A 57,671-nucleotide genomic window follows, 5' to 3' on the forward strand; every position below is an offset into this window, starting at 1 on the left:
CCGGCTGACAGGGCACTCAGTGAGGAAGAACGCGTACTGGAAAAAGTGTGGACTCAGCTGCTCGGTACGCCTTCGATTGGCGTACATGATAACTACTTTGAGCTTGGCGGGGATTCGATTATTGTCATACAAATGGTGGCGCGCTTAGCACAGGAAGGCTACGTCATTCAGCCGAGAGATGTATTTGAAAAACAGACGATTTCACAGCTGGCACTCGCTATGAAAAGGTCAGATGCTGCTGCGTCCTATGATCAATCGCCTGTCACAGGAGATGTTCGTCTGCTTCCAATCCAATCATGGTTCTTTGAGCAATCAATGACAAACCAAGATTATTGGAATTTATCAGCGCATATGGAATTCAAGCAATCTATACAGCTAAAGCAGCTGACACAGGTTCTCTCAAAAATTGTCGATCATCACGATATGCTGAGAGCGATGTATACAAAAACAGCAGATGGATCATGGATTCAAACCATTCGTGCGCCTGGCATCACCCCTTGTGTCACCTTCTTTGATTTGACGAGTGTTTCTCATGAGGAAGCGCTGGAACAAATCCGCATGGAGACCGCCGCTTGTCAAGAAACGTTGTCATTAGAGCGGGGAGAAGTAATCAAAGCCATTCTTTTTCACACAAGTGATGGTACGTCTGAACTCTTTATCGCTGCCCATCATCTTGTGATGGATGGAATCTCATGGCGCATCATACAGGAAGACCTATTAAATGGACTGAAGCAGCTTGCGGCAGGGCAGGAAATCGCGCTTGCAAAGAAAACTGCGTCCTATCAGCAGTGGGCAGATGCTCTTTATGAATACGCACAAACCGATCAATTACAAGAGCAGGTTCCTTTTTGGCAAAAGATCACGAGCCAAGAGGAAGAGGGTTCTCCTTTTCAAACCCCTGCACTTTTCAATATAGAAGAACATGCAGAGATCCTGTCTATTCAATTGACGAAGAATCAAACAGATATTTTACTAAGGCAGGCATCACAAGCGTACCGAACAGAGGTAAACGATTTACTCTTATCAGGACTCACGCAAGCCGTTGGAAAGCCGCTGCTCATCACGTTAGAAGGGCACGGACGCGAGGATTTATTTGAACAGATGGATTTGTCACGAACAGTCGGATGGTTTACAAGCTCTTATCCTATTTTTATTCCTTTTATTCAAACCGATATTGAGAGACAAATCAAAGATGTCAAAGAAACCTTAAGAGCTGTGCCGCAAAAGGGAATCGGCTATGGCTTGCTTCAATACATGACAGCATCTCGTTTACTCAAAAAGGCAGCGCCGCAGATGAGCTTTAATTATCTTGGACAGTTAGATCAAATAGACGGTGAAGCACATCTTTATTTAGCAGATGAACGAAATGGACTTGTACATGATCCAAAAGCAGAAAGACAGCATTTGATCGATGTGTACGGATATGTTGTGAACGGTCAGCTTCAGATGAATTTTATGATCCATCGTGAACTGCTTCAGTATGAAGAGGTGCGCCTGTTACCTGAACGGTTCAAAGAAAAAATGGAGGATATTCTGACGCATTGTGTAGAGACAAAAGGCGGCTTTACGCCATCTGATTTTCCAATGGTTCAGCTGACGCAAAAGCAAATCGATGAACTTCCAGATGGTGTAGTGGATGTGTATCCACTATCTCCAATGCAGCAAGGGATGCTGTTTCATGCATTATTAGATCAAGCGTCACAGGCGTATTTTGGTCAAGTGCATATGACACTCGAAGGCTTAACGGACGGCGCAGCCTATGAAAAGGCATGGAATCTGCTAGTAGAGCGTCATTCGATTTTGCGGACAACATTTGCTTGGGAAGGGCTAAAGGAGCCTGTTCAGTTGATTCAATTAGAAGGAAGTATTCAGCTCACTCAGCACGATGTGCGCCATCTGAGTGAAACGGATCAGAAGGAAGCCATTCAGCAATATTTGCAAACAGATCGGTCAAAGGATTTCAAACTAGAAAATACGGATGAACCGCTGATTCGTATTGCTTTATTCCATCGTGATGAAAACACATGCACGTTTGTTTTTAGCTTTCATCATATTTTAATCGATGGCTGGAGCTTGTTCAGCTTTATTGAAGAATCCTTTTCTTTGTACCGCTCTCTTGTGGATGAACGGGAGATGGATCTTCCTGCTGTACGTCCATATAAAGATTTTATCGAGTGGCTGCAAAAGCAGGATCAAGAGAAGGCGCTAGAGTTCTGGAAAGGTTATATGTCAGGAGTAGAGGAGGCTACACCGCTTCCAGGAGAAGACGGGCCAGCTTCGGATCTAGAAGCAGGTGTTGATCAGCTAAGTATCAAACTAACGCCCGAAATGCAGCAGAAACTCGAAGAGATGACAGGCACGCAGAAGGTGACAATGAGCACCCTGATTCAAACAGCGTGGGGGCTGCTTTTGCATCTTCATTCAGGGTCAGAGGATGTCGTGTTCGGAGTGACAGTATCAGGACGGCCGGCGGACTTACCACAGGTTGAAAGCATGACAGGGCTCTTTATTAACACATTGCCGCTCCGTTTGCCGATCACGCCAGAGTGGACCATTTCCAAGCTGCTGGCACATACGCAGGAAACAGTATTTCAGATGCGAGAATTCGAATATACCGTACTGCCAGATATTCAGCAGCTGACTCACATCCCGAATGGAGATTCATTGTTTAACAGTATTGTCGTGTTTGAAAACTATCCGATTGAATCTATCGAGCCTTACGGTATACGCATTTTAGACATTGCGAGTCATGAAGAAACGAACTATGACCTGACCCTTGTGGCAGTTCCGGGAGAGACGCTGGAGCTGCGGGTCACATACCGCTTCAATCAATATACAGAAAAGCAAATACAATCGCTGATGCAGCAGCTGATCCACACACTTGAAGCCATGACAGAACAAATGGAGACACCCCTCTCTTCCTTCACGATCGTCACGAATGAAGAAAAAGAGCGGATGATCACCGATTGGGCGAAAAATGCACAAGTCAGCGTGCTGTACCCAGATCAAGAAGAGGTCTATTCAGGTGTGCATGATCCTTCCTGTGAAACGGAAATATATGTCCTGAGCGAAGCGCATCAGCTCATGCCGGTAGGATTTCCTGGAGATATTTTTATCGGTGCAAAGGACATCAAAGCACTTTGCGGGGAGCTTGCCGATTGGATGGAGACGCATAAAATTCCGCATCCATTCAAACATCAAACTGGTGAATACCTCTATCCGACAGGGGATGTCGGCGTTTGGACTGAAGAAAACAAGATTCAGATTTTGGATTGGATGTAGGAGGAGAAGAAACGATGTTAGTGAGTAGACGAAAAGGACATGCAGCAAATCATATCGTCAGAATCAACGGAAAACGATTGGATCTCAAAGCATTAGAGCAAGTCATGATGCTTCATTTTCCGCTTAAGGAATGTGCAATCATTCCGAAGAAAAATCAAGAAGGCAGTCTATCGCTTGTGCTATTTGCACAGGCGAAGGACCCTTCGCTGACAAGAGAGGATCTGATGAAAGGTCCGCTTCATCCTCATGAAGTGCCAGCCGCTCTCGTCTTATTACCTTCTTTGCCAAAGACAGAAAGTGGAGCAGTCGACAAAGAGGCACTGCTTTCAATTGAAATCATAGATCAAGAGGAATTAAGAAAGATAGAAGAGCGCACCAAAGCTATAGATGGTGTAGAGGAAGCGGCTGCTTTCATTGAAAGTCAGCCAGAAAAACGAACGCCCTATCACTTAGATGATCTGTTTCCTGATCGACAGCGTACCCAAGGGAACGGACCGCTTTCGAAAAGTGAAGCGAGCGAAACAAAACCATCATCTCTACATGAGAAGCCGCCCGCACTTGTGTATGGCGGAGATGTGATCAAAAAACCAGGCACACCTGTCACACTGACAGAGGTGCTGATTCGATCAGCCTTTATGTCACCAGACCGCGGGGTGACCTATATGAAAGAAGACGGGCGTACGTTGACCCAAACCTATCCTGAATTACTAACAAGCGCTGAACGGGTTCTGTGCGGTTTAAGGGCAGCAGGACTGACAAACGGTGATCAAGTGCTACTTCAATTGAAAGATCATCAAGATTTTATCACGGTATTCTGGGGCTGTATTCTCGGAGGAATCATTCCGACCCCGGTCTCTGTGCCTCCTGTTTATGATGAAATGAATCAAGGTGTGAATAAGCTGAAGGGCGTGTTTCAGCTGCAAAATGAACCTTTCATTATTACGAATGAAGCAAGTGCTGAGGACATTGCTGGGCTGCGTGAGACATTTGAAGCAAAGGTCATGCCTATCTTAACAATTGAAGCATTGCTGGCGTATGAACCAGATGAACAGCATTATGAGCCGGAGCCGGATGAGCCTGTGCTGCAGCTCCTGTCTTCAGGAAGTACGGGTGTTCCAAAGTGTATCCGTCATCATCATCAAAGCATTTTATCTAGAATTATTGCTTTTGAGCAGGTTAACGGCTTTACACATGAGGATGTGTCGCTTAACTGGATGCCGCTTGATCATGTTGGTGGAATTGTCATGTTTCATGTACATGACGTCTACCTTGGCTGCCAGCAGATTAGTCCATCTATCGATCAATTTATCGAGCGGCCGATGGTGTGGCTGGATTGGGTAGAAACATACGGTGTCACAAGGACATGGGCACCAAACTTTGCTTTTGCCATGATGAATGAATATGAGGACGACATTCGCAAGGGGAGCTGGGATCTGTCTACTCTGACTTATATTATGAATGCAGCCGAAGCGGTTGTTCCGAAAGTCACGCAGCGCTTCATGCATATCATGGGGCAGCATGGATTAAGCCGTCATGCGATGGTACCTGCTTACGGCATGTCAGAAACATCCTCAGCCATTGTTCAGTCAAAGAAATTTATGCGGAACAGTGAACAGGATGGACAGCTGACGATCGATCAGACCTCGTTAACAAGTGAGATCGAATATGTGACGCACGATCATCCGAACAAGATGACGTTTACAGAAGTCGGCACGCCGATTCCTTCTGTATGGATTCGAATTGTAGATGAGCATCACGAGGTGCTGCCAGAAGATCAGGTTGGGCGCTTGCAAGTGAAGAGTCCAACAATTATGATGGGCTACTATCAAAATGAAGAAGCCAATCAAGAAGTTTTTGCGGAAAACGGCTGGTTTCACACAGGGGATTTAGGTTTTATTCATGAAGGGCGTCTCGTTCTGACAGGTCGAGAAAAAGACATCATTGTTATCAACGGCGCTAACTATTTGAATTACGAAATTGAAGCGGTTGTTGAAGAGGTGGACGGGGTTGAAGTCACCTTTGCCGCTGCGTACGGCATTTATAATCCCGAATCAAGCAATGACACGCTTGCCGTCTTTTTTGTCTCACAAAGGGATTCAATAGAGGAACAAATCACGATAATTCAACAGATGAGAGAGGCCATCATTCGAAAAATCGGAATAGAGCCTGATCACATCATTCCGGTGAAAAAAGACCAATTTCCAAAAACGGAGAGTGGGAAAATCCAGCGTGCCCAGTTAGGCGCAGCACTAAAAGATGGAGCATTCCGTGACATTGAACAGGCACTGGATCTTGCTTCTGAAAATGAACAAACACTCCCAGACTGGTTTTTCAAACGCATTTGGGCTAAGGAGCATATCGGTCCAACTCAGCCTTTTGCTGACCATGTTCTCGTTTTCGAGGATGAAAAAGGACTATATCAATCGCTTTACGCACAATTTGAGCAAAAGAAACAGCCATATATTTCTGTGAGAAAAGGGCATGAATTTTTGCGTCTGTCCAAAGGGATGTACCAGATAAATCCGAGAATCAAGGGGGATTACGTCAGGCTCGTTGCCGCACTTGAAGCAGATGAACTAAAGACCGGGCGCATGCTCCATCTGTGGAATGTGTCAGACAAAGAAGACATCGTGGATCCTGCGCAGTTCAAAGAGCTGCATGCCAGCACGGGTCAATCCATTTTGTACTTGTATCAAGCATTGAGACAAGCAAATAAAGAGCCCATCCGTCTTGTCGTTGTGACAAAAGGCGGTCAATTTGTGAAGCCTGGAGACGATCTTCATGTGGAGAAAACGCCGCTTGTCGGTCTGCTAAAAACCATTCCGCAAGAATGGGAAGGAGCAGAGGTGTCTCATCTTGATATTGAAGCGGAGGATGTAGAACAGGATGCCAAGCATATTGCGGAAGAATTGTCTGCGATTCATATAAAAGCAGAGGTTTCTTACCGAAATGGGGACAGATTCGTACCAAAGCTGGAAAAAGTCAATATGATTGAAGCGCCTCAAACAGGAGGATTTTTAGAATATGAAGGTCTTTATTTATTGACTGGAGGACTTGGCGGAATTGGGTTTGAGCTGTCTAAGCAGATGCTCCAATTTGGCTTAAAGCTCGTATTGATTGGACGGACATCTCTGGAAGACAGCTTGGAAAAGAAAGAAGCCTTCTCACAGCTAAAAGATGTTGGTGACGTCATTTATATCCAAGCAGATGTGACCAACTTACGTGACGTCGAACAGGCGATTTATCAAGCAGAAAAGCATTTTGGACAATCGATCCGGGGTGTGCTGCATTTGGCCGGTGCTGGTAATGTGTCTGAGCATTTTCAGCAGGCGGACAAGTATACACTGGCTCATACGTCAGAAGAGGATTTCACAAAAGAAATGTCAGGGAAAGCAGACGGGGCATGGGTCCTGCAGGAAGCCTTTAAGTATGATCCGACAGTACCGTTTGTCTTTTTTGGATCGGTCAATGGCTTTTTTGGCGGCACAACATTTGGGGCATACTCTGCGGCCAACAGCTTTTTAGATGGACTCGCGCACGCTCTCACCTTTCAAGAAGGAAGACGAGCAATCTCTTTGAACTTCAGTATGTGGGATAATCTCGGTTTGTCTAAGGGGCATACCGGAGCAGCTCTCACCGTTCGCAAGGGATTTCAATTGATTGGAAAGAAACAAGGTCTCCATTCATTATGTTTAGGTGTCCGGCTCAATGAAGCGCATCTATTTATTGGTCTGGACGGAGCAAACCCAGACATCGCCGGGTATCTTCAGCCAGCTCCAATACCGGTCTTTGAGAAAAAGCTTTTTTACACCGTTCAGCCTGGCAAAGAAGTGCATGTTGAAGAGATCACGAGCGCCGCAGCAGGCAAATGGGACATTCAGCAAGTACAGGAAATACCGAAAAAACAAGATGGCTTTATTGATCATGAAGCCCTCAAACTGAATCATCACAAAAATGGACAAAGTCTTGAAAAGCAATTACCAGAAACGAAGACAGAGCAGGTTCTTGCCGCCATATGGCAGGACATTTTAGATGTAGATCGCGTGTACAAAGAGGATCAATTCTTCGACCTTGGCGGACATTCACTAAAAGCGACTCAAACCATTTCCCGGATCAATCATGAATTTTCAATGAAGGCGCCTTTAAAAATATTATTTGAAAGCAAACATCTGGCACATCTGGCGCAAATGGTTGATGACATCAAAGGGGCGCCAGCCGTTCAGGAGGCTGAAATTCCAAAGCTTGAAAAGCAAACAAGCTATGAATTGTCTCATGCCCAGAAGCGTATTTGGTTCTTATCCACATTAGAAAAGAGCCATCATTACAATATATTAGGTGCTTGGAAGCTGACAGGACCATTACACATTCAAGCATTAACAAAAGCGATTGGTCTTTTAACAAAACGGCATGAAGCACTTCGGGCAGTATTTAAATCACTTGGCGGCAAGCCGGTTCAACTCATTCGTGAAGACCTTCCGCCATCTGTGACAGTGGCCAATTTCTCGTTATTTAATGAAAAAACAAGAGCGAGAAGACTCAAGCAGCTCATTCAGCAAGAGGCAGAACGTGTCTATGATTTAGAAAGAGGGCCTCTTGCGCAGTGGACGATAGTAGATATGGGCAAGGAGGAGTATTATCTCCTTTGCGCGCAGCACCACATCATTTCAGATGCATGGTCACTCAGCCTGCTCATTCAGGAATTAGAAGTGGCATATGACGCACTGCTTGCAGATGAAACGCCGCAGCTCCCAGCCTTAGAAATCGAATGGACAGACTATGTACATTGGGAGAATGAACAATTAAAGCATCATCAAAAAGACCAAACCTATTGGCTCAATACGTTACAAGGTGAACTTCCAGTGCTGGAGCTGCCGTTTGACCGTCCTCGTCCGCCGGTTCAAACATTTAACGGTGCTACAGAGCAAATTGTACTGGATGAACCGCTTATCCGCCGCTTGCAGGCTTTGTCCAAAAAGCAGGGCACGACCTTGTTCATGACGATGCTGTCCGCGTACTACGTCCTGCTTCACAAGCTGTCCGGACAGACGGATATCATCATTGGATCGCCTATCGCGGGCCGGGATGCCAAGCAATCAGAGAAGCTTGTTGGGATGTTTGTGAATACACTTGCGCTGAGACAGGACGTCTCAACAGCAGAGACGTTCGCTGATCTCTTGGAAAACGTGAAAGAGATGACGTTAAAAGCCTTTGAGCATCAGCATTATCCATTTGACAAGCTTGTCGATGACCTTTCGTTAGATCGAGATTTAAGCCGGTCACCTATTTTTCAGGCGGCTATGGGGTATGTCACCGATTCGCTCGATGTAAACCTTAAAGGGCTGACAAGTGAACATGTGATGGTCCATCATACAGTATCTAAATTTGATCTCACCCTCCATATATTTGAACAGGAAGAGCAGCTGTCGATTCATGTGGAATACAATACGGATTTATTTGATCAAGAGACCATTCATCGTTATATGAACTATTATCTCCATGTGCTAGATGGCATGACGGCACAGCCTGAGCGTACATTTGCTGATTATTGCTTAATGGACAAAGTAGAACAGGCGGCCATGATTCTAGGAAAAAATCAAACAGATACGCCATATCCAAAGCGGACGCTTCAAGAATTGTTTGAAGAGCAGGTGAAGCGTGATCCGCATCGTATTGCCTTGTCCTATATGGATGAGCATATGACGTATGAAGCTTTGGATAAGAAGGCGACAAAGCTTGCTGCTTACTTGCAGTCAAAAGGAATTGGACCAGGCTCCCTTGTCCCGATGCTATTTGATCGCTCCTTTGACATGATTGTGTCGGTACTAGGAATCATCAAATCTGGTGCTGCATATGTTCCGATGTCACCTGAATATCCTGATGCACGCATCCGTCTCATCGTTCGTGATACGCAAAGCGATGTGATCATCACTCAGTCTCATCTTGCAGATCGTCTAGTAGGCTTTACAGGTACAAGGATTATCATGGACAAGCCAATACGAGAAACAAATGCAGTGTATCAAAGAGAATCATCGATTATAGGTGAAGACCAGATCGCCTATGTCAATTACACATCAGGCTCAACAGGTACACCAAAAGGCGTGATGCTCCCTCATGCAGGAGTTGTCCGCTTGGTTAGAGAAACAAACTATATCAAGCTCGGTCCAGATGACAAAATGCTTCAGCTCTCAAACTATGCTTTTGATGCCTTTACATTTGAATTATGGGGAATGCTGCTGAATGGCGGTCAGCTGATTTTGCTCCCAAAATATGCAGCACTGAATATGGACGAATTAACGCAGTTCATCAAAACGCATCAAGTAACAGCCAACTGTCTGCCAACCGCTTTATTTAATCGACTGGTGGAGCACGATCCAAAAAGTGTGGCAGGCTACCGCACATTACTCGTTGGCGGGGAAGCCATGTCTAGTGAGCATGCACGAAAAGCATTGCCGCATATGGAAGGTGTGCTCGTCAATGCTTACGGTCCAACAGAGAACACGACCTTAGCCACAACACATCAAGTCACACACGTGCCAGCAGGCGCAAAATCGGTTCCAATTGGTGTACCGGTGTCGAACTCAACTGTTGTCATACTGGATGATGCGCTCAATCCAGTACCAGCAGGTGTCAAAGGAGAAATTTATATCGGCGGAACCGGCCTTGCGAAAGGCTACCTTCATGATCCAGAGCAGACAAAGGAGCGGTTTATTGACAATCCTTTTCCTGAACTAAAGGGAGACAAGCTGTATCGTTCAGGCGACCTTGGTACATGGCGGTCAGATGGCACCATTGAATATCTTGGCCGAAAAGATCACCTGGTGAAAATTAGAGGCTACCGAATTGAATGCGGAGAAATTGAGACAGCCCTGCTCAAGCATCCACAAATCAAAGAATGTACAGTCATCACCAAAACGTATGGCAGCTCAAAACGGCTGGCGGCCTACCTTGTGACAGATGGAGAAAACCCTGTTCCGAGCTGGAAAGCCTTTTTGCAGGAAAGCCTGCCAAGCTATATGATTCCAAGTTACTTTGTCGTACTGGATGAAATGCCGGTGACAACGAACGGGAAGGTTGATCAAAAAGCATTGCCAGAGCCAACAGAAACAATGTCCCTTTCCCATGATGACGACAAACCTGTCACCGAAACGGAGGAGCGGATTGTCGCCGCTTTCAAGGAAGTGCTTGGTGTGAAGCAAGTGGGTATGCATGATTCCTTCTTTGATCTGGGCGGCGATTCCATTATGAGTATTCAGGCTGTGGCCAAATTAAAAGAAAAAGGTGTTCGTGTTGATCCAAAATGGATTTTCATGCACCCGGCGCCTGCGCAATTAGCCGCACATTTGGACGCAGTGCCAGAAGCCGCTGAGAACGTCGAAAGGTCTCCGAAGGACTACGTGATCGATCTGAAAAAAGGCGATCCAGCCGAACCGAGAATATTCTTTGCACCGCCTGCTGGTGGAACGGTGATGGGCTATATTGATGTTACTAAGCTCATGACACATCAAGGTGCTGTGTATGCCTTGCAGTCTCCTGGCCTATATGAGGATGAAGAGCCGCAATTCCTCCATTACACGGAGCTTGTAACCCTTTTTATTGAAGCTATTGAGACGTTCTACCGTCCGGGGATTGACTATCTCGCAGGGCATTCAATGGGCGGGCATCTTGCCTACGGAATGAATCAGCGGCTCTGCCATGCAGGGAAAGCACCGAAAGGGCTCATCATTTTAGATACGGTGCCAGTGCTAAGAGATGAGGCAGATCAGGCACTTCATGCCGATATGAACGAAGAAGAAGTGAAAATGCTCGCGCTTGTCCTTGGAATGGGGAATCTGGTCGGCATTCAGCCAGAAGCTTTACAAGGATTGACCTTCCAAGAAGTGAAGCAGAAAATTCTCAAAGAGGCAGAAAAGGATGAAGTTGTTCATCAATTCATGAATGATCAATATTTAGATAAATATTTGCAAATGCAAACGCATAATACGATCATGTCACAAGCCATTGAATTAGAAAAAGAACCATTCCCTGTGCCATTTTATATTGTCCAAAGCAGTGATCACGCAAGCGATTTCCAGAAGAAGTTCGCAGACTGGGAGGCTTATACGAAAGAGTCGTGCTCGTATTACCACATCAAAGGCGACCATGTCACCATGATGAAAAGACCGCAGGCAGATGAACTGGCACGGATTCTTCAAACGATTATAAAGGGGTAAAGACGTATGAATCAGTTATTGAAAACCTTTGAAAAAAAATCAGATCTCATTCAGCTTATTTGTTTTCCTTTTGCCGGCGGATATTCCGCCTCATACCGTCCGCTTTTTGAACAGCTAAAAGACGTGGCCGAAATCACAGCAGCAGAGCCCCCAGGGCACGGCACCAATCTCATGCCGCTTGAATCAAGCATTGACCGGCTGGCAGAGCTGTACAAAGAAGGACTCACGAACAAATTGAACCGCCCATTTATTCTGTTCGGACATTCAATGGGTGGGCTTGTGGTATACAGACTAACCCAGCTGCTAGAAAAGGAAGGAATTTATCCTGCAGCAGTGGTGATCTCAGCCATTCAGCCTCCGCAAACAAAACGGCAGATGCTGACGCATTTATCCAACGAAGCATTTGTACAGCATATTGCCGAAATGGGCGGGATTCCAAAGGAATTACTAGAGAACAAACCAATGATGGATTACTTTACACCGTCCTTACGTGCAGACTACCGGGCACTGGAAACCTTCCAGCACACAGATCAATCGATCATCGACACACCTGTTTATTTATTCAATGGGAAGCAAGATGAGAAATGCATGAAGGATGCCAGCGGCTGGCTAAAATGGGCAAAAACCATCGAGCGCACTAATTTCGATGGAGGCCACATGTATATCAACACACACCTTGAGCAATTTGCAGAAGAGATGAGACATGTCATTGAGCTTACAGCCAAGCAGCAATTGATTAGACATTAAAAAGAAAGCGGCCTCATTAATGAGGCCGCTTTTACTTATGAATGCTGTTTCTTCACCACATTCCCGCCAATCACCCCGCCAATGACCAGCACCCCTCCGATGAGATGATACCAATCAATCGTTTCGTGTAAAATGAGAACCCCGGCGGCGACCGTGATAAACGCGGATAAATTGTTAAAGATGCTGACCTTTGCCGCTTCTAGTTGTGAGAGTGCATAGTTTGATAAATATGCGGTAAGAAGAGATGAAAGAATACCTAAAAAGAGCATCGACCATACAAAGGATGCTTCTGTAAATGGACTGAAAAACTCCGGCAATGACCCATTGATCGAATGCCGGGTAAGCGCGGCGGCATTGAAAAAGACAAAGCCAAAGAAGGTCATCACAAAGGTGAGTTCGATCACATGGAATCGTTTTGTAATCACTCTGGCAAACACACTATATGCACTGGATGACAGGGCTGAAAGTAAAATCAGCACATAGCCGATGAAGTGAGAATGCTTGACATCAATTCCCTTCATGACAAAGAGAAGCATCACCCCGCACACAGAAAGAAAGGTAAACAGCACTTGTATCCATGTCGCACGTTCCTTTAAAAACCAGGCTGCCAGCAGCATCGTCAGAATGGGAATCGTCGCTTGAATGATGCCAGCCTCTGAAGAAGATGTATACATCAATCCCCACACTTGAAAAGCAAAGAACAAAACAGGATAAAGCAAGGAAAACGGTACGATATAAATGAGATCACGCCATTGAATGGATATGCGATACTTTTTCCGTAGAAACGGATACAGCAATAGAGCGGCTGCAAAAGAAACGGTAAAGCGGTGTGCCAATAAATCGATTGGGTTTGCTGATTCTAATGCTATTTTGACAAACAAAAAGGAAAAACCAATGATAGAGGCGTATGCGATCGCAGCAGCATACGCTTTTTGTTTTGACATATTCACAACGTGACTCCTTACATGAGCATGCATGCTTCAAATGAATTGACCGGTTCTGTTCTTCTATCGTAATCGGATCATCTAACGTGTACAATAAGAGAACGTGATATCTGTACCGGTACAAGGAGGAAAAGGTGTGAGGAAATATGATCAGCTTGTCTTGAGCTTAAAAGAAAAAATGGATTCTGGTGAGTACAGTGCTGGGATGAAAATTCCATCCATTCGCCACTTAGCGGCTCAATATGCAGTGAGTAAAAGCACTGTCATCAAGGCGCTGGATACATTGGAGCGTGAACATCTGCTGTATTCTGTAGAAAGAAGCGGTTATTATGTCGTGAAAACGAAGCAGCGAGCAGACAAGCAGGACGGCACGTGGATTGATTTTGCTTCATCTGCACCTGATCCCGTTGTGTTTCCATATGTCGATTTCCAGCACTGCATCAACCAAGCGATCGATTTATATCAAAATGACTTATTTATTTACGGCACAGCCAACGGCTTACCATCGCTGCTGCCAGTCATTTCAAAGCGATTAATGGATTATCAAGTGTTTGCTCATCCAGAACAGATCGTCATGACCTCTGGTATTCAGCTCGCTTTATCCATTTTAAGCACCATTCCTTTTCCGAATGGAAAACAAACCATACTAGTCGAACAGCCGGGTTATCACTTATATCTCCAATATTTAGAGAAAAATCAATTGCCTGTGCGCGGAATTCAGCGGACGGAAAAAGGGATCGATCTTATCGAATTAGAGCATATCTTTCGAGAAGAGGAGATTCGTTTTTTCTATACGATGCCAAGATTTCAAAACCCGCTTGGAACGAGTTTATCAAAACGAGAAAAAAGAGCGATTGCAGCCCTTGCTGAGAAATATGATGTCTACATTGTTGAGGATGATTATATAGCAGATTTAGAATTCGACACAAAAAGAGACCCGATCTACTCGTACGATCAGGCAGGAAAGGTCATTTATTTGAAAAGCTTTTCTAAAATCATTTTTCCGGGGCTGCGAACAGGAGCGGTCGTCTTACCTGAAGAACTGATTCGGCCTTTTAGCGAACACAAACGGCTGATTGATATCGACAGCTCCATGCTGTCCCAGGCAGCCTTAGAAATATATTTAAAAAGCGGGATGTTTGAGCGGCATAGAGACAGGATGCGAGCGACCTATCGAAACCGCTCCAAGCAGCTCGTGGCAAGATTAAAAAATGATCAGAGCGCTTATCAGCTGGGAGAACAGGAGCCGGCTACCCATACACATTTACGTGTCGACCGGTCGATTCCCATGAACCAAATTATTCAGCAGCTGAAAAAGACATCTGTTTCCATTCAGCCAATTGACCGTTATTACCTGTCGGCCTATCAAAAGGACCCCATTCTTCAGCTGAACATTTGGCAGGTGAAAGAAGAGCAGATCACACACGGAGTCGATCTATTAAAGACGGTATTTCAGCAAAGCACGCGTTATTAAAGGCGGGACAGTACATCGCTGCAAGTGAGTCTCTCAACGCTTTCAGCCGCAGCAAGTTTTCGTGTGCATACCGCCATTTGGTAGGCAGGGTCAAGTGAGTATGTTTGAACAAAGCAAGGCGCTTCATGATCAGGTAGTGTCAACGCAGCCTGTCCATCCTCTGACAGACGGGCTGTAAAGGATGAAAGCCCATAGGATAATCCTTTTCCAGTCAGCTTGATAAAGGCTTCCTTCATTGACCATAGATGAAAGAAATAGGCTTCCTGCCGTTCTGCCGGCTGTGAGAGTAAATCCTGATACTCATCCGCTGAAAAAAATCGTTTGGCAATCGCCAGATCAATAGGCTTGATTTCCTCAATATCAATGCCCACAGGTGCATCATCTACTGCGCAAACGACCCAATCGCCAGAGTGAGAAAGATTAAAATGAAAAGAAGGAAGCTGCCGGACGACAGGTTTGCCATTGCCCTCTGTTTCAAAAACGATCTCGTCCATAGGCAGCTCGTACATATCATGGATCGTTTGACGAACCAGCACTTCACCTAACAAGGTCCTTCTTGCGTCGATCAAAAAACGAAAGCGTTCAGCGGCAGCACGCTTTTCAGCTGAAACAAAGGGTTTCAGACGATCTATTTGTTGTCGTTCATTGATTTCATCTAAGTGTTGTAATTGGATAGCAAATATCTTCATAACAAACCTCTAATTTTTTACATTGATTGTACCATTGGAGAGCGGCGTGCAAAAGGGTCCATTAACGATTTACGATGTGAACACCATTCGGATCAGTTGTATCAACTCCATCAACATCCGTCATGATCACGTCAAGCAGGGAAAGCCGTTCTCCTTTTTGCCAGTGAATGGGCTGATGCAAAGGTGCTAGTAGCTGATCGACTTTAGGTGTCTGTGACAAATCAGGAACAGCAATTGTCATAGCATGCAGCGCATCGGTTCCAGTTTCAATGACATCTGTACGGCGCTGTAATTCAAGCCTTAAACGAAGAGGTGTCGAAAGAAACGTTCTCCGTTCCCCAGCTTGGATTGGCCAGTTTAGTTCTTTAGCTTGTGCAAGCAGTTGATCATATTTTTCGTCTGAGACAAGAAAGCCGATGTGATCAAAAAGGACTTTTTTGCTATAGCCAAATGTGATATTGATCTGTCCTTTTCTCATTTCGATGATTCGAAAAGTCGGCTGCTCTTCTCTAAAATCATCCCATGTCAGCGGGGGATGATAGGAGCCATCCTTTGTGAAACGGCCTTTAACCTCAAAGACTAGCGAACGATATGTTTGTTCTGTCTCTTCAACAAATGGTGTCCAGTAATGATAGTGGAAAAGCTGCATAGGTCTCATCTCCAGTATGTGAATATTCTGTTTATTTATTTTAGCACAAGAAAAGCCATTCTAATTATAGAATGGCTTGCTTTCATCTTGTAAGGGTTTGAACAGGTTTTTCTGCTGTTTTTGTAATGAGCAGCTGCAGGAGCCGTGTTGATTGCGGCAAGGAGAAACGAAGGACAAGACCTGTGAAGATCGCAGTCAAAATCGTTCCAATGCCAATCGGTCCACCGAGCATCCATGCAAATAAAAGCACTGTTAACTCAATGCCATTTCGCACCCACTGCACGTTCAATCCTGTTTTCGCTGAGATGAGCAGCATTAATGAATCCCTTGGCCCGGCGCCAAGATTCGCTGAGACATAAATGCCAACACCATACCCTGAAACCACAACGCCCGTAATAAACACATATAAAGCGGATAAATACCCGTGTGGTGCAGGCAATACCGCATTAAAGAAATCTATAAACATACCAATCAGCACCATGTTCAGTAATGCGCCGACCTTTGGAAATGATTTCGTAAAAACAGAAGTCAGTGTCACAATGAGTGCACCAATAATGATGGACCACTGTCCAATCGTGAGTCCAAAATGCTGAAACAGTCCGTAGTGGAAAGCGTCCCAAGGACCAATCCCAAGGATCTTCCCTTTCACTGTCAGCGATAGTCCAAAAGCTAATACGATCAATCCAACAAAATAAAAAAACCAACGTAAAAGATGTTCCCGCTTCAAAAGCATTCCCTTCTTTCTTAAACACTCGATTTCCATCGTAACATACTCTCACTCCCCTTTAAATGGCTTTGCTCAATTGTAATCGCTTACTTCAAAAAAAGAATTTTGTCGAATTGTAAGGGTCAAAACATCAAAACAGGCAGCAAGACTTTCGGATTGTTTTTTTTAGCAAAAGAAGCCATTAATTTCCGCATTTTAAGAGAAAAAGAAAATAATTCAATATATTTTCCCAAAAAAATAATCTGCACCAATTAAAGAATAATTATCTTTAAATAGAAGAGATTGTATATAAATCATGTCATTAGACCTGTTTGGAGGAAAAGGAAAATGCGAAGGTATACGATAAAAAAGGTCATTTTATTGGAAAAAACATAGGTGAATCAAACATCGAGAAGTGTATGTTACTAAATGACTATTTTTGTCGAAAATAGTCATTTAGTCATGTTGAGGCTTTTGAAATGTTACTGATATTCTTTACCAAAGTGTGGGAGGTGAACTGGTACATACCATTACGATATGAAGCGAGAAAAAGGGGAGGTCAAAGAATGAACTTATTAAAAAGAACGAGTCAATTATTTCTTATATTGGTGCTGATCGTTGGAAATCTATTAACGGTCTCACCAGCTGTTACGAAAGCCGCTGGGACGGTTGTTGTCAATAACACGGATTCTTATATTATTGGGAGTAGGCCACTGGTTCTTCAGCAGCTCGATGGAAATAATCCAACAAATGTAAAAGCTAGTGTAGAGGTGAAAGGAATCGATATGGGTGCAGTGAATGGTGTTGCTGTAAGTGATCGAGAAAATGTTGTGTATGCAACTGCAAATAGCACGACCCCTACTCTATATAAAATAAATGCGACATCAGGGCAAGCAGAGAGCGTAACCCAATTACCAGAAGGTGCTTCTAATGCCGTTGTGTATCAAGATAAATATATCTATTCTTATGCTTCTAATGGTGAGTATTTCCTTGGAACATACGATTTAGTTACGGGTCAAAAATCGTCTAAAAAAATTGTCGGATATGACATCGGGTCTGGCGTTGGCGGAGATCTTGTCGTTGATAAGGACGGCTATCTTTGGTTCGCATCAAATGGCAGTGGGGCCATTGCGCAAATGAACCCTGATACAGCAGAAGTCATTCGTGTCATTCCGATTAAAAATGCAGATGGTAAAACGATTGACGGAGGCGTTCGGGGGATTAGCTTTTTGCCCAATGGACAAATGCTATTACAGTCAGGATTAAATGACTCCATTGGCCATTCCACTCTTTTTACACTTGATGCGAAAACATTAAGTACAACATATATGGGCACTGTAGGTGATTCATTATCTTACGATTTAGCTTCGCGGGTTAAGCCAGAATTTGATCCATATCCTCCAGAGCTTGAATCGGAAAAATCAGTTGTTTTACAGAAAAAAGCAGAGGGCAACACAGATGAGAAGCATCCAGAAGTAGGCGACACGTTACTTTATACAATTAAAGCAAAAAATACCGTGCAATATGGTATTGTCAAAAAACTGATCATATCAGATAAGCTGCCAAGCAGCCTAACGTATGTTTCAGGGTCTCTTAAGGTGGATGGAACGAGCGTAACAGATGCAAAAGATCAAGACAAAGGTGATTATACAAACGGCACTGTTTCAGGTCAAATAGGTGACGTGAAAGATACCGATTGGCACACAGTGACATTTGAAGCGACGGTAGGCAAAGGTCAGGCAGGCAAAGATATTCAAAATACCGCGAATGTCAAAGGGGAAAACGCACCTCCGGATGAACCAACAACAAACATAGAAATTTACCCGCGTGACCCAAAGCTTGAATCAAAAAAATCAGCGGTCTTACAGAAAAAAGCAGAAGGTAACACAGATGAGAAGCATCCAGAAGTAGGCGACACATTACTGTATACCATTCAAGCCCGTAATGCGATTGAAGACAGCGTCATTGAAGATCTTGTGATTTCTGACAAGTTACCTCAAGGGTTATCATATGTACCAAATTCACTTCAGGTAGATGGAAATCCAGTCACAGATGTAAAAGATGATGACAACGGGGATATGACAGACGGAACTGTCACTGGGACGTTCGGTGAAGTGAAAGATGCGAAATGGCATACCGTGACGTTTGAAGTCACAGTTGAAAAAGGTCAGGCAGGCAAAGATATTCAAAATACAGCTAATGTCACAAGCGGCAACACACCGCCAGACGAGCCGACAACAAAAACAGAAATCTATCCGCGTAACCCAAAGCTGACTTCTGAAAAATCAGCAGTTTTACAGAAAAAAGCAGAAGGTAACACAGATGAGAAGCATCCAGAAGTAGGCGATACCCTGCTTTATACAATTAAAACAAAGAATACGATAGAAGACAGTCTCGTTGAAAACTTAGTGATCTCAGATGAACTGCCGGAAGGATTGGCATATGTACCGAATTCACTTCAGGTGAATGGAGATGCAGTCACAGACGCAAAGGATGACGATAACGGAGACTTTACAAACGGAACCATCTCAGGACAATTTGGCGACATTAAGGATACAGATTGGCATACCGTGACGTTTGAAGTGACGGTTGAAAAAGGACAATCAGGCAAAGACATTCAAAATACAGCCAATGTCACAGGCGGCAACACACCGCCAGATAAGCCGACAACAAAAACAGAAATCTATCCGCGTGATCCAAAGCTTGAATCAGAAAAATCAGCGGTTTTGCAGAAAAAAGCAGAAGGTAACAAAGATGAGAAACACCCAGAAGTAGGCGATACCCTGCTTTATACAATTAAAACAAAAAACACGGTAGAAGACAGTCTTGTTGAAAATCTAGTGATTTCAGATCAATTACCAAAAGGGTTGAAGTATGTCACCGGGTCCCTTCAAATTGATGGGGAATCTGTCACAGATGTGAAAGACGACGATAGCGGTGACTACACAGATGGAAAGGTTACAGGTTCTTTTGGTGATGTGAAGGACACGGACTGGCATACAGTGACGTTTGAAGTGACAGTTGAAAAGGGACAGGCTGGTCAAGACATTCAAAACACAGCTGAAGTAACTGGCGAAAACACGCCGCCAGATGATCCAACAACGAAAACAGAAATTTATCCTCGTGAACCAAAACTAGCATCTGAAAAGGCTGCAAGTATTCAGAAAAAGGCAGAAGGCAACAAAGATAAAAAGACACCACAGGTAGGCGATACCCTTCTTTATACAATCAAAACAAAGAATCTTGAAGAAGACAGCATCGTCAACAATCTCGTGATTTCTGATGAACTGCCAGAAGGTCTTCAATATGTCGAAGGTTCACTAAAAGTAGATGGTCAAGCCGTCACAGATGCAAAAGATGATGACAACGGAGACTACACAAAAGGTACAGTCACCGCTCAATTCGGCGATATCAAAGATACCGACTGGCATACAGTGACCTTTGAAGCGAAGATTGCTAAAGGCCAATCAGGTAAAAGCATTCAAAACACAGCAAAAGTAACAGGCGATAATACACCGCCAGACGAACCAACAACCGAAACAAACATTGATCCAAGAGATCCAAAGCTTGAATCAGAAAAAACATCAGAAATCTCTCAAAAAGCAGAAGGCAATACCGATGAAAAAGAAGTACAAGTAGGCGACACCCTTCTTTACACGATCAAAACAAAAAACACGGTAGAAGACAGTGTCATCAAAGACTTAGTGATCGCAGATAAACTGCCAGAAGGTCTTGAATATGTCGAAGGGTCGTTAAAAGTAGATGGACAAGCTGCCACAGATGCAAAAGATGACGATAACGGAGATTACACAAAAGGCACAGTCACCGGTCAATTTGGCGATATCAAAGATACCGACTGGCATACAGTGACCTTTGAAGCGAAGGCTGCCAAAGGATCTGAAGGGAAAACCATTCAAAATATCGGAGTCGTGAAGGGTGAGAATGTAGATGAGCCAGACAAACCTGAAAACTCAACGACAGTAGAACCACCAAACGTGCCAGAAGTCCCAGCAAATCCAGATCAACCTTCTGAGCCACAACAGGATACACCTGGTCATCATCTTCCAAATACTGCAACAGCAATGTACAACCTTTTACTAGCAGGATTTGCCCTTGTATTAATAGGTGCATCCCTTATTGTATGGAAAAGAAGAAAAAGAAACGGATAATCGTCCATGGTTCAAAAAATCATCTCAACTCTATTGATTACAGCAGGTATTTGTCTTGTGATCATAGGATATATAAGGATCGTTGATGGACAAAGGCAAGTAGATCAATCTTTCCAGTCTGCACAAGCAGCCATTCAGCAAAAGGGGGAAACGGATTCCCCTTTTGTTCCAAAGGCTGGTGAAACCATTGGACTCTTACACATTCCAAAGTTAAACGCTGAGTTACCAATTGTAGAAGGAACAGAAGCAGAGGACTTGGCAAAGGGTGTTGGTCATTATCATGAGAGCAATTTACCAAATGAACAGGGACAAATCGTTTTATCTGGGCATCGTGATACTGTGTTTAGACGAACAGGAGAACTTGTGAAAGGGGATCAACTCGTCATTGAGCTTTCATACGGTCGGTTTACCTATGAAATTGAGAAAACAAAGATTGTAAAAAAAGATGATCAAAGTATTATTACACTACAACAGGAAAAGGAAGAACTTGTCCTGACAACATGCTATCCTTTTTCTTTCATTGGTCCTGCACCAAACAGATATATCATATATGGAAAGCGTGTTTAACCACTGGATCAGCCTGCAACTTATCCTTTCACTAACCGATTAAAGTACTTCATTCCTTGATAAAGAGGGAATTGCCTATATCTAGAGATGCAGGAGGGGGGTCAATTTGTTAAATCAAGACTATGTAAGATATATAGATAACTTTGGAAGAATTGTTCTTCCGACAGATATAAGAAAACGGCTAAAAATTCTTCCGCAAGATTTTATGGAGATTTATCGAGAAGAAGACCAAATTGTGATGAAGCCATATTGGCAGGACAAACCTTGTATCGTCACAGGGGAAGTGACAAACTCCAATAAGGTGCTATCCGGCGGGGTGGTCATCAGTCCAGAGGGAGCGAGACTGCTCCTGCAGGATTTACTGGCGCTCCGCCTGCAAAAAGAGATATAAAAAAAGGCTGTCCTCACCACGTGAGAACAGCCTTTTTTCATCATACTGGATTCAAAATCCGGTTTAAGAATTGTTTTGTTCGTTCTTCCTTTGGTCGTTTGAAGATTTCCTCTGGAGGACCTTGTTCGACGATGACGCCGCCATCAATAAAAATCACTTCGTCTGCTACTTCTTGGGCAAACTTGATTTCATGTGTGACAACCGCCATGGTCCAGCCTTCCTTCGCTAGATCCTTCATGACCTTTAAGACTTCTCCGACTAGCTCAGGGTCAAGCGCAGAGGTAGGTTCATCAAAAAGCATGAGCTCTGGCTGAATGGCAAGTGCACGGGCAATCCCGACACGCTGCTTTTGACCGCCTGAGAGCTGGAATGGATACAGATCCTTTTTATCTTCCAGACCGACCTTTTGCAAGAGCTGAATGGCTTCTTTTCGAACCATTTCCTTTGGACGGCGCTGCACTTGGACAGGACCTTCCATCACATTTTCAAGCACTGTACGGTGAGGAAACAGGTGATAATCCTGAAACACCATTCCTGATTTCCGGCGTAGCTTCAGCAGATCAGCTGATTTATTTTTTTTCGAAAAATCAATCGAGAAATCATCGAAGGTAAAGGAGCCGCCATTTGGTATTTCAAGTGCATTTAAACAGCGAAGCATCGTTGTTTTTCCTGAACCAGATGGACCGAGGATGGCCACAACCTGCCCTTTGTTGATCGAAAAATCAATCGACTTTAAAATCTCATTTTCACCAAAGGATTTCTTTAAGCCTTTGACTGTTAGCATGTCGTTCCCTCCTTACCTTGCGACATATCGATCAAGTCGTTTTTCAATTTGATGCTGAACAAGCGATAGAATGAAGCAGAATACCCAATAGATGAGGGCTGCTTCCATATAAATAAACAAGATCTGATCCAAGTTCGCCGCAGCAATCTCCTGTGATTTACGGAACATCTCTGCCACGAGAATTTGGGAGGCAAGGGATGTATCCTTCACCAAACTAATAAATGAATTAGAGAGCGGTGGAATCGATACACGCACAGCCTGCGGTAAAATCACGCGGACGAGCGTTTTGCGATGTGTCATCCCAATGGAATAACCTGCTTCCCATTGTCCTTTTGGAACAGACAGGACGGATGCACGGATAATTTCCGACGCATACGCACCTACGTTTAATGAAAAAGCAATAATGGCACTTGGATATGGATCCAGTGTGATATTAAATGTCGGAAAGAAATAGAAAATAATAAACAATTGCACAAAAAGCGGCGTTCCGCGAACGGCCGACACATAGATGGAGAAAATCCATCTGAGGGCTTTCATTTTAGACATTCTAGCAAGAGCTGTCACAAGCGCGATAAAAATACCAATAATAAAGGCAATGATGGCGAGGGGAATTGTATAATAAATCCCCTGCATCACCATTGGCCAAAAAGATTGCTGAAGAAGATCCCAAGGAATGACGACTCCTAGGATGTTATTTTGTAACATCTTCACCAAACCATTTCTTAGAAATCTTAGCGAGTGTACCGTCTTTTTTCATTTCTTTTAATGCGCCATTCACTTTGTCAACGACTTCGCCGCTGCCTTTTCTGAATGCGAAATACGTTTCTTGAGGATCTCCTGTTTCAAATGCAACTTTTAGGTTTTTGTTACCGCTTGTTTTCAAGTAATTCAATACAGCCAATTTGTCATTGAACGTTAGATCAGCACGTCCTTGCTGAATCAATTGAATGGATTGTGCAAGACCTTCAACGCCTTCAATCTTAGCGCCAGCATCTGTTGCTAGTTTATTGTAGTTACTTGTTAACGATTGTGCTGCTTTTTTGCCTTTGACATCAGATAGTTTCTTGATGTCGTTGTTATCTGATTTTGTCACAACAATAGCTTGAGAAGTCGTGTATTTATCAGAGAAATCATATTGATTTTCACGTCCAGTTTTCCCAACTTGGTTTGCTACCACGTCAAAACGTTTTGCATTCAGTCCAGCAAACATACTGTCCCATTGTGTTTCTTTGAATTCAGGTTTTAAGTCAAGACGTTTTGCTACTTCAGTGATGACTTCTACATCGTAGCCAGTTAATTTATCTGTCTTTTTGTCATGGAAGGTGAAAGGAGCATAAGTTCCCTCTGTTCCGATGGTTAATACACCTTTATCCTGAATGGATTTCCAAAGGTCTCCTGATTCCTTAGACCCAGATTGTTTATTCGCGTTGTCGCTTGCACCAGATCCACATGCCGTGATCAATGCAACACAAACGCCTAAAATAATGGCAAAGAACATTTTTTTCATTTTATTCCCCACTTTTCTTGTTGGTATTTACAACATATGATCTTACAGAGAAGCAACCTAAAAGTAAAGCATTTGAAACTAGCTTGAGCGAATCTCACCAACTTTATGCCCTCAAACGGTCGAACGGACAAACGATAGAACTATACCCAAGTTAAAAGGTGAATAAAACCAATCACAAGTTCAAGATGATTAAGATGATTTGATTGGAGGAACGTTAGATAAACGATTCGGGTAAAATATGCTATGATCATCCCAACGAAATTTTCCAATCGATTCAATTGACTTCTAAGAAACAAAAGGGAAGTGTGAACATTTGCATACATCGAAACAAAAACCTGTCATGATCTTAATACACGAAATATACGGAATAAATGATCATATGAAGAGTATGATCCATTATTTCGACAAAGCTGGATTTGAGGTTTATTGTCCTCATTTATTGGGACAGGCGAAGCACTTCCCTTATGTCAGGGAAAATGAGGCTTACGACTACTTTATGAATAAAGTTGGTTTTGATAAGCCGATAAAGAGTGTACTGAAACTGGCAAAAGAGTTAAAAACGAAGAATGCCGCGATAGATATATTTCTGCTAGGTTTTAGTGTGGGGGCAACAATTGCCTGGCGATGCAGTCAAAATGATCAGCTGTTTACCGGAATCATTGGATTTTATGGTTCGAGGATCAGAGATGACGTCGATCTTGCGCCTGCCTGCAAAACGCTGTTATTTTTCCCGGAGATCGAAGCATCCTTTCATCCAAGGGAGATTGCGAGTGTTTTGGAGAAAAAGGAAAAGCTTTGCGTGACAATAGTAGAGGGTGAGCATGGATTCGCCAATTCATATTCTGCGGCCTTTCACGCTGAATCTAAAAAGCGCTGCTTTCAGAAAATAGATGAATTTATCAAAGTGTGTTTGCTAAAAGCAGAATGACTTGTGACTAAAGTGATCATAAGAACTGTCTAAAATGAGACTCGAAAAGAATGAAACGAAACCAGTGTGCAACGATAAAGTTTCAAGCTGGTTTTTTTGTGCAATATTTTAGATATATGGCATCCTATCCACCACATAGTTGTGCGAACATTACTAAAATAAAGACTTTGAGACAGTGACCATAGAAGGAAGCATATTTATTATAAAAGATGTATAATTAGTAGGTTGTTTTGAAAATGGAATGAATCACATGGAGACATGTTTTGATAACAGAGCATCTTAGAAGAAGGAGGGCATCATTGTGGATGTTGGACAAAATCAGCCTGAACAATTGAAAAGGGCGATGACCTCCCGCCATTTATTTATGATTTCACTTGGCGGTGTCATTGGGACAGGCTTTTTCTTAGGAACGGGCTATACGATTGGACAAGCAGGACCGGTCGGAGCCGTTCTTTCATATATTGTGGGCGGATTGATCATGTATTTAACCATGCTGTGTCTTGGGGAGCTGTCTGTTGCACTTCCTGTGTCGGGGTCGTTTCATACGTATGCGACGAAATTTGTCAGCCCGGCAGCGGGTTTTGCTGTCGGCTGGATTTATTGGCTCGGCTGGGCAGCAACGGTTGCCCTTGAGTTCTTATCAGCAGGGCAGCTGATGAGGCGCTGGCTCCCGCAAGTGGATGTGTGGATTTGGTGTCTCGTATTCGGACTCTGTCTTTTCTTATTAAATGCCCGGTCAGCGAAAGCGTTCGGGGAGTCGGAATTTTTCTTTTCTACCATTAAGATTATTGCAATTTTACTCTTTATTGGCGTAGGCGGAGCGGCGATGTTTGGGTTTATTGATACAACGAGCGGTGAACCCGCCCCTTACTTCAGCCATTTTGTGAATGACGGGCTGTTTCCAAATGGCCTGCTTGCTGTTGTGGTTACGATGATCACAGTGAATTTTTCATTTCAAGGAACAGAGCTGATCGGGATTGCGGCAGGAGAAAGTGAAAACCCTGAGAAAACCGTTCCCCGTTCGATCCATCAGACCGTATGGCGTACACTTGTCTTTTTCGTCTTATCTATTTTTGTCTTAGCGGGTATGGTGCCTTGGAAGGAAGCTAGTGTGCTGCAAAGCCCATTTGTTACTGTGTTTGAGAGAACGGGCATTCCTTTTGCGGCAGACATCATGAACTTTGTCATTATCATTGCTTTATTATCTGTTGCGAACTCTGGCTTGTATGCATCAACAAGAATGCTGTATTCCTTATCGAAGGAAGGAATGGCAGGAAAAGCATTTAGACGCGTCAATCAGCGCGGTATTCCGATGAATGCCTTACTGCTCACCTTCCTGTTTACAGGGATTTCGCTGTTATCCGGCTTCTTTGCAGAGAAAACGGTATTTGCCTGGATCGTGTCCATTGCCGGCATGAGTGCCCAGACAGGCTGGATCACGATTACATTATCACAGCTGCTTTTCCGTAGAAAATACTTGAAAGCAGGCGGAAAGCTGGAAAACTTAAAATTTAAAACGCCTCTTTATCCTGTGCTGCCGATCATTGCAATTACACTGAATACCATCGTATTGGTCAGTCTTGCCTTTGATCAAGAGCAGCGCATCGGGCTATATGTCGGCGTACCGCTTATGATCATTGGATATGTTGTCTATCACCGCTATGTGAAAAAGCATCAGGCACAAAGTGAGCCGCTGAAGCTGCAAATCAATGGAGATGACGAGATCCGGTTTTAAACCATCAAAAAGAAGCCAACCCAATCGGGAGGCTTCTTTTTTTGATTCAATGAACGCCTTTCATCGCTTTCTTAATCACTGGTGTCAGTAATAGCATCACACCGCATAAAACGATGGCAAGGAATCCGATGATACCGAAATAAACGGTTTCCGGCACTTTATCAAACAGTTTGACTACTTGCGCATTGATCGCCTGTGCCATCGCATTTGAAAGGAACCAAAGGCTCATCGTTTGCGCTGAGAAGGCAGCAGGGGCCAGCTTTGTTGTCGCTGACAGTCCAACTGGTGATAAGCAGAGCTCCCCGATCACGACGAGGAAGAAGCTCAAAACGAGCCATAATGGGCTCACAAGTGTGTTCGGACCAGACATGTATGCAGGAATGATCATGATGATGAAGGATAACCCTGCAAACAAAAGACCGAGTGAGAACTTAATCGGGGTAGACGGCTGTTTCTTCCCAAGTCTGACCCATAACCAAGCAAACACTGGAGACAGCAGCACAATAAAGATTGGGTTCAATGATTGGAACCATGAAGACGCTAGTGTCATCCCAAGGAAATTCAAGTTTGTTCGTTGATCTGCATATGTTGCTAAAATGTTTGAGCCCTGCTCTTGAATCGCCCAGAACATCACGGCAGCAAGGAACAATGGAATATAAGCGAGAACCCTGGATTGCTCCACTGCGCTCGTCTTTTTACTGAAATACATGACAATGAAATAAACAATTGGAATGAGTACACCAAGGGCACTGACAAACCAAGTGAATAGATTAATTGTGAGTGCGCCTGTTTGAATGCCAATGACAGCAAAAATCGCAAGCAAAATCACAACTAATGAACCGTAAATTTTGAAGTTCTTACGTTCGGCAGCTGATAATGGATTGGTCACATAAGTGCCGGCAAGACCAAGGTTCGGTTTTTTTGTGACGACAAATGTAATGAGTCCAACAAGCATCCCAACGGCAGCGAGTGAGAACCCGAGGTGGAAATTCACTTTTTGACCGAGTGTTCCGACAATTAATGGGGAGATAAAGCCACCCATGTTGATCCCCATGTAGAAAATACTAAATCCAGAGTCCCTGCGCGGGTCTGTTTTTGTATACAGGTCGCCAACAATGTTTGAAACGTTTGGCTTGAGAAGACCTGTCCCGATAATAATCAGTCCCATACTAATAAAGAGCGCTGTTGCTCCGCTTGGCAAAGCCAAAATCACGTGGCCAAGCATAATGAAAACTCCGCCATAAAAGACCGTACTGGATGATCCAAATACCCGGTCGGCGAGCCATCCGCCAATCACTCCTGACATATAGACAAGCGCACCGTAGACAGACATGATCGAATTGGCTGTCGTCTGGTCAAAGCCTAGACCGCCTTTTGTCACCTCTGTGTACATATAATAAATAAGCAGTGCACGCATGCCATAATAGGAGAAACGCTCCCAAAATTCAGTGAAAAACAGGGTGTAAAGTCCTTTAGGATGTCCAAAAAACCCTTTTTGAGGAACACTTTTAACAATTTTATCGTGGTCAATTGTAGACATGGCATAGATCCTTTCTTAAAAAAAGAGATATGAGAAAAATGATATTCTTGTATAGTTCTTGTGTCAATATAAAACTATTCTAAAACAGGAAAATGTTAGTTCAATAGGCGTAAAGACTCAAAAAATTAAAAAATTCATTGAAGTAAAAATTATCGGAAAGTTATTCCTGAAGAATTTATTTAAAATTTGAAGCAATGTACAAGCAAACCTTTGACACATGCATAGGATGACGAGAGAACATGTGTGAAAAGGAGTGATTTAGGTTGGGGGAATTGAATGAAGCTGATCTAAAAAAACCTGTTGTCAATGTACTAGATTTTGGCGTAATTGCTGACGGGAAAACGGATTGCACAGCTAAGCTCAATGAATGTTTAGAGTGGACAAAAGCACAGGGGTATTCCCATGTCTGGCTGCCGAGCGGCACGTATTTAATCGATGCGGTGTACAGAGGTGATTCATTTTTTCCTTTTCGAGGTGCGGGTATACGGGTGCCAAGTCATATATGCATTGAGATGGCGTCAGACGCTGTAATAAAGGTAAAACCAAATGATTCATGGGGGTATGCAGCCTTTTATATAGGAAAGGTTCAGCATGTGACCATCCGAGGCGGGCGTATTGAAGGGGATCGTCATGAGCATGTATACAAGCCGCTCCCCGCTGAACGAAGAACCCATGAATGGGGCTTTGGGATATGTATTGAAGGTGCCTCACATGTGGAGGTGAATCATGTCCAAATAAAAAATTGTACGGGAGACGGCATCATTGTCAGTCCCCATGGTTTATTGACAGAGGGTGAACCTTACTCTCCTGCTTCATCTATTGATATTTCTGGCTGCACCATCACAGATTCGAGACGAAACAATATTTCGATTACAGGCTGTGATGGGGTTATTGTGGAGGACTGTCTCTTGGAAAGAGCAGGAGTAAATGGGGTCGAGCCAAGAATGGGCATTGATATTGAAGGCTATGGAGAAAATGCCGTTAATATGGAGGAGCCTCTGAATATTCAGATTCGCAACAACATCGTCAGAGGAGGTGCTGCAAGCTCCATCTATAACTTTAACGGCTATGGTGTGATCATTGAAGGCAATCATACAGATAGCAGTATCTCCTATGGCTTCTCCACCGAAACGATCATTGCCAACAATTTGATTCGTGCAGTAGGAGGAGGTGTGACAAAAGCAGGGATTACGAGCTTAGGCGTCTCACTTGGCCAAACGGAAAACAATGTGATGATTATTGGCAATATGATTGAGGGGTTTGAAAAAGGAATTGATGTGAGAGGAGACAGCGTTCACATTACAGGCAATAAGATTAGTCTTTTTGAAGATGCGGCTGTGTCCGTTTATATGGCGAATCGTATTCTAATAGAAGGAAACCATATTGAATCAGGAACGAATACCGGAAAAAGAAGCGCCTCGCTGCGTATCTATCAATCGGATAGTGTCGTCTTTTCAAACAATACGGTCTACTCTGTTATCGATGCGGCCGTGGTGAGAGGAACGAATATCCTGATCCAACACAATCAATTCAAAGAATTCAGTAGAGGAATCTGGGTGCAGGAAGGGGAAGCTGGGCTCAACGGCAACCACTTTATTCAAGAAGGACACCCGGAGCTAGATTCTTCGTATACGATCAGTGTCACAGGAAATGCAAAGGCTTTCATCTGGCAAAATCGCTTTAAGCACTATCAAAACTACGCTGTATACAGCAGCACGACGGGGGCATTGGAAATTAAAGATAATTCCTTTGAAGAAACATCCTTATATGTGGTGATGTATATTAAAAATGGTTCACCACAAATTGGAGATAACCGTTTCTATTTAAATCGATCGATTGGACAGCCGACGGCGATCTTTATTGACCAGGCCGCCTCAGCCCGTGTGCTGCGCAATAACATCATCAATATTTCTCCTCAAAAAGCAATTGCCGTCCGCACCGCCAATTCCACTCATTCTGTCATCGCTCACAACATGCTGGAGCGTAGTCAACTGGTGACACATACCACAGACAGGCTCATCGGAAATATTGAGATTGATACACCGTCATGAGTGTTTGAAATCCCTTATTTTGGAGGTTCAGAAGGCGGTTGACAATCCTGTAAAAAGGGCATATAGTAATAATTATTTTTCATTTTTCGCAACATTTGCCCTTTTTTTTATTAATAAAACCGATTAATTCAATCAGAAAAATGTATCTAAGGACTTCGGTTTGATACATTTAGGATATAGAAAGGATGAAGAACAAGTGTCACAGCCGAAAAGGAAGCTCAAGCTAGGCGTATTCATCGCAGGAACTGGACATCACGTTGCCTCTTGGAGACATCCGAATGCAGTACCAGACGCAGCCATGAATCTAGATTATTTTAAACAATTAGCGAAAAAGGCAGAGGAAGGAAAGCTGGATTTGCTCTTTTTAGCCGACAGTTTATCCATTAATCAAACCTCTCATCCGAACGTATTAACAAGATTTGAACCGCTCACGCTGCTTTCATCTATTGCTGAGTCTACTTCAACCATTGGTTTAGCAGCAACAGCTTCCACTACATACAGTGAGCCTTTCCATATTGCAAGGCAGTTTGCCTCCCTTGATCATTTATCAGGCGGAAGAGCGGCATGGAATGTGGTCACATCTTCTATTGAAGAAACAGCGAAAAATTTTAGCGGAGAAGAGCATTTAGCACACCATAAACGATATGAGCGGGCAGAAGAGTTCGTCGAGGTCGTCAAAGGTCTCTGGGATTCTTGGGAGGAAGACGCCCTTGTCAGAAACAAGGAAACGGGAGAATTCTTCGAATCTAGTAAGCTTCATGAGCTCCAGCACAAAGGTGAGTTCTTCTCAGTAAGAGGTCCTCTCAACGTATCACGTACGCCGCAAGGGCAGCCCGTGATCATTCAAGCAGGATCTTCTGAAGATGGCCAAAAGCTTGCAGCAAAAACAGCAGAGCTCATTTTCACTGCACAAAACGATCTCGATAAAGCGAAGGAATTTTATCAAAGCTTGAAGGGGAAAGTAGAGGCTGCTGGCCGTGCTAGAGAGGACGTCAGCATCATGCCGGGTATCTTTCCGATCATTGCTGATACAGAGGAAGAAGCCCAAGCGAAATATGAAGAATTACAGGAGCTGATTGTTCCTGAGATTGGACTGAGCATTCTGCAAAATTACTTAGGCGGGATTGATCTGTCTCAGTATCCTTTAGACGGACCGCTTCCAGAGATTGATCCGAGCACGTCAAATGCGGTGAAAAGCCGTTTTGATCTCGTGATGAATATGGCGAGAAAGGATAACCTGACCATTCGCCAGCTTTATCAATCGGTTGCCGGCTCACGCGGTCATAATATTTTCATTGGAACGCCGCAGCAGCTGGCAGATGTGATGGAAACATGGCTTCGTGAAGAAGCAGCAGACGGCTTTAATGTCATGCCGCCGCTCTTGCCAGAAGGGCTGGATGTGTTCGTAGACCGCGTCGTCCCAATCCTTCAGGAGCGAGGCTTATTCAAAACCGATTACACAGGACAAACCTTACGAGAAAATCTTGGATTAACAGAGCCAAAAAATCGCTACACGACATAAGGGTGAGGTGACTAACGTTGGGATACACGTTTCGTCTGGCAACAGAGGCAGATATAGAGGCGCTGCTTGAACTGACAACAAGAGCATACGAGCCAATTCGTGAGCTAGGCATCCAGTTCCAAGCAGCACATGCTGATTTCGCTCTCGTTCAGAAAAATGTACAAAAGAATCTTTGCTATGTAATGGAAGAAAACGGAGAGCTTCTATCCACCTTATCACTCCGTATGCCTTGGGGAGAGCAGCCAGGACCGTTCGGCGTCCCTCATATCTGGTGGTTTGCCTCAGAACCAGCCGCCAAAAAAGGCACAGGCTCAGCCTTGCTGGAATGGGTGGAAACCGAAGTGCTAAGGGATACACTGAAGGTGCCGTACGTGTCGCTCGGTACAGCTGATAAGCATCCATGGCTGATAGAGATGTATGAGCGTAAAGGCTATGTCAGAGCAGGAGAAAAAGATTTAGGCAAAGGTCATATCACGGTTTATTTCAAAAAACAATTAAGATCAGATATCACACAACCATAAGAGGAAGAAGGGTATACAAACATGAAAAACAAAAAGTGGCTAGTCGTTCTATTTGCAGCAATGCTGGCAGTTTTAGCAGCTTGCGGCGGCGGCAATCAGAGTGAAGGCAAAGACGAAAAAGTGTTAAAAGTAGGCGCTACAGGACAAAGCTATCCGTTTGCTTATAAAGACAATGGCAAGCTTGTCGGATTCGATGTTGAAGTAACAGAAGCCATTGCGAAAAAGCTTGGCTACAAACTAGACTGGCAGCTGAGTGAATTCAGCGGACTGATGGGACAGCTGACGTCTGGTAAGCTCGATACAGTGTCAAACCAAGTTGCCATCACAGACGAGCGTAAACAAACATTTAACTTTACAGATACGTACGCTTACGCAGGAACACAAATCATCGTGAAAAAAGACAACAACGACATCAAAGGTCTTGACGATTTAAAAGGAAAAACAGTGGCGGCGGTTCTTGGCTCTAACCATGCTAAAAACTTAGAGAGCAAAGACCCGGACAAGAAAATTAAGATTAAAACATATGAAACGCAAGACGGCGTATTAAATGAAGTGGCAAATGGCCGCGTAGATGCTTATGTCAACGGACGCAGTGTATTACTTGCTCAAATTGAAAAAACAGGTCTGCCGCTGAAAATCGTAGGCAACCCAATTGTATATGAAGAAGTAGGCTACCCATTTGCGAAAGATAAAAAGCATGACAAACTAAGAGAAGAATTTAACAAAGCCATCAAAGAATTAAGAGAAGACGGGACACTTAAGAAATTGTCTGAGAAATATTTCAAAGACGATGTCACAGTGCCAATTAAAAAATAACGACAGCGGCGGTGAAGAGCAGACATGAACAAAATTGATTGGCAGTATATGGTGACGGTGTTTCCGACATTGCTTCAATACTTGCCGATAACGATCTTCATGGCGATTGTCTCCATGGTATTTGCCATTATCATTGGTGTGGTATTCGCTCTCATTACGAAAAACCGGATACCTGTTTTATACCAATTTGCCAAGCTGTATATTTCTTTCTTCAGAGCGGTTCCAACCTTGGTTCAGCTCTTTCTCATTTATTTTGGTCTCCCGCAGCTATTCCCTGCGATGACCTCAATGGATGCTTTAACAGCGGTCATTATCGGATTAAGTATTAAGAACTCAGCATACTTAGCAGAAATTTTCAGAGCGGCTCTGAACTCAGTGGATGAAGGGCAGCTTGAGGCATGCTTATCTGTCGGTATGACAAGATGGCAGTCTTACGTTAGAATTATTTTCCCGCAGGCCATTAGAAATGCAATTCCAGCGACGGGGAATACCTTTATCGGTCTTTTAAAAGAAACATCTCTTGCCTTTACGATTGGTGTGGCAGAAATGTTTGCACAAGGGAAGATGATTGCATCGGCGAACTATAAATACTTTGAAACCTATTTAGCCGTAGGGATCGTGTATTGGGTGATGACGATCATTTATAGCTTCCTGCAGGACCTGTTTGAACGAAAAATCAGCAAACCTTACCGGAATTAAGGAGGTGTGGACATGATCAAGCTCACCAATTTGAAGAAATCATTCGGCGACCTTGTCGTCTTAGACGGAATCAATCTCGACGTGCAAAAAGGGCAGGTTGTGGCCATTATCGGACCTTCTGGCTCCGGTAAATCCACCTTGCTGCGCTGCTTAAATTTATTAGAAATACCAGATGAAGGCACGATTGAAATTGGCGATGCGAAGCTCGATGCGTCCAAATTTTCACGTAAAGAAGCCCATCACCTGCGTCAACAAACGGCCATGGTGTTTCAAAACTATAATTTATTTAAAAACAAGACAGCACTGCAAAACATTACAGAATCGTTGCTTGTGACGAAAAAAATGACAAAGCAGCAGGCGAATGAAATCGGTATGAAACTGCTGAAGCAGGTAGGGTTAGAGCAAAAGGCTGACAGCTATCCAGTCACATTATCTGGAGGGCAGCAGCAGCGGATTGGGATTGCCCGCGCGTTAGCGGTTGATCCACATGCGATTTTGCTGGATGAACCAACGTCAGCGCTTGATCCAGAGCTTGTCTCAGGTGTGCTTCAAGTCATTAAATCCATTGCCATTCAAGAAACAACAATGATCATCGTCACACATGAAATGGCGTTTGCAAGAGAAGTGGCAGACCATGTGATTTTCATGGCAGATGGTCATATTATTGAGCAGGGGACGCCAACTGAGCTATTTGATGAAACAAAGAATGAACGAACGAAACGATTTATCCAAAAAGAAGCAGCGGCTGAAGAAGCATAAGCTGCTTTTTATTCTTTAGAGGGGTGAGTGTCTAGTGAAATCAATAGGAAATGAAGCTTTAAACAAACGTTTGATCAACATTCGCCGAGCGCTTCATGAGCATCCAGAGCTGGCGTTTGAAGAATATGAAACGACAAAGAAACTGCGCCGCTGGTTAGAAGAGGAAGGGATTACTGTACTTGATATCCCAGCCCTTCAAACAGGCGTTGTCTGTGAAATCAAAGGAGAACAAGAGGGGCCGACAATTGCTTTGAGAGCCGATATTGATGCACTTCCGATTGAAGAGGCATCTGGCGAACCATTTTCTTCAAAGGTACCGGGTAAAATGCATGCATGCGGTCATGATTTCCATACAGCTTCTATTTTTGGCGCGGCTCTTTTATTAAAAGAGCGGAAACACGAGATCAAAGGAACGGTGCGTATTTTGTTCCAGCCGGCTGAGGAAGTTGCTCAAGGGGCGAAACACGTCATAGAGGCAGGCGTTTTAGATGGAGTCGATGCGATTTTCGGTATGCACAACAAGCCTGACCTGCCAGTTGGCACGATTGGCATTAGAGAAAAAGCATTGATGGCGAGTGTGGACCGGTTTGAAATCGATATTAAAGGAACGGGTGGCCACGCCGGTATTCCAAATCACACGGTAGACCCCATTGCCATCAGCGGGCAGATCACAAGCGCCCTTCAGCAAATCGTCAGCCGCCGCATCAGCTCCTTGCATCATGCGGTTGTCAGTATCACACGTATCCAAGGCGGTACATCATGGAATGTCATACCCGACCGTGTTGAGATGGAAGGAACCGTTCGGACGTTTGAGCCTGAAGTAAGAGCGATGATTCCAGAGCTTATGAAACAAATCGTCAGTGGAATTGCAGAAGGATTTGGAGCAGAGGCTGAAGTAAGATGGCATCCTTATTTGCCATCTGTCATGAATGATGAGCGTCTAAAAAAGGTAGTAGAAGAAACGGCTGGCTCACTTGACTTACATGTCGTGCAGGCAGAGCAGTCACCGGGCGGAGAAGATTTTGCCCTTTATCAAGAACGCATTCCAGGCTTTTTTGTATGGATGGGGACTAGTGGTACGAAGGAGTGGCATCACCCTGCGTTTACATTAAATGAAGACGCACTTCCAGTTTCCGCTGCCTTCTTTGCTGAGCTTGCCGTTCGGGCATTGGAGTCTCGATCATGGAATTAACAAAACATCTGGCAGAAGCAGTGCTTTCTGCTGATCCGCTGCAGGATGAGCGGGCCATTCAAATGGCTGGAAATGGCCTGTTAGACGCGGCAGCATCAGCGCTTGCTGCGAAAGAGGATGAAGGGATTCAGCAGCTGATGCAGCTTGTTGAACAGGAAGGCGGAGCCGCTCAGATTCCTGTCATTGGACAAGGAAAGAAGGTGAGCCGCCAATCTGCAGCAATGCTGAATGGCTACCTCATCCATGCCCTGGATTATGATGATGTGCACTCAGATGTGAGAGGACATCCGAGCGCAGTCATCATTCCAGCGCTGCTATCACAGCTGACAGACGGCAAAGGGTATGGCGAGCGGTTTTTAGCTGCCTACATCACAGGTGTTGAAGTGATGGCAAGACTTGGCGAATCGATCGGTAAGGCGCATTATGAGCGGGGCTGGCATAATACAGGAACACTCGGAGCCATTGCGGCAGTGTGTGCGATGGGCTATTTGAAACAAGTCTCCAAGGAAGAACTGACGAAAGCAATCGGCTTTGCCGGAGCGCAATCAGCCGGAATGCGAAAGCAATTTGGCTCTGATATGAAACCATTACAAGCCGGCTTAGCTGCTAAAACAGCCGTTTGGTCTATGGATTTAGCTTGTTCAGGTTTTGGCGGGAATGACTCGGTTCTTGATGGCGCGCTTGGTTTCTTTTCACTCTATGGAGATCTGGAACTTGCGAAAAGCCGTTTGCTAGAGGGCTATGGTTCTACATGGCGTATCGTTTCGCCGGGGCTGTGGTTCAAAGTATATCCATTCTGCTCAGCAGCCCACCATGCAGCAGATGCGATCCAATCCTTAATGAAAGAGCGGTCTTTCTTGCCGGAGCAGGTAAAACAGGTCGATGTCATATTCCCGCCAGGCGGAGATGCAGCGCTTATTGAGCGGACACCTTTAACCGGGGAAGAAGGACGATTCAGTGTCGAATATGTCATCGCACTTGCAGTGTTTGGACAGACGCTTACGCTGGATGCCTTTACGAAAAAAAACATTCCATCAAACATGCGGACATGGATGAAGCGGGTAAGCAGAGGATATGATCAAACGACAGTACCCCATCCCGATGCTGTTCCAAAAGGACGCTTTACGATTGTGAAGCTCACCTTAACTGACGGCACCACCATCAGCAAACGTGTTGATGTTCCGCAGGGAGCACCCGGACACGCGCTATCGACAGATGATATCATGGAAAAATTAAACAGTGTGACAGACGATTCTCATGCCCAGCTTATGCGGCAGGCAGTAGAAGAGGGGAACGATTCTTCCTTTTTGCAGCTTTTGGTATGATCACGAATGAGGCTCATCCATTGAGATGAGCCTTTCTTTATGGAGTCACAAAATCACAACTTATTCATTCTTGGTAAACGTCAATCCAATATGAGCAAGTGCCTGTGGTAAGTCTTTCCGGATGGTGATGTCTTTAAACGATATATTGGATTGAATCGCACTTAAAGCAAGGTCTTGCTTAATGCCCGTTAAAACTGCCGAAATTCCTAAAAGTCTCAGTGTTTGTGCATAGCTGACCAAATATTGAATGCTTTGTTCATTCAGGCTTTTTGTTCCCGATACATCAATGACCAAATGAGAGAGCGACAGCCTGTAGCTTTCCTGTAAAATGGTTTCCAAAATATGCTGAGCACGTGTCTCTTCGATATCACCAAGCAGAGGAAGCACGGCGACACCATCAACAACAGGTACGATCGGTACAGACAATTGCTTAATCTGCCGGTTAGCACGGTCTAGTTCGAGAACGTAGCTTAATAAAGAAGCCATCGTTTCAAACATATACACATGCTCTTCTGTGAACTGCTTCGGTCTCAAATCAAGTCCGCAAATCGTCCCGTAGTTCGTCCCATCTGTAAAATCAATGGGAACCCCAATAAACGAGCCGTTTTGAAGATGTTTCGTGACCTCTAAGTATTTAGAACGGTCATCCCTCGAAATGTCAGGGATCACAAGTGTATCCTGATGATCGACCGCCAGCTTGCAAAATGTTTTTTCATAAGGAAGTTCTTCTCCTTCTTCAAGAAGCTGCTCGTCATGATTTAGCACCTTTACAATCTGATTGGTGTTTTGATCATTTTTAGCAATAAACAGTGTATTCACATCAATGAATTGACTCATCATGTTTAAAATACTAGTAGAAGCATCATGAAAATTGCGAAACTGTTTTAATAGTTGTTGACGAGGCATTGTTTTAGGACTCCTTGTAGCTCCGAACATAGGCCGGAACGTATAATTGATGTGTCTCTATCATACAAAATCAAACAAGAAATAGATACACTTTAATGCGCAAAAACACTCTGATCGTCGAGATGAAAAAGACTGCCGATCCAAAGATCTGGCAGTCTGCTGATTAAAGAGAGACAGGGACAGTAGACATGGAGAAAAATTCCTCATACAAGGCTTGGACAGCTTCTTTTTCTTGCGCCGCTTTGACGCCAAACATCATGCTGACCTCTGAAGAGCCTTGATTGATCATTTCAATATTGACCTTCGCTTTTGACAGCGCCTTTGCCGCTCTTGCTGTTGTGCCAACATTATGACGCATCGCTTCTCCTACAACCATAATCAGCGAGAGATTTCGCTCTAAAACGACCTCATCTGCATCAAGCACGAGCTTCAAGCGGTCTAGCAGCTCCTCTTCAATATGCTGCTCCTCCAGCTGATCCTGCCGTAAAATAATGGTCATATCATCAATGCCAGAAGGTACGTGCTCATACGTAAGCCCGTATTCCTCTAATGTTTGCAGCACCTTACGTCCAAAACCGACTTCTCTGTTCATCAAATATTTACTAATGTAAATGCTGCAAAATCCATTGTCTGAGGCGATTCCAACAACAGGTCCATTTGTATGGTCCCGCTGATTTACGATTTTTGTCCCTTTTGCCGACGGGTTGTTGGTGTTTTTAATCTGAACTGGAATACCTGCACGGAAGGCAGGAATAAGTGCTTCATCATGGAACACAGAAAAACCAGCATAGGACAGCTCGCGCATTTCCCGGTATGTCAGCTCTGTAATCTCTTTCGGTTCATGAACAATCGTTGGATTGACGGCATAGACAGCATCGACATCTGTAAAGTTTTCATATACATCTGCCTTCAAACCGTTCGCCAAAATGGAGCCGGTAATATCGGAGCCACTTCGCGAAAAGGTGACGATGTCTCCCGCGAGACTAAAGCCAAAAAAGCCAGGGAATATAATAATGCCAGAGCGCTCTCTTAATTTGTACAAATGATCATAAGACTCCGGCAGAACTTGCGCTTGGCCAGGCTCATCGCTCACAAACAAACCAGCTTCCTTTGGATTCACATAATGAGCTTCAACACCCTGGTGGCGGAAATAGGCGGCAATGAGCTTAGCGTTATTGTCTTCACCGCTTGCTTTAATGGCATCAAGATAGCACTCAGGGCGGGATGAATCAGCCTGTAATAATGTGTCTAGATCTTGCCTGATGGTATCGATAATGTCTTGACCTAATCCGAGTTCATCCGCTATTGAGGCATACCTCTCGATGACTGCTTCCTTTAAATCATGTGCTTCGCCTAAACGTAAATATTGTTCGCCGCAGCTAATTAATAGATCGGTGACCTTCGTATCCGTTGAATGCCGTTTTCCTGGTGCGGAAACAACGACTGCTTTTCGAGCTGGATCTGCTGTTACAATGTCAAATACCTTTTGCAGCTGCTTGCCAGATGCAAGTGAACTGCCACCAAATTTAACGACCTTCAATGCATACATCTCCTATAGTAAAAATTTTCTCACAAATTGAATAGTTCCTATTATCAACTCTTTTCCTTAAATTATCAAGGTTTTTCTTTACTAGAAATACAAATGTGTTTTCAGAGAGGACGATATTGTATGAGTATATGAAAAAAGAGCCGGCCATATGCCGAGCTCTTTTTCTTATGAAGAAGACGAGGAGGAAGATAGCTCCTGCTTCATCACTTTATTCTCACGTTTTTTTTCCTTTAAGAAAAAAGAGAGGACGAGTCCAATGACCGCAATCAGACCAGAAATGAAGAATGACGTATTCATTCCATGAACGGCCGATTTTAATGGATTGGCCAATTCTGCATTTGCAGCAGAGGTGCTCATGATGGAAACAAGCACAGCCGTTCCAATGGAACCGCCTATTTGTCTCATCGTGTTATTCATCGCTGTCCCATGAGGGATCAAATGAGGCGGTAAAGAGTTAATACCTGCGGTTGTCAGCGGCATCATGATCATCCCAACCCCAATTAAGCGAAGTGTGTAGGCGACCGTAATGAGGGCGATTGATGAATCAAGGGTGAGCAGCATAAACGGCAGGGTGGTAACGGTGAGTATCGTAAAACCGCCTAATGCCAGCCCTTTTCCGCCGACTTTATCAAAAATCCGTCCGATAATCGGTGACAGGAGTCCCATGAAGAGAGCACCTGGCAGTAAGATAAGCCCTGTATCAAGTGCAGACAGCCCTCTGACATTCTGCGTATAAAGCGGCAGAATCGTCTCTGTACCAATCAATAAAGCAAAGACAAGCATCCCAAGGAAGGTTGTTAAGCTAAAGATCGCAAATTTAAATACACCAAACTCAAGCATCGGTCTTGTTAAGTTCGACTGGCGCAAGATAAAGAAGAACAAGCTCACAGCGCCGACAATCAGCGAAATGAGAACAGTTGCACTCGTCCATCCATATGTGCCGACACTAGAAAATCCGTAAAGCAGCCCGCCGAAACCGAAGGACGACAAGATGACAGATAAGACATCAATACGTGTCTCTCTTTGCTGCGTCACATTTTTCATTAAGAAGAAAGCAAGAATGAGATCAATGATACCGATTGGCAGAACAATATAGAACAAGAACTTCCAGCTGAAGGAGTCAACAATCCAGCCGCCAAGTGTTGGCCCAAGTGCAGGTGCGAACGAAATGACAAGTCCGACCATGCCCATTGCCTGCCCGCGTTTTTCTTTCGGGAAAATGGTTAAAAAGATCGTTTGCATCAGCGGCATTAAAATCCCTGCACCGGCTGCCTGCACGATACGCGCAGCAAGTAACACCGGGAAATTTGTTGCAAATGAAGCAAGAATTGTACCGGCTGTAAAGATGCTAAGTGCCGTTAAAACTAAAGAACGGCTTGAAAATTTCTCAATGAGGAAAGCCGTAATAGGGATGAGAATCCCGTTTGTCAGCATAAAGGCTGTTGTAAGCCACTGTCCTTTGCTGACCTCAATATTGAAATCTTCCATGATATGCGGGATCGCTGGAATGAGAAGCGTTTGGTTTAAAATCGCAACGAATGCCCCAACGAGGAAAATCCCAACAATCACAGATCGATTATACGATGTAGTTGATTGGTTCATGTTATCCCTTCTTTATCTATAAAATGATGCTTTTCAGCTGTGACACGTTTTGTGATAAAACGCTGTTTTTGCCTAAATAATCGAGCAGTGAGCTGACTAAAAAGGTTCTCGGTTCATCCTTTGATAATTCTTGATTGAGCAGCTCATACGCAGAGAGGAGATCGTCTTTTTCTTCTCCGTTTGACAGTGCGTGAAGCTCTTGTTTGATCTTCGTTAAGTACGAGATGACAAGTTTTTCTTCATCATATCCGTCCTGTGATGAAAACAAATAAGATTCCATCAGCTGATCTGTTAACACAGGCTCAATTGAGCAAGGTTTTTTCGATACACGGTCCATCACACCGATAATCATCTCGGCAGCATTTTCTAATTTGATGTTCTTGTGCTCAATCGCCAGCATTAAGATGAATTCTCTCATTAATCCATTGAGAACAATCACGAGATCCCAGACATAAGGAGCGACGGATTCACCATATGTGCTCAAAATAATGTCTCTGTGCCGCTGCATGATAATGGAGCGTGTCTCCCGTAAGTGTTTAATGACAATAGGCGAATGCTGAGAAAAAGCTTCAAAGGACAGCATGTTCAAAAATTTATGATTCTCTTTAAACTCTTCAAGCTCAAGCTTGATCTTCTTTGTGAATTTTTCCTTTTTGGACAGCGTCGTTTCTGAATGAATGATGCGGGAAATCTCTCTCATTTTGCGCTGATTGTATTTAATCAGTTCTAGTAGAAGAGCTTCCTTTGAATCAAACAGTTTATAAATAGACGCTTTTGATATTTTACAGGCATCGGCAATTGACTGCATGGAGACACTCATATAGCCTTTTTGAGAAAATAATTTCTTTGAAACCCGCAAAATCTCTTCTTGCTTTTCGTTCATCTTCATAAGTCCTTTCCGAATCGGCAAAACCATAGGGTCACAATGGAAACCGAGTGGTCACTTTTGCTATGATAACAAAACCAATGCCCTAAGACAAGAAAATGAACTTAAAAAAATACCCGTCTGCATGACAGGTATTTTATCCTTCCGCATGTGCGACATATATTTTTGTTTTGCCGTGAAGTTCGATGACCAAAATGTCTTCTCTCTCTTTCACAGAGTAAATAGCGGTCCCTTTTTGCAGCCTAGAAGCTGTACCATGTTCAAAATTTTTGGCGGCTGTTTTCTGAATGACACCTACTTGCTGATGTTTTGTGACGTGTAAGGATGTCGTCCAATCTACATTTGTTTCATAGACCGTTCCTTCCCATTGAAATAAATCTGCCTGCTGATCCATAGCTAATAACTCTTCCGCACTAGGTGGTTTTGACTGAGAATATTGGACGGACTGGCAGGCGCAGAGGAAGATCGCGAGAATCATCATCAATAAACTAATCCATATATTATGTTTCAAAATGGGTTCCTTCCCTTCAGACAGTCTCATGAATAATGGACGTTTGTGAAGCCATATCGTTACTTGACTAGTCAGCTTCAGGTGAATGAGATTGTATGTTGGCACAAAATACGATACATTTATTGTATGACGAATCCAAACCATCCAAACAAAGAAGATATGAGACTGATTTCTGTGCTGCACGCATTGGCTGATCCAATCCGGTTAGAAATTGTCCGCTGCTTAGCAGAGGCGGGGGAGAGGACATGCGGCACGTATGAGATGAATATTGCCAAATCCACGCTTTCCCATCACTTCAAAGTGCTGAGGGAGGCAGGCGTCGTGAAAGTGAGAATTGACGGGAAGCACCGTTACTATTCTTTAAGAAAAGAAGACATCGAGACCGCTTTTCCTGGACTCATGTCATCGATTCTAGCTATAGATAAAAAGCGGTGGTAAGCCAGCTGTCTGTGAAGGGCAGCTGGCTGTTTTATTTCCCGAAAATGGCGTCATACAGCCGTTTCACTGCCGGCTGAATATCCTCTTGCTTCATATGTGAGAAGCCGAGGACGAGCGGAACAAAGCCTGGCTGATGCCCCGGCAATTGCTCATCAAGGGTAAAGCGATCCATTCCGTACATTTTCAGCTTTCTTTCTTTCGCTCGCTGTAAAATCTCATGCTGCGTTCGATTTGAGCGAAATTCTGCAATAAAATGAAGCCCGGCATTTTCTCCAATAATCCGCACATTGTCAGCAAAAACCGTATTGAGCTCTTCAATAAGCTGCTTCCGTTTTTCCTCATATAAACCATTCATTCGTTTAATATGCCGTTGATACGCCCCATCTTTTATAAAATGAAGAAGGGTGTATTGTGTAAAAAGATTAGCTGTTTGAATGAAAAAATGCTGTTCCTCCTTATAGCGTCTCAATAAATGCTGAGGCAGCACCATATAGCTTAGCCGCAAGCCGGGCAGCAATGATTTTGAAAAGGTGCCCATATAAATGACTTTGTCATATCGGTCAAGACTTTGCAGCGCCGGAATGCTGTCTGTGCCATATTTAAATTCACTGTCATAATCATCCTCAATGATATAACGGTCTGGCTGATCAGCTGCCCAGTTTAAAAGTTGAATACGCCGGGAAATCGGCATAATCACCCCTGTTGGAAATTGATGTGAAGGGGTAATGATCAACACATTCGGCTGTTTTTTATGAATGTCGCTCATCCGCACACCTTTTTGGTCAATGCCAATCGTTTCAATTTGGTGATGATTGTTTTTCAGCATTTGATAGAGCCGGCGGTAGCCGGGGTTTTCTAGCCCATATACTTGATCGGCTGGAAGAATGCTTGATAACGAATGGATCAGTGACTGTGTGCCTGCACTTAAAATGAGCTGTTCTGGATAGCATTTGACTCCTCGCGCAAGTCCGATCAGCCGGGCAATCGTTTCCCTCAGCTCATACACACCTTGTGGATGCGGAAGCTCACCGAAGGCATCTTGGTGGAGATGGATCGCCTTTTGTTCACTTTTCAGCCAGCTTTTAAATGGAAAGTTCGCTGTATCGACGGAGATATGTGAAAAGGAATACCAGTCGTCTCGTGCAATCGGTTCTTCCTTTAAATCTACAGGAAGAGAAGAGGGTTTTAGCTGACCAGATTCATGAAACGTTTCTAGTGATTCCACGAAAAACCCTTTGCGTTCAATCGAATATAAATATCCCTCGGCAAGCAGCTGCTGATAGGCGCCATTCACTGAATTAACGCTGACGTTTAATGTATCGGCTAACTCTCGTTTGGACGGTAATTGATCTTGCGGCTGAAGGTTGCGGTTTAAGATTTCCCCTTTAATTTTCATATAAATTTGATGATAAATATATCCGTTTTGCCCTGTTTGATCTAGTTGAATTGTCAGCATCTCATCATTCCATCCTCTCTGGTACCATGAAAAAAATGATATTGGTACTTTCTATCATACCAAAAAATATTCAGAATAATAAAAAAGGATATAAAGGGGATGGATGACAATGAGTCAAACGACAACAAACCGTTTTTCAACTGAAGAATGGCAGGGGAAAAGAGATCAATACGTCGCAAGAGGCGTGAGTAATGGCAACCGTCATCTTGCAGCGAAGGGGAAAGGAGCCGAGCTGTTCGATATTGATGGGAACCGATTTATCGATTTTGCAGGCGCCATTGGCACATTAAACGTAGGACATTCACATCCAAAGGTCGTGGAAGCGGTCAAAGCACAGGCAGAGAGCCTGATTCACCCAGGATTCAACGTGATGATGTACGAATCGTATATCGAATTGGCAGAGAAGCTGTGCCATCTCACACCAGGGGATCATGATAAGAAAGCCATTTTTCTTAATTCAGGTGCAGAAGCTGTTGAAAATGCGGTGAAAATTGCACGTAAATATACGAAAAGACAGGCCGTTGTGTCGTTCACAAGAGGTTTTCACGGCAGAACGAATATGACAATGAGCATGACGAGCAAGGTTAAGCCGTATAAATTTGGGTTCGGGCCATTTGCATCTGAGGTGTACCAAGCACCGTATCCTTATTACTATCAAAAACCTGAAGGATTAAGCGATGCTGCTTACGACGAGTACATCATTGATCAATTCAATCAATTCTTCGTCGCAGCCGTTGCACCAGAAACCGTTGCTTGTGTGGTCATGGAACCAGTCCAAGGGGAGGGCGGATTCATTGTGCCATCGAAGCGCTTCGTTCAGCATGTCGCTTCCTTCTGTCAGCAACACGGGATTGTCTTTGTTGCAGATGAAATCCAAACCGGTTTTGCAAGAACAGGGAAATACTTTGCGATTGAGCACTTTGATGTGGTACCGGACTTAATTACTGTGTCAAAATCTCTTGCAGCTGGCTTACCGCTGAGCGGTGTCGTTGGCAGAAAAGAACTGCTTGATGCGGCAGATCCAGGGGAGCTTGGGGGAACATATGCAGGAAGTCCGTTAGGCTGTGTGGCTGCACTGGCTGTCCTTGATATCATTGAAACAGAACAACTGAATCAACGATCTGAACATATTGGACAAGTCATTGAGGACAAAGCCAATGAATGGAGAACAGCGTATCCATTCATTGGGGAAGTCCGCCGGTTAGGGGCAATGGCGGCAATTGAAATTGTGGAAGATCAAACAACGCGTACACCAGATAAGAAAAGAGCCGCAGCGATTGCAGCATATGCAAATGAGCACGGGCTGCTTCTTTTAACGGCAGGGATTAATGGGAATATCATTCGCTTCTTAACACCACTTGTCATCACAGATGAGCTGCTTCACGAAGGACTAGGGATCATCGAGGGCGCCTTCAAAGCACGCTAAACAACAAAGGGGGATGGTTGTATGCAAAAACAACAAATGGCAAAAACCATGTCGCAGTCTGACGTACTGTTTTTGTCCATTGGTGCAATGCTTGGCTGGGGCTGGGTTGTACTTTCGGGAGATTGGATTTTAACAGCTGGATTTTTAGGCAGTGTGATTGCTTTCGTTATAGGCGGTATTCTCGTCATCTTTATCGGACTTACGTATGCTGAGCTTTCGTCTGCGATTCCAGAGACAGGCGGAGGGCTCGTTTTTGTCCAGCGGGCATTTGGGATGAAAGCAGCGTTCGTCTCAGCATGGGGCGTATTATTTGGTTATGTGTCTGTGATTACGTTTGAAGCTGTCGCCTTGCCGACCGTCATTGATTATGTGATTCCAACACAGCATGCTGGCTTCTTATGGAATATAGGGGGATGGGACGTTTATTTCACGTGGGTATTGATTGGATCTGGCGGTGCATTGTTTTTAACAGCGCTGAATTACATTGGGGCGAAGCCTGCTGCCATTTTTCAGTCCGTGTTCACAGTGGCGATTATTCTGACAGGCTTTCTCCTTTTAGGCGGCGCAACATTTAATGGAGATTTTGCAAACCTTGAGCCGATGTTTCAAGGCGGGGTTGGCGGTCTTATGGCGGTGTTAGTCATGATTCCCTTTTTATTCGTTGGGTTTGATGTCATTCCGCAAGTAGCGGCGGAGATTAACGCACCAAAAAAAATCATTGGGAGAATCTTGATTATTTCCATCGTGAGTGCGGTCATTTTTTATCTGCTTATTGTTTTTGGGGTAGCTGCTGGAATGTCAAAGGGACAGCTTGAAGCCTCTTCATTAGCAACAGCAGATGCGATGGTTCAGCTTCTCGGTCATCAAGTGTTTGGAACAGTGCTGGTTATCGGCGGTGTAGCAGGGATTGTGACGAGCTGGAATGCTTTTATTATCGGTGCAAGCCGTATTTTATATGCTATGGCGGAAAGAGGTATGATTTCCAAATGGTTTGCGTATATTCATCCAAAGTATAAAACACCGACAAATGCCATTTTATTTCTTGGGGCTTTGGCTTTTTTCGCTCCATTACTAGGGCGCCCTGCCCTCGTATGGATTGTCAATGCGGGCGGTGTCGGAATCATCGTAGGGTACTTAATCGTGTCCATTGCCTTTATGAGACTTCGGAAAACAGAACCTGAGCTGGAGCGTCCATATCGCATAAAATATTGGCGGACGACAGGTGTTTTAGCTATCGGACTGAGTCTTCTTTTCCTTTCATTTTACTTTCCAGGAATGCCGGCCTCCTTATCTTGGCCAGCTGAATGGATATTGCTTTTAGGTTGGGTACTCATTGGGTATATACTATATGTAATGAATCCAAGAACGAAGGAGACGATAGAGCATGACAAACGAACTCAAAGTGTATAATCCTGCAACAGGAGAAGAAATTGCTTCAGTTGCTCAGCATACAAAAGAACAGATCCAAGACGCAATTTCCCGCTCACATAAAGCATTCAAATCATGGGCAAAAACGTCAGCACATGAACGTGCCAATATCATTCGCAAGTGGTTTGATCTGATGATTGAGCATAAAGAGAGGCTTGCGAAAATCATCACAGAAGAAAACGGAAAGCCATATCAAGAAGCATTAGGAGAAATCGTCTATGCGGCTGGTTATATTGAATGGTACGCAGAAGAAGCAAAGCGAATCTACGGCAGAACCATCCCGTCACATACGACGAACAAACGCCTTTTCGTCACAAAACAGCCAGTTGGTCCTGTTGCTGCCATTACTCCGTGGAATTTCCCTGCGGCGATGATTACGAGAAAGGCAGCTCCTGCGCTTGCAGCAGGCTGTACGTTTATTGTAAAACCTGCTGAAGACACACCGCTGACAGCTATAGAACTAGTAAAATTAGGTCATGAAGCCGGCATTCCAGAGGATGCACTGCAATGGGTTGTGGGAGATGGCAAAGAAGTGGGTGAAATCTTCACAGATAGTCCATTGATTCGAAAAATCACGTTTACAGGCTCAACGCCCGTCGGGAAGCACCTGATCAAAAACAGTGCCAGTACAGTCAAACACGTATCAATGGAGCTTGGCGGTCATGCTCCGCTCATCGTAGACAAGGATGCGAATCTTGAACTAGCTGTCAAACAAGCAGTGGCATCTAAGTTTCGGAACGCAGGGCAAACCTGTATCTGTGCCAACCGCTTAATTGTGCATGAAGACATTCATGAAGCATTTGCGCAAAGATTCAGCAAAGAAGTAGAAAAGCTGAAAGTAGGAAATGGCTTTGAAGAAGGCACATCCATCGGTCCAATTATCAACAAGCGCGGTTTTGATAAAATTGTCGGCCAAATTCAAGATGCAGTGGATAAAGGGGCGAAAGTTCTTGTAGGCGGCGATACGCATTTCGACGATGACAAATCATATTATTTTGTCCAGCCAACGGTTCTTACACATGTGGACCCTTCGATGAACATTATGCATGAAGAGACCTTTGGTCCAGTGGCACCTATTACGACATTCAAAACGTTAGACGAGGCAATTGAATTAGCCAACGATACACCTTTTGGCCTTGCAGCTTATTTCTTTACAGAAAATTATCGGAACGGACTCTACATTTCAGAACATCTCGATTATGGGATCATTGGCTGGAATGATGGCGGTCCATCGGCTGTCCAAGCACCTTTTGGCGGTATGAAAGAGAGCGGAATTGGCCGAGAAGGCGGCATCGAAGGGATCGAGCCTTATTTAGAAACAAAATATGTATCCATTGGTTTAGACGAATAAACGTGAAAAAGACTGTCAGAGGAATCTCGGCAGTCTTTTTTATGTTAAACAGCAGGCGGGAAAAGCTGATCCACCGTTTCTTTCGTTTCTTTCAGAATTTCATGTATGTAATCTGCAGATGCCTGCTCCATGCTGCTGAACAAAAGCCGTTCGACAGGCTGAACGCCAATAAAATTGAAGACTTCTGTATCAGTTGTCATGTGATGGGAGGAGGTGGAAATCTTATTGGAATTAAGAAAAGTCCTCGGTGCATCGTGGGTGTTGATAATGACACCTTTTTTGTGCCGAAGCAGATTTTCAATCTCTCCATCCTCACTGATCTGATAAGCAAAACCTTCAGAAAAGACGCGTTCTACATATCCTTTTAGCATAGCCGGCAAGCCTGTCCACCATATTGGAAAAATAAACGTCAGCACATCCGCTTGCTGAATCAGCGTCTGCTCTCTTTGAATGGCAATCGGGACATCACCGCATTTGATGGCAGCCTTTTCTGCAATGGTGAGCTCTGGCGAAAAACCTAGGGCATAGACATCACGAACAGTCACTTTATGACCATTGTTCAATAGAGTGCTCACAACAAGATCTAATAAGGTTTGATTTAAGCTTTGCTGGGGATGAGCAAATATGATTACATGGTTCATCTCATAGCCTCCTATGTGGTCATCTGTCTCATTATGTCACGCAGCTTTATCCTATTCAATCCTATATTGGTAATAACAAGTTGGGAAAATGGAAAATAATTGATCGTCATAAAAGTAAACAGTGCGATTTGTACATGTGTAAAGGAAGAAAAAGCGATCGTTTCTAAGAAAACGATCGCTCATACACTTTTATTTCTTTCTAAAAGCAAGTCCAAGTGCAATCAGTGCCACGACTAGAGCAGCAATGGACAGACCAAGGACAAGTGGTGAGGAAGAAGCAGTGGCTGTTTCAGAGGCCTTTTCTTCTTTTGGTTTTTCCTGGCCATGTGAATCCGTTACAGTATTAGATGCCACAATGTTTGTGATGGAATGAGGTTTATCAGCATCTTTATCGCCAGTCCATTCAACGACTGTTCCATCCTTATAATATTGATACGCATCCCAAGCAGCTTCACCTGCTTTTTCAGGGTTTTTCGCTACAAAAACGAATTGCTGGAATTGTCCAGCAAGCACACCTTTACCTGTTGCTTCCCAAGTCACTCTTGTTACCTTGCCATCTTTCTCTTCAGTTGATGTTTTCCAGCCAGGTACTGGCTCATATTGCTGGAATTCTACGCCTTTAGGAATTGTCACGACAACCTTAGTCGTCGGGCTGTCACTCTCAGAAGGAACCTTTAATGTATAGGTCTCCCAAGCATTTGTCGCAGATGTATCAGGCTTGACTGTTACGTGCGCACTCACAGGAATCGCCAATAAAAATGAAGCGAGAAGCATTGGTAATAAAGCTTTAACGTATTTTTTCATATGTGATAACTCCTTTTAGTTTCTTCTAATAAATGTGGTATCGATATTCTTAAAAGAACCAGTTAACGCATGGATTTCAATTTTCCATGTGCCTTTTTCATTTAATAAGAGATTTTCAGCAGAGAAATGACCATTTTTTAATCGTTTCAGCTGAAATTCACTCGGTGTCTCGTCACCGAATAAAGCCACCTTATGGATCTTGGCTGTTACAGATTGAATATCAGTGATCGTTTCGCCATTCTTCTTTGTAAATGCCACTTCGAATGAGTTTTTCCCCGGGGCATTCGGAGTAATGCTCAAGGACACAATATCACGATGCTCAACCTGATTTGCGCCAAAGAAGGGCTCTGGTGCAGGCGGAGGAGGGCTCGGAATATTGGTAAAGACAGCCGTTAATAACAAAATGGCGATCCCGATCATCCATTCAGCTCGTAAGGAAATGCTGCGTTTCTGCTTCTTTTCCCATCTCAGCATCAAGTAATGCATAAGCCCAAGAAGGCCCATGATGATAAATAAACCAAGCTTGATTAAAAAGGTGCGTCCGTATGCTGATTGGAAAAGAGCTTCAAACGATTGCAAAATAAAGATCGCATTCACAAATCCTGAAAACACAATGAGTCCAACGGAGAGCAGTGCCCAAGGATGAAATGCTGCTAGCGTACTCCGTATGAGCGGCTCATCTTCATTTGGCAGTTTCTTTATCAATAGAAGGACAATGGCTGTTAAACCACCGACCCAAATCGAAGCAGAGACGAGATGGATGAAATCAAGTGATGTTGTGAGTATTTTATTGTCTGTTGCGGCTGGATGTCCGATTTGTGCCTTCAACCAAAGAAGCACTATGAAGAGAAGCAGTGGAAACAGCCAAACTCGAAAAGAAGAGAAATCCCCTTTTCTCACCGCCACAATCGTCCAGATGGTGAGAAGAACAAATGACGCCATAAGCATCATCCACAGACTACCGCCAGAAGTGGACGCAATCGTTTCTTGTAAAAGCGAAGGCTGAAATGCCCCCCAAAAGGACACGTCTGCCGCTGATTTTGTCTGAATCGGCAGCTGGAACACAAGTGCTCCGCCCATCATGATCAATGACACGGTCAAAAGCCGCTTCATTCGTTTCTCTAATACAGGTGAAATCGTATTCTTAAACCAAAGCAGTCCAAACAAAATGGTCCCAAGGAATAAGCTGAATGACGTATAAAGAAAGGCTTTATCAATAGTTGAAGCCATATCTATGGATTCATCCGTTTGGCCTTGCCCTAATTGGTCAAAACCGCCATCCGCTTTTCCAATACTAAACGGAATCATGCCAGAGACAGAGTGTCCGTCCGCTGATACCGCATTCCACTGAATGGTGTAAATCCCTTTTGGTAAATTCTTTTTTAAAGCTGCTTCCATGATCTTTTGATCTTTAATGACCGTATCTCCTTTATCCACACGATCACCTTTTGCATTTAACACCTTAATGGCATGAAAGCCGCTTTCAATTCCTTCACTAAATGTGATCGAGACTGAAGGAGGCTGATGATCCAGCTCTTCATTTGCTGCTGGGTTCGAGCTCACGACGTATGCGTGAGCGAATGCTCCCTTTGGAATGAAAAAAGCGAACATGACCATAAGAAGCAGAAGCCACTTACTATTTTTAAACAAGGTGAATAACCGCCTTTCTACCTATGAAAATGTCTCATGTATCAGAAAGAAAGCGGCAGTAAACTGTGAGTCACAGAAAAAACCGCTCTTCCTATTGTACCGCCCTCTTTAAAAGGTAAACGAAACAAACAGCAAGATGGTTCACTTTTTCTGTGTCATGTCTGCGCAGACATTTCTTAATTGAATAGGTTTGATCAATTATAAGCCTATTCGATTTAAGAAGAGGAAACAAGAAGAGACCATTTGAAAGTTGTGAAATTCCCATGAATTTTGTTTCAAAACAACGGCAGATCAACCTTTTCACCCCTTTTGTATTGGGATCTGAAGGTATTTTCACATCATTTTTCAATTTTGTCACACACTATGTGACAAAGTGACATTTAGTTTCAATTGAAGAGAAAGTGAAAGCGTTTTACGATAGGCATAAGGGCTTCACTGAATCTTGTTCTTATATCTTTTGACCTATAAAGCCCTAAATAAAGGGAGAGAAGAAAGGAGTTTTCATAGATGCAGGAAAAAAGCGGATTTCGAGTAAAAGTACAGCGCTTTGGAAGCTATTTAAGCGGTATGATCATGCCGAATATTGGAGCGTTTATCGCTTGGGGACTCATCACCGCATTATTCATTCCAAGTGGTTATTTTCCAAATGAACAATTAAATACACTTGTTGGTCCAATGATCAACTACTTGCTGCCGCTCTTAATCGGTTACACAGGCGGGAAGCTCGTATATGACCATCGAGGCGGGGTAATCGGTGCAACCGCTACGATTGGGGTTATTGTCGGTTCGGACATCCCAATGTTTTTAGGCGCAATGATCATGGGACCGCTTGGCGGTTATCTCATTAAGAAAATCGACCAGCTGTTTAAAGACCGAATCAAATCAGGTTTTGAAATGCTGATTAATAACTTTAGTGCAGGTATTCTAGGTGCCATTTTAGTCGCCATTGCTTTCTACGCCATCGGTCCAGTGGTACTAGGCCTGAATAAAGCCCTTGCGGCAGGTGTAGATATCATTGTCAATGCACATTTACTTCCGCTGGCAAGTATTTTCATTGAACCAGCGAAAGTATTGTTCTTAAACAATGCAATTAACCAAGGAATTTTAGGTCCATTAGGGGTGGAGCAAGCGGCGAAGACAGGCCAGTCCGTTCTGTTCTTGCTTGAAACTAACCCAGGACCAGGTCTAGGTGTTCTTCTAGCCTACATGTTCTTTGGGAGAGGGACTGCAAAGCAGTCTGCACCGGGTGCGATTGTCATTCAATTTTTAGGGGGAATCCATGAGATTTACTTCCCATACATCTTAATGAAGCCAAAGCTCATTTTGGCGGTTATTGCTGGGGGAGCAAGCGGCGTTCTGACCTTTACACTGTTAAATGCAGGCTTAAAGGCTGTGCCGTCACCAGGAAGTATTATCGCTCTTATGCTCATGTCACCAAAAGGCGGCCACCTTGCCGTTCTAGCAGGTGTTGTCGTGGCAGCGGTCGTATCATTCCTTGTCGCTTCTGTCATTTTGAAAGCGTCTAAAGCAGTGGACGAAGACTTAACAGCAGCAACTGAAAAAATGCAAGACATGAAAGGCAAGAAAAGTGCAGCAGCAGCTGCTCTTACAGCACAAAAAGAAGGTGCTGAAGCAAGCGAGCAAGCAGCATCTCCAGATGAAATCAATCCAGATAACGTGAACAAAATCATCTTTGCCTGTGATGCAGGAATGGGCTCAAGTGCGATGGGTGCGTCCGTTTTAAAGAATAAAGTCAAAAAGGCAGAGCTAGATATTGATGTAACAAATACATCCATCAGCAACATCCCAGATGATGCCGATGTGGTCTTTACTCATAAAGATTTAACAGATAGAGCCAAGGCAAAACTGCCAGGAGCTGTCCATATCTCAGTTGATAATTTCTTAAACAGCCCGAAATACGATGAGCTGATTGAGAAATTGAAAAAATAACATGACGAAACGGGTTGAGTCCAATTTTTCCTAATTGAACTCCCCGTTTTGGTTGTTTTCTGATTTTCCATTCTAAAAAAGGTGTGTGATCTTTCATGAAACAAGTACTTTCAAAAGACAATATTTTTCTAAACGAACAAGCGGGCTCTAAAGAAGAAGCCATTAAAAAAGCAGGCGAAGTCTTAGTGGCAAACGGTTATGTCACAAGTGATTATGTGGACAAAATGTTTGAAAGAGAAAATATTTCTTCTACATTTATGGGCAACGGAATTGCCATTCCTCATGGAACAGAGGATGCGAAAGCGGCTGTCCTTCATTCAGGAATTTCCATTATCCAAATTCCTGATGGCGTTGAATATGGCGAGGGGAATATTGCCAAAGTTGTATTTGGTATCGCTGGTAAAAACAATGAGCATCTCGATATTCTTTCTCAAATTGCGATTGTCTGTTCAGAGGAAGAAAACGTAGAGCGTATCATTCATGCAAAGGATCAGGATGAACTGATCGCCATCTTTAACGAGGTGAACTAACATGAAGGCACTTCATTTTGGAGCAGGCAATATTGGCAGAGGATTTATCGGATCTTTGTTAAAAGCATCAGGCTTTGAGCTCGTTTTTACCGATGTAAATGAAGCGGTGATCAACGAGCTGAATGAAAAAGGAGAATACACGGTTGAGCTCGCAGCATCAGGGCAGCAGCAAGAAGTAGTCGGTCCAGTGTCCGCTATCAATTCCGCAAAAGATCCAGCTGCATTAACTGAGGCAGTTGCAACAGCTGACCTCATTACAACAGCTGTTGGACCAGCTGTTTTGAACATCATTGCTTCATCGATTGCTGAAGGTTTAAAACAGAAAAAGCCTGATCATATCATCAACATTGTGGCGTGTGAAAATATGATTGGCGGCAGCTCTCATTTAAAGGAAGCTGTTTTCTCTCATTTAACAGCTGATGAACAAGAAGCGCTTTCACACACAGTTGGTTTTCCAAACGCTGCGGTTGACCGCATTGTCCCCATTCAGCACCATGAGGACATTTTGAAAGTATCAGTCGAGCCATTTTTCGAGTGGGTCATTGATGAGACAGGCTTTATTGGAGACGTTCCTCAGATCGATGGAGCGACCTTTGTACAAGATTTAACGCCTTATATTGAGCGTAAGCTCTTTACTGTCAACACAGGACATGCACTAGCTGCTTATGTCGGGTACGAGAAAGGCGTGCAAACGATTAAAGAAGCTGTCGATACACCAGAGATTCGTCAAGTGGTCGAAGGTGCACTACACGAAACGGGCAGTTATTTAATCGACACCTATGGCTTTCAAAAAGAAGAACATGATGCGTATATTCAAAAAATCATCAAACGATTTGAAAATGCCTTTATCTCTGATGAAGTCACGCGTGTCGCACGTTCCCCGCTTAGAAAGCTTGGAGCAGATGACCGTTTAATCGGTCCAGCGAAAAAGATCAGACAGCCAGAGTATTTAATTAAAGGCATTGTGGCAGCTTTGGCTTACGACTTTACTGAAGACGAAGAAGCTGTTCGTCTGCAGGCATTAAGAAAAGAAAAAGGCATTGAAGGTGTGCTGGAAGAGGTATGTGGACTCTCACCATCAGACGATCTTTATCAAGCCATTCTTAAAGAAGCAGCTCATTAATCAGAAAATCCCTTTCCATTGTGAGAAAGGGATTTTTTCTATGACTTTTTTAATACTTTTCCCTGCTTGACGATATATAAAGTAAGGGGGAATTTGTACATGAAAAAGAAAGCGTTTGCGTCAAGAAGTGTCTTTTTTCAATTAATGTCTGCCATTATCGTGATCACGATTTTAACGGGCGGACTAGTTGGAACAACGGGGTATTTGTTAGCGAAACATGTCTTAATTGATGCAGGGAAAGCAGATTTAAAGCACATCGTCAGCGGAGCGATGGCCACACTTGAACAGTTGAATGACCGTGTGGAGAAAAAAGAACTGACGCTTGAGCAGGCGCAAGAACAAGCCCGGCTTTACTTGAGCGGGCCCAAAAATGACAACGGGAAGGGATACCAATCTCAAAAATCAGATTTTATCTATAAAAATAAAGGCTATCTGATCGCTTATGGCACTGACTATTCTACCCAGGTTCATCCTGTCAACGACATCGGTGTCATCCCAGATAACACGACCAATCGTCAAAAAATGGTCGCTGGCGCCAATGCAAAAGGCGAGGATGCACACTATGTGACCTATATGGATAAGGACGATGCAACCGGCGAAGAAAAAGAAAAGCTCGCCTATATGAGCCAGTTTACACCGTGGAATTGGAGTGTAGGTATCGCTGTCTTCCAGGACGAATTTTATAAAGAATTAGAGCAGATGAAGCTTTATATTATTCTCATTACAGCGGGTGTCGCCCTTCTGAGTCTAGGCGTCTTTTATTTAGCTGCTCGAGGAAAAGTCAGACTGCTGAAGCAAGTCACTGCTGCTTCAAAGGAAATTGCGGCGGGGAATATTGAACGCACCAGCTTAAAGGAAACAACGGATGAAATCGGACAGCTGGCAAAAGGCTTTAACCATATGTCAGGAGAGCTCAGAACACTGGTGAGCGGTTTACAGGAAACGAGCAGTCAGCTTGTTGAATCAGCGACAGATTTATCGGCGATATCTGAAGAAACCTCAGCCAGCAGTGAAGAAATTGGACGAGCCATCGGAGACATTTCGACTGGAACACTTCATCAAGCATCTGATCTTGAAGAAGCCAATCAACAAATGACCCAGTTTAATCAATCGATTGAGAATGTCAAAGAACAGAGTGATCAAATTAAACGGATTTCCGACCAATCGAGTCAATCATCACAGCAGGGCCAGCAAATCGTACAGCAATTAAAACAATCGAATGAACAATCGATTCAGGCGTCTCAAGGCATTAGAGCAGGAATCGAGCAGTTAAGTACAAAAGTACAGGATATCTCTCAAATCACAGATACGATTGAGAGCATTTCAAATGAGACGAATTTACTGGCACTGAATGCAAGTATTGAGGCAGCACGTGCAGGAGAGCATGGCAAAGGCTTCTCAGTTGTGGCGAGTGAAGTGCGGAATTTAGCTGAACAGACAAAACAATCAGCCGTTCAAATTCAGCAAATGATTCAAGGCATTAAAGAAGAAACGACGGCAACAGCCGGCATCATGTCGAGCACAATGGATCGTTTTGCCGAGCTGGATGAAGCAGTGCATGCAACAGAACATGAATTCAATGCCATCTCTACATTGATTTCACAAACCATCGTTGAAACAAACGCGATGGCAAAAGAGCTGAATACACTGCTGGAGCAAAACGACCTCATCACAAAAGCCATGCACGGCGCAGCACATGTTTCTCAAGAAAATGCGGCGGCGATCGAGGAAATCACTGCATCCACAGACGAACAAGTGACAGCCATTTCTAATGTGGCAAAAGCAGCAGAAAGACTTAATGAGCTTAGCATGCGATTGAATCAGGACATTGCGCGTTATCGTCTGTAAATCATTTTGACGATGTATCACTTGTCAGGTACGATGAAGTTAATCAAAACCTTGCTCACGCAAACAAAAGGAGTGTTTCGGTCATGAAAAAGAAGATATTAATGTTCTTACCTTGTGGCTATGGATACTCCACTGCTGTTTTCTTTTAGGATAGATAGAAATTGGTGAAGTCTGTCTACAAAACGAAGAAACAAGCAGAAAAATAAACGTGAGTGAGGGATATAACATGGAAAAAATCACGAGAAAAAACCCAGAAAGTATGCCGAAACCTGTTGGTCACTACAGTCATATCACAAGGGTGCCAAAGGGTGCGGGATTATTTGTTACATCGGGTCAGGTAGGGACAGATATAGATGGGCAGATCC

At 43.8% G+C, this 57,671-nt stretch carries 43 protein-coding genes (2 of these 43 running past the window's edge); 26 read left to right on the forward strand and 17 right to left on the reverse strand.

The window, feature by feature from the left end:
* The 3 genes in view from MHB69_RS02005 to MHB69_RS02015 are tightly spaced (at most 14 nt apart) and all read left to right on the forward strand, a layout consistent with a single transcriptional unit that may run on beyond the window.
* Nucleotides 1-3,282: the end of an amino acid adenylation domain-containing protein gene (locus tag MHB69_RS02005; protein ID WP_342495945.1), read on the forward strand. 6,855 nt of this gene lie to the left of the window's left edge; the window shows 3,282 of its 10,137 coding nt (coding positions 6,856-10,137); the start codon falls outside the window, past its left edge; its stop codon occupies nucleotides 3,280-3,282.
* A 14-nt stretch (nucleotides 3,283-3,296) separates the two neighbouring features.
* Nucleotides 3,297-11,492 (forward strand): amino acid adenylation domain-containing protein, encoded by an 8,196-nt coding sequence (locus MHB69_RS02010; protein ID WP_342495946.1) that lies wholly within the window; start codon nucleotides 3,297-3,299, stop codon nucleotides 11,490-11,492.
* Between the two features lie 6 nt (nucleotides 11,493-11,498).
* Nucleotides 11,499-12,239: an alpha/beta fold hydrolase gene (locus MHB69_RS02015; RefSeq protein WP_144496802.1), complete on the forward strand. Its 741-nt coding sequence runs from the start codon at nucleotides 11,499-11,501 to the stop codon at nucleotides 12,237-12,239.
* Between the two features lie 35 nt (nucleotides 12,240-12,274).
* On the opposite strand, the gene MHB69_RS02020 is transcribed toward MHB69_RS02015, so the two are convergent.
* The gene (locus tag MHB69_RS02020; protein ID WP_251027263.1) at nucleotides 12,275-13,183 is read right to left on the reverse strand and encodes a DMT family transporter; all 909 of its coding nucleotides are present in this window, start codon (nucleotides 13,181-13,183) and stop codon (nucleotides 12,275-12,277) included.
* Between the two features lie 136 nt (nucleotides 13,184-13,319).
* On the opposite strand from MHB69_RS02020, the gene MHB69_RS02025 reads away from it, so the two are divergent.
* Nucleotides 13,320-14,657 carry a PLP-dependent aminotransferase family protein gene (locus MHB69_RS02025; RefSeq protein ID WP_342495947.1) on the forward strand — a complete coding sequence of 446 codons (1,338 nt, stop codon included), beginning with the start codon at nucleotides 13,320-13,322 and terminating at the stop codon, nucleotides 14,655-14,657.
* On the opposite strand, the gene MHB69_RS02030 is transcribed toward MHB69_RS02025, so the two are convergent.
* The 3 genes from MHB69_RS02030 to MHB69_RS02040 form a co-directional block, all read right to left on the reverse strand.
* Entirely contained in the window at nucleotides 14,654-15,346 is a 693-nt protein-coding gene (locus tag MHB69_RS02030; RefSeq protein WP_342495948.1) for a 4'-phosphopantetheinyl transferase superfamily protein, read from the reverse strand. The genes MHB69_RS02025 and MHB69_RS02030 overlap by 4 nt on opposite strands.
* 61 nt (nucleotides 15,347-15,407) lie before the next feature.
* Nucleotides 15,408-15,995, reverse strand: coding sequence for a hypothetical protein (locus MHB69_RS02035; protein WP_342495949.1), 588 nt, complete (start codon nucleotides 15,993-15,995; stop codon nucleotides 15,408-15,410).
* Between the two features lie 82 nt (nucleotides 15,996-16,077).
* Nucleotides 16,078-16,722, reverse strand: coding sequence for a YitT family protein (locus tag MHB69_RS02040; protein ID WP_342495950.1), 645 nt, complete (start codon nucleotides 16,720-16,722; stop codon nucleotides 16,078-16,080).
* 545 nt (nucleotides 16,723-17,267) lie between these two features.
* On the opposite strand from MHB69_RS02040, the gene MHB69_RS02045 reads away from it, so the two are divergent.
* The 3 genes from MHB69_RS02045 (at nucleotide 17,268) to MHB69_RS02055 (ending at nucleotide 21,828) form a co-directional block, all read left to right on the forward strand.
* A complete protein-coding gene (locus MHB69_RS02045) occupies nucleotides 17,268-20,870 on the forward strand; it encodes an isopeptide-forming domain-containing fimbrial protein (RefSeq protein WP_342495951.1) in 3,603 nt (1,200 codons plus the stop codon).
* 6 nt (nucleotides 20,871-20,876) lie between these two features.
* Nucleotides 20,877-21,437: a class D sortase gene (locus MHB69_RS02050; protein ID WP_034283766.1), complete on the forward strand. Its 561-nt coding sequence runs from the start codon at nucleotides 20,877-20,879 to the stop codon at nucleotides 21,435-21,437.
* A gap of 106 nt (nucleotides 21,438-21,543) precedes the next feature.
* A complete protein-coding gene (locus MHB69_RS02055; protein ID WP_034283768.1) occupies nucleotides 21,544-21,828 on the forward strand; it encodes an AbrB/MazE/SpoVT family DNA-binding domain-containing protein in 285 nt (94 codons plus the stop codon).
* Between the two features lie 40 nt (nucleotides 21,829-21,868).
* Here MHB69_RS02055 and MHB69_RS02060 read toward each other — a convergent pair whose 3' ends face one another.
* Genes MHB69_RS02060 through tcyA form a run of 3 tightly spaced genes read right to left on the reverse strand, consistent with a single transcriptional unit; the run spans nucleotide 21,869 to nucleotide 24,119 of the window.
* Nucleotides 21,869-22,612, reverse strand: a complete 744-nt coding sequence (locus MHB69_RS02060) for an amino acid ABC transporter ATP-binding protein (protein WP_041089051.1) — start codon at nucleotides 22,610-22,612, stop codon at nucleotides 21,869-21,871.
* Nucleotides 22,613-22,624: 12 nt separating this feature from the next.
* Complete coding sequence (locus MHB69_RS02065; RefSeq protein WP_024427294.1) at nucleotides 22,625-23,317, reverse strand: amino acid ABC transporter permease; 693 nt, start codon at nucleotides 23,315-23,317, stop codon at nucleotides 22,625-22,627.
* Entirely contained in the window at nucleotides 23,304-24,119 is an 816-nt protein-coding gene (gene tcyA / locus MHB69_RS02070; RefSeq protein ID WP_024424285.1) for a cystine ABC transporter substrate-binding lipoprotein TcyA, read from the reverse strand. The genes MHB69_RS02065 and tcyA overlap by 14 nt, the downstream gene beginning before the upstream one ends.
* Nucleotides 24,120-24,432: 313 nt before the next feature.
* Here tcyA and MHB69_RS02075 point away from each other — a divergent pair, with 313 nt between their 5' ends.
* Both MHB69_RS02075 and MHB69_RS02080 read left to right on the forward strand, forming a co-directional pair.
* Entirely contained in the window at nucleotides 24,433-25,047 is a 615-nt protein-coding gene (locus MHB69_RS02075; protein WP_286098911.1) for a dienelactone hydrolase family protein, read from the forward strand.
* Between the two features lie 343 nt (nucleotides 25,048-25,390).
* Complete coding sequence (locus tag MHB69_RS02080; RefSeq protein ID WP_046314015.1) at nucleotides 25,391-26,782, forward strand: amino acid permease; 1,392 nt, start codon at nucleotides 25,391-25,393, stop codon at nucleotides 26,780-26,782.
* Between the two features lie 46 nt (nucleotides 26,783-26,828).
* Here the strand turns inward: MHB69_RS02080 and MHB69_RS02085 are convergent, their stop codons facing one another.
* Nucleotides 26,829-28,322 (reverse strand): peptide MFS transporter, encoded by a 1,494-nt coding sequence (locus tag MHB69_RS02085; protein ID WP_034283771.1) that lies wholly within the window; start codon nucleotides 28,320-28,322, stop codon nucleotides 26,829-26,831.
* A gap of 263 nt (nucleotides 28,323-28,585) precedes the next feature.
* Between MHB69_RS02085 and MHB69_RS02090 the strand changes: the two genes are divergently transcribed.
* The 8 genes from MHB69_RS02090 to MHB69_RS02125 all read left to right on the forward strand — a co-directional run bounded on the left by MHB69_RS02090 (nucleotide 28,586) and on the right by MHB69_RS02125 (nucleotide 37,207).
* Nucleotides 28,586-30,373 carry a right-handed parallel beta-helix repeat-containing protein gene (locus tag MHB69_RS02090; protein ID WP_342495952.1) on the forward strand — a complete coding sequence of 596 codons (1,788 nt, stop codon included), beginning with the start codon at nucleotides 28,586-28,588 and terminating at the stop codon, nucleotides 30,371-30,373.
* A 196-nt stretch (nucleotides 30,374-30,569) separates the two neighbouring features.
* Nucleotides 30,570-31,895, forward strand: a complete 1,326-nt coding sequence (locus MHB69_RS02095) for an LLM class flavin-dependent oxidoreductase (protein ID WP_034283773.1) — start codon at nucleotides 30,570-30,572, stop codon at nucleotides 31,893-31,895.
* A 17-nt stretch (nucleotides 31,896-31,912) separates the two neighbouring features.
* Nucleotides 31,913-32,416, forward strand: a complete 504-nt coding sequence (locus MHB69_RS02100; protein WP_024427303.1) for a GNAT family N-acetyltransferase — start codon at nucleotides 31,913-31,915, stop codon at nucleotides 32,414-32,416.
* A 21-nt stretch (nucleotides 32,417-32,437) separates the two neighbouring features.
* Nucleotides 32,438-33,232, forward strand: coding sequence for an amino acid ABC transporter substrate-binding protein (locus MHB69_RS02105; RefSeq protein WP_061110643.1), 795 nt, complete (start codon nucleotides 32,438-32,440; stop codon nucleotides 33,230-33,232).
* Nucleotides 33,233-33,256: 24 nt separating this feature from the next.
* A complete protein-coding gene (locus MHB69_RS02110) occupies nucleotides 33,257-33,931 on the forward strand; it encodes an amino acid ABC transporter permease (protein WP_024427305.1) in 675 nt (224 codons plus the stop codon).
* Nucleotides 33,932-33,943: 12 nt separating this feature from the next.
* On the forward strand, nucleotides 33,944-34,690 hold the full coding sequence (locus tag MHB69_RS02115; RefSeq protein WP_342495953.1) for an amino acid ABC transporter ATP-binding protein: 747 nt from the start codon (nucleotides 33,944-33,946) through the stop codon (nucleotides 34,688-34,690).
* 34 nt (nucleotides 34,691-34,724) lie between these two features.
* Nucleotides 34,725-35,882 (forward strand): amidohydrolase, encoded by a 1,158-nt coding sequence (locus MHB69_RS02120; protein WP_342495954.1) that lies wholly within the window; start codon nucleotides 34,725-34,727, stop codon nucleotides 35,880-35,882.
* Nucleotides 35,873-37,207, forward strand: coding sequence for an MmgE/PrpD family protein (locus MHB69_RS02125; RefSeq protein ID WP_342495955.1), 1,335 nt, complete (start codon nucleotides 35,873-35,875; stop codon nucleotides 37,205-37,207). The genes MHB69_RS02120 and MHB69_RS02125 overlap by 10 nt, the downstream gene beginning before the upstream one ends.
* Nucleotides 37,208-37,267: 60 nt before the next feature.
* On the opposite strand, the gene MHB69_RS02130 is transcribed toward MHB69_RS02125, so the two are convergent.
* The 5 genes from MHB69_RS02130 to MHB69_RS02150 all read right to left on the reverse strand — a co-directional run bounded on the left by MHB69_RS02130 (nucleotide 37,268) and on the right by MHB69_RS02150 (nucleotide 42,661).
* Nucleotides 37,268-38,113 (reverse strand): GAF domain-containing protein, encoded by an 846-nt coding sequence (locus tag MHB69_RS02130; RefSeq protein WP_214755608.1) that lies wholly within the window; start codon nucleotides 38,111-38,113, stop codon nucleotides 37,268-37,270.
* Between the two features lie 163 nt (nucleotides 38,114-38,276).
* A complete protein-coding gene (locus MHB69_RS02135; RefSeq protein WP_034283784.1) occupies nucleotides 38,277-39,653 on the reverse strand; it encodes an aspartate kinase in 1,377 nt (458 codons plus the stop codon).
* A 174-nt stretch (nucleotides 39,654-39,827) separates the two neighbouring features.
* Complete coding sequence (locus tag MHB69_RS02140) at nucleotides 39,828-41,264, reverse strand: MDR family MFS transporter (protein ID WP_046313897.1); 1,437 nt, start codon at nucleotides 41,262-41,264, stop codon at nucleotides 39,828-39,830.
* 16 nt (nucleotides 41,265-41,280) lie between these two features.
* Nucleotides 41,281-42,147: a TetR/AcrR family transcriptional regulator gene (locus tag MHB69_RS02145; protein WP_251027254.1), complete on the reverse strand. Its 867-nt coding sequence runs from the start codon at nucleotides 42,145-42,147 to the stop codon at nucleotides 41,281-41,283.
* Nucleotides 42,148-42,286: 139 nt separating this feature from the next.
* Complete coding sequence (locus tag MHB69_RS02150) at nucleotides 42,287-42,661, reverse strand: hypothetical protein (protein WP_326136053.1); 375 nt, start codon at nucleotides 42,659-42,661, stop codon at nucleotides 42,287-42,289.
* Nucleotides 42,662-42,787: 126 nt separating this feature from the next.
* On the opposite strand from MHB69_RS02150, the gene MHB69_RS02155 reads away from it, so the two are divergent.
* Nucleotides 42,788-43,099 (forward strand): metalloregulator ArsR/SmtB family transcription factor, encoded by a 312-nt coding sequence (locus MHB69_RS02155; RefSeq protein WP_034283858.1) that lies wholly within the window; start codon nucleotides 42,788-42,790, stop codon nucleotides 43,097-43,099.
* 31 nt (nucleotides 43,100-43,130) lie between these two features.
* Here MHB69_RS02155 and MHB69_RS02160 read toward each other — a convergent pair whose 3' ends face one another.
* Nucleotides 43,131-44,555 (reverse strand): PLP-dependent aminotransferase family protein, encoded by a 1,425-nt coding sequence (locus MHB69_RS02160; protein WP_342489807.1) that lies wholly within the window; start codon nucleotides 44,553-44,555, stop codon nucleotides 43,131-43,133.
* Between the two features lie 109 nt (nucleotides 44,556-44,664).
* Between MHB69_RS02160 and gabT the strand changes: the two genes are divergently transcribed.
* Genes gabT through MHB69_RS02175 form a run of 3 tightly spaced genes read left to right on the forward strand, consistent with a single transcriptional unit; the run spans nucleotide 44,665 to nucleotide 48,760 of the window.
* The gene (gene gabT / locus MHB69_RS02165; protein ID WP_342495956.1) at nucleotides 44,665-45,981 is read left to right on the forward strand and encodes a 4-aminobutyrate--2-oxoglutarate transaminase; all 1,317 of its coding nucleotides are present in this window, start codon (nucleotides 44,665-44,667) and stop codon (nucleotides 45,979-45,981) included.
* Nucleotides 45,982-46,002: 21 nt separating this feature from the next.
* On the forward strand, nucleotides 46,003-47,391 hold the full coding sequence (locus MHB69_RS02170) for an APC family permease (RefSeq protein ID WP_342495957.1): 1,389 nt from the start codon (nucleotides 46,003-46,005) through the stop codon (nucleotides 47,389-47,391).
* The gene (locus MHB69_RS02175) at nucleotides 47,366-48,760 is read left to right on the forward strand and encodes an NAD-dependent succinate-semialdehyde dehydrogenase (RefSeq protein ID WP_342495958.1); all 1,395 of its coding nucleotides are present in this window, start codon (nucleotides 47,366-47,368) and stop codon (nucleotides 48,758-48,760) included. The genes MHB69_RS02170 and MHB69_RS02175 overlap by 26 nt, the downstream gene beginning before the upstream one ends.
* A 44-nt stretch (nucleotides 48,761-48,804) precedes the next feature.
* Here the strand turns inward: MHB69_RS02175 and MHB69_RS02180 are convergent, their stop codons facing one another.
* The 3 genes from MHB69_RS02180 to MHB69_RS02190 all read right to left on the reverse strand — a co-directional run bounded on the left by MHB69_RS02180 (nucleotide 48,805) and on the right by MHB69_RS02190 (nucleotide 51,855).
* Nucleotides 48,805-49,401: an NAD(P)H-dependent oxidoreductase gene (locus MHB69_RS02180; protein WP_034283793.1), complete on the reverse strand. Its 597-nt coding sequence runs from the start codon at nucleotides 49,399-49,401 to the stop codon at nucleotides 48,805-48,807.
* A 189-nt stretch (nucleotides 49,402-49,590) separates the two neighbouring features.
* Entirely contained in the window at nucleotides 49,591-50,205 is a 615-nt protein-coding gene (locus MHB69_RS02185; RefSeq protein WP_041106532.1) for a DUF1775 domain-containing protein, read from the reverse strand.
* Nucleotides 50,206-50,220: 15 nt separating this feature from the next.
* Nucleotides 50,221-51,855, reverse strand: a complete 1,635-nt coding sequence (locus MHB69_RS02190) for a copper resistance CopC/CopD family protein (protein WP_342495959.1) — start codon at nucleotides 51,853-51,855, stop codon at nucleotides 50,221-50,223.
* 507 nt (nucleotides 51,856-52,362) lie between these two features.
* Between MHB69_RS02190 and MHB69_RS02195 the strand changes: the two genes are divergently transcribed.
* The 5 genes from MHB69_RS02195 to MHB69_RS02215 form a co-directional block, all read left to right on the forward strand.
* A complete protein-coding gene (locus MHB69_RS02195; protein ID WP_046313907.1) occupies nucleotides 52,363-53,805 on the forward strand; it encodes a PTS mannitol transporter subunit IICB in 1,443 nt (480 codons plus the stop codon).
* 95 nt (nucleotides 53,806-53,900) lie between these two features.
* On the forward strand, nucleotides 53,901-54,335 hold the full coding sequence (locus MHB69_RS02200; protein WP_012008933.1) for a PTS sugar transporter subunit IIA: 435 nt from the start codon (nucleotides 53,901-53,903) through the stop codon (nucleotides 54,333-54,335).
* A gap of 1 nt (nucleotide 54,336) precedes the next feature.
* Complete coding sequence (locus tag MHB69_RS02205) at nucleotides 54,337-55,458, forward strand: mannitol-1-phosphate 5-dehydrogenase (protein ID WP_342495960.1); 1,122 nt, start codon at nucleotides 54,337-54,339, stop codon at nucleotides 55,456-55,458.
* Nucleotides 55,459-55,557: 99 nt separating this feature from the next.
* The gene (locus MHB69_RS02210) at nucleotides 55,558-57,306 is read left to right on the forward strand and encodes a methyl-accepting chemotaxis protein (protein WP_342495961.1); all 1,749 of its coding nucleotides are present in this window, start codon (nucleotides 55,558-55,560) and stop codon (nucleotides 57,304-57,306) included.
* A 226-nt stretch (nucleotides 57,307-57,532) separates the two neighbouring features.
* Nucleotides 57,533-57,671, forward strand: partial view of a RidA family protein gene (locus MHB69_RS02215; protein WP_070326696.1) — the 5' portion only. Its footprint extends 254 nt past the window's final position; 139 of the gene's 393 nt are visible here — the first part of the coding sequence; the start codon lies at nucleotides 57,533-57,535; its stop codon lies off the right edge, out of view.

The sequence above is a fragment of the Bacillus sp. FSL K6-0994 genome (assembly GCF_038630815.1).
Taxonomy (GTDB): Bacteria; Bacillota; Bacilli; order Bacillales; family Bacillaceae; genus Bacillus; species Bacillus safensis.

Coding starts and splice junctions, on each gene's coding strand:
- MHB69_RS02010 (WP_342495946.1), top strand. CDS start 3,297: ATGTTAGTGAGTAGACGAAAAGGACATGCAGCAAATCATATCGTCAGA.
- MHB69_RS02015 (WP_144496802.1), top strand. CDS start 11,499: ATGAATCAGTTATTGAAAACCTTTGAAAAAAAATCAGATCTCATTCAG.
- MHB69_RS02020 (WP_251027263.1), bottom strand. CDS start 13,183: ATGTCAAAACAAAAAGCGTATGCTGCTGCGATCGCATACGCCTCTATC.
- MHB69_RS02030 (WP_342495948.1), bottom strand. CDS start 15,346: ATGAAGATATTTGCTATCCAATTACAACACTTAGATGAAATCAATGAA.
- MHB69_RS02035 (WP_342495949.1), bottom strand. CDS start 15,995: ATGCAGCTTTTCCACTATCATTACTGGACACCATTTGTTGAAGAGACA.
- MHB69_RS02045 (WP_342495951.1), top strand. CDS start 17,268: ATGAACTTATTAAAAAGAACGAGTCAATTATTTCTTATATTGGTGCTG.
- MHB69_RS02050 (WP_034283766.1), top strand. CDS start 20,877: ATGGTTCAAAAAATCATCTCAACTCTATTGATTACAGCAGGTATTTGT.
- MHB69_RS02060 (WP_041089051.1), bottom strand. CDS start 22,612: ATGCTAACAGTCAAAGGCTTAAAGAAATCCTTTGGTGAAAATGAGATT.
- MHB69_RS02065 (WP_024427294.1), bottom strand. CDS start 23,317: ATGTTACAAAATAACATCCTAGGAGTCGTCATTCCTTGGGATCTTCTT.
- tcyA (WP_024424285.1), bottom strand. CDS start 24,119: ATGAAAAAAATGTTCTTTGCCATTATTTTAGGCGTTTGTGTTGCATTG.
- MHB69_RS02080 (WP_046314015.1), top strand. CDS start 25,391: ATGACCTCCCGCCATTTATTTATGATTTCACTTGGCGGTGTCATTGGG.
- MHB69_RS02085 (WP_034283771.1), bottom strand. CDS start 28,322: ATGTCTACAATTGACCACGATAAAATTGTTAAAAGTGTTCCTCAAAAA.
- MHB69_RS02105 (WP_061110643.1), top strand. CDS start 32,438: ATGAAAAACAAAAAGTGGCTAGTCGTTCTATTTGCAGCAATGCTGGCA.
- MHB69_RS02110 (WP_024427305.1), top strand. CDS start 33,257: ATGAACAAAATTGATTGGCAGTATATGGTGACGGTGTTTCCGACATTG.
- MHB69_RS02115 (WP_342495953.1), top strand. CDS start 33,944: ATGATCAAGCTCACCAATTTGAAGAAATCATTCGGCGACCTTGTCGTC.
- MHB69_RS02125 (WP_342495955.1), top strand. CDS start 35,873: ATGGAATTAACAAAACATCTGGCAGAAGCAGTGCTTTCTGCTGATCCG.
- MHB69_RS02130 (WP_214755608.1), bottom strand. CDS start 38,113: ATGCCTCGTCAACAACTATTAAAACAGTTTCGCAATTTTCATGATGCT.
- MHB69_RS02140 (WP_046313897.1), bottom strand. CDS start 41,264: ATGAACCAATCAACTACATCGTATAATCGATCTGTGATTGTTGGGATT.
- MHB69_RS02145 (WP_251027254.1), bottom strand. CDS start 42,147: ATGAACGAAAAGCAAGAAGAGATTTTGCGGGTTTCAAAGAAATTATTT.
- MHB69_RS02155 (WP_034283858.1), top strand. CDS start 42,788: ATGACGAATCCAAACCATCCAAACAAAGAAGATATGAGACTGATTTCT.
- MHB69_RS02160 (WP_342489807.1), bottom strand. CDS start 44,555: ATGCTGACAATTCAACTAGATCAAACAGGGCAAAACGGATATATTTAT.
- gabT (WP_342495956.1), top strand. CDS start 44,665: ATGAGTCAAACGACAACAAACCGTTTTTCAACTGAAGAATGGCAGGGG.
- MHB69_RS02170 (WP_342495957.1), top strand. CDS start 46,003: ATGCAAAAACAACAAATGGCAAAAACCATGTCGCAGTCTGACGTACTG.
- MHB69_RS02175 (WP_342495958.1), top strand. CDS start 47,366: ATGACAAACGAACTCAAAGTGTATAATCCTGCAACAGGAGAAGAAATT.
- MHB69_RS02180 (WP_034283793.1), bottom strand. CDS start 49,401: ATGAACCATGTAATCATATTTGCTCATCCCCAGCAAAGCTTAAATCAA.
- MHB69_RS02185 (WP_041106532.1), bottom strand. CDS start 50,205: ATGAAAAAATACGTTAAAGCTTTATTACCAATGCTTCTCGCTTCATTT.
- MHB69_RS02195 (WP_046313907.1), top strand. CDS start 52,363: ATGCAGGAAAAAAGCGGATTTCGAGTAAAAGTACAGCGCTTTGGAAGC.
- MHB69_RS02200 (WP_012008933.1), top strand. CDS start 53,901: ATGAAACAAGTACTTTCAAAAGACAATATTTTTCTAAACGAACAAGCG.
- MHB69_RS02205 (WP_342495960.1), top strand. CDS start 54,337: ATGAAGGCACTTCATTTTGGAGCAGGCAATATTGGCAGAGGATTTATC.
- MHB69_RS02210 (WP_342495961.1), top strand. CDS start 55,558: ATGAAAAAGAAAGCGTTTGCGTCAAGAAGTGTCTTTTTTCAATTAATG.